Origin of the sequence: Halorubrum sp. JWXQ-INN 858, from assembly GCF_009806985.1 — an archaeon.
Classification (GTDB): Archaea; Halobacteriota; Halobacteria; order Halobacteriales; family Haloferacaceae; genus Halorubrum.
On sequence record NZ_WUAX01000005.1, the window covers coordinates 1 to 53,991 of the forward strand.

Annotated in this window: 58 protein-coding genes, 1 tRNA gene and 1 rRNA gene (1 of these 60 only partly in view); 26 read left to right on the plus strand and 34 right to left on the minus strand. The window is 68.0% G+C overall.

Annotated elements, in window-relative coordinates:
• Together GRS48_RS01310 and GRS48_RS01315 are read right to left on the minus strand one after the other, a co-directional pair.
• Window positions 1-76: ribosomal RNA gene (locus tag GRS48_RS01310) — 16S ribosomal RNA — on the minus strand; the annotation flags it as partial.
• Between the two features lie 822 nt (window positions 77-898).
• Window positions 899-1,228, minus strand: coding sequence for a non-histone chromosomal MC1 family protein (locus GRS48_RS01315; protein ID WP_159483143.1), 330 nt, complete (start codon window positions 1,226-1,228; stop codon window positions 899-901).
• 395 nt (window positions 1,229-1,623) lie between these two features.
• On the opposite strand from GRS48_RS01315, the gene GRS48_RS01320 reads away from it, so the two are divergent.
• Together GRS48_RS01320 and GRS48_RS01325 are read left to right on the plus strand one after the other, a co-directional pair.
• Window positions 1,624-1,827, plus strand: coding sequence for a hypothetical protein (locus GRS48_RS01320; protein WP_159483144.1), 204 nt, complete (start codon window positions 1,624-1,626; stop codon window positions 1,825-1,827).
• Between the two features lie 90 nt (window positions 1,828-1,917).
• Window positions 1,918-2,976, plus strand: a complete 1,059-nt coding sequence (locus GRS48_RS01325; RefSeq protein ID WP_159483493.1) for a quinone-dependent dihydroorotate dehydrogenase — start codon at window positions 1,918-1,920, stop codon at window positions 2,974-2,976.
• A gap of 29 nt (window positions 2,977-3,005) precedes the next feature.
• On the opposite strand, the gene GRS48_RS01330 is transcribed toward GRS48_RS01325, so the two are convergent.
• Together GRS48_RS01330 and GRS48_RS01335 are read right to left on the minus strand one after the other, a co-directional pair.
• Window positions 3,006-5,639, minus strand: coding sequence for a valine--tRNA ligase (locus tag GRS48_RS01330; RefSeq protein ID WP_159483145.1), 2,634 nt, complete (start codon window positions 5,637-5,639; stop codon window positions 3,006-3,008).
• Window positions 5,640-6,048: 409 nt separating this feature from the next.
• A complete protein-coding gene (locus GRS48_RS01335) occupies window positions 6,049-6,726 on the minus strand; it encodes a class I SAM-dependent methyltransferase (protein WP_159483146.1) in 678 nt (225 codons plus the stop codon).
• Window positions 6,727-6,875: 149 nt separating this feature from the next.
• Here GRS48_RS01335 and GRS48_RS01340 point away from each other — a divergent pair, with 149 nt between their 5' ends.
• Window positions 6,876-7,319: a DUF2391 domain-containing protein gene (locus GRS48_RS01340; RefSeq protein ID WP_159483147.1), complete on the plus strand. Its 444-nt coding sequence runs from the start codon at window positions 6,876-6,878 to the stop codon at window positions 7,317-7,319.
• Window positions 7,320-7,481: 162 nt separating this feature from the next.
• Here GRS48_RS01340 and GRS48_RS01345 read toward each other — a convergent pair whose 3' ends face one another.
• Window positions 7,482-7,997, minus strand: coding sequence for a magnesium transporter (locus tag GRS48_RS01345; RefSeq protein WP_159483494.1), 516 nt, complete (start codon window positions 7,995-7,997; stop codon window positions 7,482-7,484).
• A 113-nt stretch (window positions 7,998-8,110) separates the two neighbouring features.
• Complete coding sequence (locus GRS48_RS01350; protein WP_159483148.1) at window positions 8,111-8,683, minus strand: magnesium transporter; 573 nt, start codon at window positions 8,681-8,683, stop codon at window positions 8,111-8,113.
• An 87-nt stretch (window positions 8,684-8,770) separates the two neighbouring features.
• On the opposite strand from GRS48_RS01350, the gene GRS48_RS01355 reads away from it, so the two are divergent.
• Window positions 8,771-9,349 carry a hypothetical protein gene (locus GRS48_RS01355; protein ID WP_159483149.1) on the plus strand — a complete coding sequence of 193 codons (579 nt, stop codon included), beginning with the start codon at window positions 8,771-8,773 and terminating at the stop codon, window positions 9,347-9,349.
• Window positions 9,350-9,387: 38 nt separating this feature from the next.
• Here the strand turns inward: GRS48_RS01355 and GRS48_RS01360 are convergent, their stop codons facing one another.
• Both GRS48_RS01360 and GRS48_RS01365 read right to left on the minus strand, forming a co-directional pair.
• Window positions 9,388-10,317, minus strand: coding sequence for a hypothetical protein (locus GRS48_RS01360; RefSeq protein ID WP_159483150.1), 930 nt, complete (start codon window positions 10,315-10,317; stop codon window positions 9,388-9,390).
• Window positions 10,317-10,574 (minus strand): hypothetical protein, encoded by a 258-nt coding sequence (locus GRS48_RS01365; protein WP_159483151.1) that lies wholly within the window; start codon window positions 10,572-10,574, stop codon window positions 10,317-10,319. Before GRS48_RS01365 ends, GRS48_RS01360 begins: the two co-directional genes overlap by 1 nt.
• Before the next feature lie 54 nt (window positions 10,575-10,628).
• On the opposite strand from GRS48_RS01365, the gene GRS48_RS01370 reads away from it, so the two are divergent.
• Window positions 10,629-11,189 (plus strand): hypothetical protein, encoded by a 561-nt coding sequence (locus tag GRS48_RS01370; RefSeq protein WP_159483152.1) that lies wholly within the window; start codon window positions 10,629-10,631, stop codon window positions 11,187-11,189.
• A gap of 29 nt (window positions 11,190-11,218) precedes the next feature.
• On the opposite strand, the gene GRS48_RS01375 is transcribed toward GRS48_RS01370, so the two are convergent.
• From GRS48_RS01375 to GRS48_RS01390, 4 genes are all read right to left on the minus strand, one after another.
• Window positions 11,219-12,400, minus strand: a complete 1,182-nt coding sequence (locus tag GRS48_RS01375) for an aspartate kinase (protein WP_159483153.1) — start codon at window positions 12,398-12,400, stop codon at window positions 11,219-11,221.
• Window positions 12,401-12,672: 272 nt separating this feature from the next.
• Complete coding sequence (locus GRS48_RS01380) at window positions 12,673-13,320, minus strand: Zn-ribbon containing protein (RefSeq protein ID WP_159483154.1); 648 nt, start codon at window positions 13,318-13,320, stop codon at window positions 12,673-12,675.
• The gene (locus tag GRS48_RS01385; protein ID WP_159483155.1) at window positions 13,321-13,731 is read right to left on the minus strand and encodes a DUF2073 domain-containing protein; all 411 of its coding nucleotides are present in this window, start codon (window positions 13,729-13,731) and stop codon (window positions 13,321-13,323) included.
• Entirely contained in the window at window positions 13,731-14,372 is a 642-nt protein-coding gene (locus GRS48_RS01390) for an Era-like GTP-binding protein (RefSeq protein ID WP_159483156.1), read from the minus strand. Before GRS48_RS01390 ends, GRS48_RS01385 begins: the two co-directional genes overlap by 1 nt.
• Before the next feature lie 1,230 nt (window positions 14,373-15,602).
• On the opposite strand from GRS48_RS01390, the gene GRS48_RS01395 reads away from it, so the two are divergent.
• Window positions 15,603-17,303 (plus strand): Cdc6/Cdc18 family protein, encoded by a 1,701-nt coding sequence (locus GRS48_RS01395; RefSeq protein ID WP_159483157.1) that lies wholly within the window; start codon window positions 15,603-15,605, stop codon window positions 17,301-17,303.
• Window positions 17,304-17,311: 8 nt separating this feature from the next.
• Here the strand turns inward: GRS48_RS01395 and GRS48_RS01400 are convergent, their stop codons facing one another.
• Complete coding sequence (locus GRS48_RS01400) at window positions 17,312-18,373, minus strand: S26 family signal peptidase (RefSeq protein WP_235027965.1); 1,062 nt, start codon at window positions 18,371-18,373, stop codon at window positions 17,312-17,314.
• Between the two features lie 149 nt (window positions 18,374-18,522).
• On the opposite strand from GRS48_RS01400, the gene GRS48_RS01405 reads away from it, so the two are divergent.
• On the plus strand, window positions 18,523-20,166 hold the full coding sequence (locus tag GRS48_RS01405) for a DNA-directed DNA polymerase II small subunit (protein WP_321168229.1): 1,644 nt from the start codon (window positions 18,523-18,525) through the stop codon (window positions 20,164-20,166).
• A gap of 232 nt (window positions 20,167-20,398) precedes the next feature.
• On the opposite strand, the gene GRS48_RS01410 is transcribed toward GRS48_RS01405, so the two are convergent.
• The 4 genes from GRS48_RS01410 to GRS48_RS01425 all read right to left on the minus strand — a co-directional run bounded on the left by GRS48_RS01410 (window position 20,399) and on the right by GRS48_RS01425 (window position 23,203).
• Window positions 20,399-21,031 carry a YigZ family protein gene (locus tag GRS48_RS01410; protein WP_321168230.1) on the minus strand — a complete coding sequence of 211 codons (633 nt, stop codon included), beginning with the start codon at window positions 21,029-21,031 and terminating at the stop codon, window positions 20,399-20,401.
• A gap of 74 nt (window positions 21,032-21,105) precedes the next feature.
• Window positions 21,106-21,603 carry a hypothetical protein gene (locus GRS48_RS01415; RefSeq protein WP_159483495.1) on the minus strand — a complete coding sequence of 166 codons (498 nt, stop codon included), beginning with the start codon at window positions 21,601-21,603 and terminating at the stop codon, window positions 21,106-21,108.
• Between the two features lie 5 nt (window positions 21,604-21,608).
• Window positions 21,609-22,214 (minus strand): hypothetical protein, encoded by a 606-nt coding sequence (locus GRS48_RS01420; RefSeq protein WP_159483159.1) that lies wholly within the window; start codon window positions 22,212-22,214, stop codon window positions 21,609-21,611.
• 77 nt (window positions 22,215-22,291) lie between these two features.
• Complete coding sequence (locus GRS48_RS01425; RefSeq protein ID WP_159483160.1) at window positions 22,292-23,203, minus strand: MBL fold metallo-hydrolase; 912 nt, start codon at window positions 23,201-23,203, stop codon at window positions 22,292-22,294.
• A 108-nt stretch (window positions 23,204-23,311) separates the two neighbouring features.
• On the opposite strand from GRS48_RS01425, the gene GRS48_RS01430 reads away from it, so the two are divergent.
• The gene (locus GRS48_RS01430) at window positions 23,312-24,343 is read left to right on the plus strand and encodes an NAD(P)H-binding protein (RefSeq protein WP_159483161.1); all 1,032 of its coding nucleotides are present in this window, start codon (window positions 23,312-23,314) and stop codon (window positions 24,341-24,343) included.
• Complete coding sequence (locus tag GRS48_RS01435; RefSeq protein WP_321168231.1) at window positions 24,340-25,008, plus strand: hypothetical protein; 669 nt, start codon at window positions 24,340-24,342, stop codon at window positions 25,006-25,008. The genes GRS48_RS01430 and GRS48_RS01435 overlap by 4 nt, the downstream gene beginning before the upstream one ends.
• 91 nt (window positions 25,009-25,099) lie before the next feature.
• On the opposite strand, the gene GRS48_RS01440 is transcribed toward GRS48_RS01435, so the two are convergent.
• Entirely contained in the window at window positions 25,100-25,267 is a 168-nt protein-coding gene (locus GRS48_RS01440; protein WP_235027976.1) for a DUF5786 family protein, read from the minus strand.
• Window positions 25,268-25,504: 237 nt separating this feature from the next.
• On the opposite strand from GRS48_RS01440, the gene GRS48_RS01445 reads away from it, so the two are divergent.
• A complete protein-coding gene (locus GRS48_RS01445; RefSeq protein WP_321168232.1) occupies window positions 25,505-26,554 on the plus strand; it encodes a DUF5784 family protein in 1,050 nt (349 codons plus the stop codon).
• A 112-nt stretch (window positions 26,555-26,666) separates the two neighbouring features.
• Here GRS48_RS01445 and GRS48_RS01450 read toward each other — a convergent pair whose 3' ends face one another.
• Entirely contained in the window at window positions 26,667-26,951 is a 285-nt protein-coding gene (locus GRS48_RS01450; protein WP_159483163.1) for a DUF2795 domain-containing protein, read from the minus strand.
• Between the two features lie 163 nt (window positions 26,952-27,114).
• Here GRS48_RS01450 and GRS48_RS01455 point away from each other — a divergent pair, with 163 nt between their 5' ends.
• From GRS48_RS01455 to hemB, 3 genes are all read left to right on the plus strand, one after another.
• Complete coding sequence (locus GRS48_RS01455) at window positions 27,115-28,059, plus strand: PHP domain-containing protein (RefSeq protein ID WP_159483164.1); 945 nt, start codon at window positions 27,115-27,117, stop codon at window positions 28,057-28,059.
• Window positions 28,060-28,083: 24 nt separating this feature from the next.
• Window positions 28,084-28,248, plus strand: a complete 165-nt coding sequence (locus GRS48_RS14995) for a DUF6757 family protein (protein ID WP_200840190.1) — start codon at window positions 28,084-28,086, stop codon at window positions 28,246-28,248.
• 226 nt (window positions 28,249-28,474) lie between these two features.
• Window positions 28,475-29,455: a porphobilinogen synthase gene (gene hemB / locus GRS48_RS01460; RefSeq protein ID WP_159483165.1), complete on the plus strand. Its 981-nt coding sequence runs from the start codon at window positions 28,475-28,477 to the stop codon at window positions 29,453-29,455.
• A 255-nt stretch (window positions 29,456-29,710) separates the two neighbouring features.
• Here the strand turns inward: hemB and GRS48_RS01465 are convergent, their stop codons facing one another.
• On the minus strand, window positions 29,711-29,953 hold the full coding sequence (locus GRS48_RS01465) for a ferredoxin (protein ID WP_159483166.1): 243 nt from the start codon (window positions 29,951-29,953) through the stop codon (window positions 29,711-29,713).
• Between the two features lie 196 nt (window positions 29,954-30,149).
• Between GRS48_RS01465 and GRS48_RS01470 the strand changes: the two genes are divergently transcribed.
• From GRS48_RS01470 to cgi121, 4 genes are all read left to right on the plus strand, one after another.
• Window positions 30,150-31,034, plus strand: coding sequence for a winged helix-turn-helix domain-containing protein (locus tag GRS48_RS01470; protein WP_235027966.1), 885 nt, complete (start codon window positions 30,150-30,152; stop codon window positions 31,032-31,034).
• A 25-nt stretch (window positions 31,035-31,059) separates the two neighbouring features.
• A complete protein-coding gene (locus GRS48_RS01475) occupies window positions 31,060-31,314 on the plus strand; it encodes a hypothetical protein (protein ID WP_159483167.1) in 255 nt (84 codons plus the stop codon).
• Window positions 31,315-31,405: 91 nt separating this feature from the next.
• Complete coding sequence (locus GRS48_RS01480; protein WP_159483168.1) at window positions 31,406-33,850, plus strand: ATP-dependent DNA helicase; 2,445 nt, start codon at window positions 31,406-31,408, stop codon at window positions 33,848-33,850.
• The gene (gene cgi121, locus GRS48_RS01485) at window positions 33,847-34,488 is read left to right on the plus strand and encodes a KEOPS complex subunit Cgi121 (RefSeq protein WP_394351181.1); all 642 of its coding nucleotides are present in this window, start codon (window positions 33,847-33,849) and stop codon (window positions 34,486-34,488) included. Before GRS48_RS01480 ends, cgi121 begins: the two co-directional genes overlap by 4 nt.
• A gap of 255 nt (window positions 34,489-34,743) precedes the next feature.
• Here cgi121 and GRS48_RS01490 read toward each other — a convergent pair.
• Window positions 34,744-34,816 (minus strand) — tRNA-Gln (locus GRS48_RS01490).
• A gap of 174 nt (window positions 34,817-34,990) precedes the next feature.
• Here GRS48_RS01490 and GRS48_RS01495 point away from each other — a divergent pair.
• The gene (locus tag GRS48_RS01495; RefSeq protein WP_159483169.1) at window positions 34,991-35,584 is read left to right on the plus strand and encodes an IMP cyclohydrolase; all 594 of its coding nucleotides are present in this window, start codon (window positions 34,991-34,993) and stop codon (window positions 35,582-35,584) included.
• A gap of 55 nt (window positions 35,585-35,639) precedes the next feature.
• Window positions 35,640-37,820 (plus strand): S9 family peptidase, encoded by a 2,181-nt coding sequence (locus GRS48_RS01500; RefSeq protein WP_159483170.1) that lies wholly within the window; start codon window positions 35,640-35,642, stop codon window positions 37,818-37,820.
• Window positions 37,821-37,852: 32 nt separating this feature from the next.
• On the opposite strand, the gene GRS48_RS01505 is transcribed toward GRS48_RS01500, so the two are convergent.
• From GRS48_RS01505 to GRS48_RS01515, 3 genes are all read right to left on the minus strand, one after another.
• A complete protein-coding gene (locus tag GRS48_RS01505) occupies window positions 37,853-38,077 on the minus strand; it encodes a hypothetical protein (RefSeq protein WP_159483171.1) in 225 nt (74 codons plus the stop codon).
• Window positions 38,078-38,266: 189 nt separating this feature from the next.
• The gene (upp, locus tag GRS48_RS01510; RefSeq protein WP_159483172.1) at window positions 38,267-38,944 is read right to left on the minus strand and encodes a uracil phosphoribosyltransferase; all 678 of its coding nucleotides are present in this window, start codon (window positions 38,942-38,944) and stop codon (window positions 38,267-38,269) included.
• Between the two features lie 82 nt (window positions 38,945-39,026).
• Window positions 39,027-39,242 carry a hypothetical protein gene (locus GRS48_RS01515; RefSeq protein ID WP_159483173.1) on the minus strand — a complete coding sequence of 72 codons (216 nt, stop codon included), beginning with the start codon at window positions 39,240-39,242 and terminating at the stop codon, window positions 39,027-39,029.
• Between the two features lie 73 nt (window positions 39,243-39,315).
• Here GRS48_RS01515 and GRS48_RS01520 point away from each other — a divergent pair, with 73 nt between their 5' ends.
• Window positions 39,316-39,642: a hypothetical protein gene (locus GRS48_RS01520; RefSeq protein WP_321168233.1), complete on the plus strand. Its 327-nt coding sequence runs from the start codon at window positions 39,316-39,318 to the stop codon at window positions 39,640-39,642.
• 44 nt (window positions 39,643-39,686) lie between these two features.
• The gene (locus tag GRS48_RS01525; protein WP_159483175.1) at window positions 39,687-40,100 is read left to right on the plus strand and encodes an SRPBCC family protein; all 414 of its coding nucleotides are present in this window, start codon (window positions 39,687-39,689) and stop codon (window positions 40,098-40,100) included.
• A 64-nt stretch (window positions 40,101-40,164) separates the two neighbouring features.
• Here the strand turns inward: GRS48_RS01525 and GRS48_RS01530 are convergent, their stop codons facing one another.
• The 4 genes from GRS48_RS01530 to GRS48_RS01545 form a co-directional block, all read right to left on the minus strand.
• Window positions 40,165-40,542, minus strand: coding sequence for a helix-turn-helix domain-containing protein (locus GRS48_RS01530; RefSeq protein WP_159483176.1), 378 nt, complete (start codon window positions 40,540-40,542; stop codon window positions 40,165-40,167).
• Window positions 40,543-40,574: 32 nt separating this feature from the next.
• Window positions 40,575-40,817, minus strand: a complete 243-nt coding sequence (locus tag GRS48_RS01535) for a hypothetical protein (RefSeq protein WP_159483177.1) — start codon at window positions 40,815-40,817, stop codon at window positions 40,575-40,577.
• Window positions 40,818-40,946: 129 nt separating this feature from the next.
• Window positions 40,947-41,633, minus strand: a complete 687-nt coding sequence (locus GRS48_RS01540; protein ID WP_159483178.1) for a DUF5828 family protein — start codon at window positions 41,631-41,633, stop codon at window positions 40,947-40,949.
• A gap of 227 nt (window positions 41,634-41,860) precedes the next feature.
• Complete coding sequence (locus tag GRS48_RS01545) at window positions 41,861-42,094, minus strand: hypothetical protein (RefSeq protein WP_159483179.1); 234 nt, start codon at window positions 42,092-42,094, stop codon at window positions 41,861-41,863.
• Between the two features lie 197 nt (window positions 42,095-42,291).
• Here GRS48_RS01545 and GRS48_RS01550 point away from each other — a divergent pair, with 197 nt between their 5' ends.
• The gene (locus GRS48_RS01550) at window positions 42,292-42,693 is read left to right on the plus strand and encodes a cupin domain-containing protein (RefSeq protein ID WP_159483180.1); all 402 of its coding nucleotides are present in this window, start codon (window positions 42,292-42,294) and stop codon (window positions 42,691-42,693) included.
• A 2-nt stretch (window positions 42,694-42,695) separates the two neighbouring features.
• Entirely contained in the window at window positions 42,696-43,352 is a 657-nt protein-coding gene (locus GRS48_RS01555) for a hypothetical protein (protein WP_159483181.1), read from the plus strand.
• A 161-nt stretch (window positions 43,353-43,513) separates the two neighbouring features.
• Here the strand turns inward: GRS48_RS01555 and GRS48_RS01560 are convergent, their stop codons facing one another.
• From GRS48_RS01560 to GRS48_RS01575, 4 genes are all read right to left on the minus strand, one after another.
• Window positions 43,514-45,361 carry a carbon starvation protein A gene (locus GRS48_RS01560; protein ID WP_159483182.1) on the minus strand — a complete coding sequence of 616 codons (1,848 nt, stop codon included), beginning with the start codon at window positions 45,359-45,361 and terminating at the stop codon, window positions 43,514-43,516.
• A 107-nt stretch (window positions 45,362-45,468) separates the two neighbouring features.
• Window positions 45,469-46,437 (minus strand): TRC40/GET3/ArsA family transport-energizing ATPase, encoded by a 969-nt coding sequence (locus tag GRS48_RS01565; protein ID WP_321168270.1) that lies wholly within the window; start codon window positions 46,435-46,437, stop codon window positions 45,469-45,471.
• Window positions 46,438-46,493: 56 nt separating this feature from the next.
• Window positions 46,494-46,790, minus strand: coding sequence for a hypothetical protein (locus GRS48_RS01570; RefSeq protein WP_159483184.1), 297 nt, complete (start codon window positions 46,788-46,790; stop codon window positions 46,494-46,496).
• Window positions 46,791-46,839: 49 nt separating this feature from the next.
• A complete protein-coding gene (locus tag GRS48_RS01575) occupies window positions 46,840-47,034 on the minus strand; it encodes a hypothetical protein (protein ID WP_159483185.1) in 195 nt (64 codons plus the stop codon).
• A 200-nt stretch (window positions 47,035-47,234) separates the two neighbouring features.
• On the opposite strand from GRS48_RS01575, the gene GRS48_RS01580 reads away from it, so the two are divergent.
• Both GRS48_RS01580 and thrC read left to right on the plus strand, forming a co-directional pair.
• A complete protein-coding gene (locus GRS48_RS01580; protein WP_159483186.1) occupies window positions 47,235-48,521 on the plus strand; it encodes a GTP-binding protein in 1,287 nt (428 codons plus the stop codon).
• Between the two features lie 93 nt (window positions 48,522-48,614).
• The gene (gene thrC, locus GRS48_RS01585; protein ID WP_159483187.1) at window positions 48,615-49,898 is read left to right on the plus strand and encodes a threonine synthase; all 1,284 of its coding nucleotides are present in this window, start codon (window positions 48,615-48,617) and stop codon (window positions 49,896-49,898) included.
• A gap of 18 nt (window positions 49,899-49,916) precedes the next feature.
• Here the strand turns inward: thrC and GRS48_RS01590 are convergent, their stop codons facing one another.
• Window positions 49,917-50,723, minus strand: a complete 807-nt coding sequence (locus GRS48_RS01590) for an N-acyl homoserine lactonase family protein (RefSeq protein WP_159483188.1) — start codon at window positions 50,721-50,723, stop codon at window positions 49,917-49,919.
• A 249-nt stretch (window positions 50,724-50,972) separates the two neighbouring features.
• On the opposite strand from GRS48_RS01590, the gene GRS48_RS01595 reads away from it, so the two are divergent.
• Window positions 50,973-52,367: a PAS domain-containing sensor histidine kinase gene (locus GRS48_RS01595; protein WP_159483189.1), complete on the plus strand. Its 1,395-nt coding sequence runs from the start codon at window positions 50,973-50,975 to the stop codon at window positions 52,365-52,367.
• A 174-nt stretch (window positions 52,368-52,541) separates the two neighbouring features.
• On the opposite strand, the gene serA is transcribed toward GRS48_RS01595, so the two are convergent.
• Window positions 52,542-53,991 carry the 3' portion of a phosphoglycerate dehydrogenase gene (gene serA / locus GRS48_RS01600; protein WP_159483190.1) on the minus strand. Its footprint extends 155 nt past the window's final position, so only the last 1,450 of its 1,605 coding nucleotides appear in the window; its start codon lies beyond the right edge, outside the window; its stop codon occupies window positions 52,542-52,544.

The window sequence follows — 53,991 nt, forward strand, 5'->3', positions numbered from 1 at the left end:
CGAGTATGAACTCGTACAACTAGCATGGCTAAATCGGATCCCAATAGCAATGGCCTCCGGCAGGATCAACCGGAATGAATAACCTCCGCGCCTGGTTCCCGGCACGGAGGGGGTTGGCGGGTTTTGACGAGATGTCAAAACACCATTGCATGGTCCAATATGGTGTCCGGCCCACCCAGCGACCTGGATGACACCGAACTACCAAGGCTCACATCAGATCCCCTCTTACGCCGGAGCGCAGGGGGCGAGATCCTCATCTTTCTCGGACCTGAACGTTGGCCACGATGGGCTATAAACCCATCGGACCTGAACTGGTCCAGCGAAACCGGGCCGAGTTGAACGGCCCGAGTCCGCGATGCGTTCTTCGCATTACGTTCGAACACCCTTACACTGATAAGGGCGTCGGAACGCGTCGACCGGCCGCGTCGCGGCCGGCCGTTGCCCCCCACGGCGGGGGGCTCTTCGCATTAATCCGAATGCCCGGGTTGTACTTAACCCCGTCGAACCGATCGCCCTTCGTCATGCGGTTTCATGGGAACGTGTTCTCACGGAGGCCCCGGCCCACGGGGTGGACCGGAGCCCGAATCGCTGCAGTCGCGTCCACTGGGGTTCGACCATGCACCTCTCTCGCCGACGAGGGGGCGCGTACCCTCTTTTTTGATCCTCGCGACGTGCGTGCGCGACCGCGCGCGAAGAACCAACGACGCGAACGCCGGTATCCGAGGACGTGTCGGGTGGGCGGCGAACCGGCGATCCGAGCTGGCGGCGGCCGATCGGCTAAACGGAAGTGGAGGCCGGAATCCAACCGTCGTTTCACGCCTGACCACACGGTGTAAGACAGGCGTCTGCACGTGGTGACGGTGACGTGTCGTTAAAAACGCGGACCGTAGCGGAACGGCTACTCCTCGTCGAGGTATTCGATGCCCTGTTTCGACACGTTCGCCTTCGTGATGTTCTCGAGGTCGTTGAGCCAGAACTCGTCGTCGGCCTCGTCGACCTCGGGGGCGTCGGCCTTCCACGCCCACCCCTCGTATTCGTGGACTTTCTTGGTCCCTTTCTCGCGGAGTCGGATCGTCGTCCGCTCGGCTTCCGCCTCCGAAGGGCCCGGTTCGAGAGTTCGTGCCGCCTTGAGTGCCGCCTGGCGCGGCATGTTCCCGGAGAACTCGCTCGGTTCCGATCCGTCCTCCTCGCGAAGGGCGAAGTTGCGCTTACCGTCTTCACGTACCATGGTTTTAGCTCCATGACAACGAAGCACACAATCCGTTATAAATATATCGGGGAAATGAAAGCTGGTGGGGAGGTCATTTATATATGAAGTCGGGGAGGGCTAGCGTTTTCGACGGCTCGAGACGATAGCGACGGGGAGTTGGTCGGACGAAACGACCGACGATGGGCTCGCGCGCGGGCTCTCGTGGCCCGGGAGCGCCGACCGACCGACGTCCGCTCGCGTTTCGAGAGCGGATCAGAAACCATCGCCTCGACGAGCTCCGGAGGAGGGGAGGAGGACGTTTCGAGTCGAGGGCCGCTCGGTCCGACCGTCAGCGGGTGCCGAGGCCCAGGAACGGGGACGCGTAAACAACACTTATGTATCTACTGTTGCGAAGTTCGACGCAGACACCCGCGATGGTTCGCAAGAAGAAGCTCAGTCCGAGCGGCGCTAAAGACGAGGACGGGAAGTACCACAACGTCCACGTAAACCTCCACGAGGACGAACTCGCCGTCGCCGGGATGGAGATCGGCGACGAGGTGTTCGTCCGCGTCCGTGACGGGAAGATCATCATCCAGAAGGCCGACTCCGATCCTCAGGACTTAGAACACGACTTCTGACCCCGTTCGATACGTGTCACCCGCCCGCGCCGAGCCGCGGCGTCGGCGGTTGTCGGCGGATTGATGGCCGTCGACCACGACCACCCGTCAATGAGCGCGTACGACCTGTTGAAGCCGGCGCTGTTCTCGCTGCCGCCGGAGACCGCACACAACGCGACCCATCGACTCCTGCGCGCCGTACAGGGAACGCCGGTCCAGACGGCCATGCGGCGACGGTACACCGTTGACGACCCGCGGCTGGAGACGACCGCGTTCGGGCAGTCGTTCCCGACCCCGGTCGGCGTCGCCGCCGGGTTCGACAAGAACGCCGAGGCGCCGCGAGCGCTCGCCGCCCTCGGTTTCGGCCACGTCGAGGTCGGGGGCGTCACCGCCGACCGACAGCCGGGGAACCCCCGGCCGCGGATGTTCCGCCTCCGCGAGGACGAGGCGCTGATCAATCGAATGGGGTTCAACAACCAGGGCGCCGACGCCGTCGGTGAGCGCCTCGATCGGGAGCCGCTTCCCGACGTCCCCGTGGGGATCAACATCGGCAAGTCGAAGGCGACTCCCCTCGACGATGCCGCCGCGGATTACCGGTACACGTACGAGCGCGTGGCCGACGCCGGCGATTACTTCGCGGTCAACGTGTCGAGTCCGAACACCCCCGGCCTCCGGGAGCTCCAGAACCGCGAGGCGCTGGAGTCGATCCTCGGGACGCTCGTCGACGCGGGCGCGAGCCCGCTTCTGGTGAAGCTCTCGCCGGACCTCCCGAAGCCCGCGATCGAGGACGCACTGGGCGTCGTCGACGACCTCGACCTCGACGGCGTGATCGCGACGAACACGACCACGTCCCGCCCCGAATCGCTTCGGAGCCCCGAACGGGCCGAGCGCGGCGGGCTCTCCGGGAGACCGATCGAGGGGATGGCCACCGGGCTCGTGCGGTTCGTCGCGGAGCGCACCGACGTCCCCGTCGTCGGGGTCGGCGGGATCTCCGACGCCGAGGGTGCCTACGAGAAGATCCGCGCGGGCGCGTCGATGGTCCAGCTCTACACGGGGCTCGTTTATCAGGGACCGGGCCTCGCACGCGACATCAACGAAGGACTGATCGAGTTACTCGACCGGGACGGCTTCGACACCGTTGCCGACGCCATCGGTGCGGACTTAGACTGAGCCGGGAGCTCCCGTCGCGAGCCCGGCGACTACTCGTCGCCGACCGACGCCCCGTCGGGGACGATGACGACCACGTCGTCGGCCTCGAGGAACTCGCCGTCGCCGGCGTACCGCCGCTCCTCTTCGATCGCGAACTCCTCGCCCGAGAGCGTGACGTCCGCGACGTGGAGCTCGTCGCCGTCGATCTCGTACTCCTCGCGCGCGATCGCCGCCTCGATGTCGCCCACCTTGCCGCCGAACTTCGGGCCGACGACCGCGTAGTCGAGGTCGATCCCGCTCACGACCGTCTCGACGGGAGCGTCGGCGTTCGGGTGAACCGTGAGCTCCCCGACGTGCATCACGCCGGTCACGTCGTCCTCGAAGCCGCGCACGTCGGCGTACACCTCGACGGCGTCGAGCTCCGCGTTGAGGGGGAGCTGGTGCTCGCTTTTGTACCGTCGGAGCGCGCCGACGACGGCGATGGCGGCCGCCCCGCCCTCGTGGTCCGCCTCGATCCCCAGCGGCTCGGGCCAATCGGCCAGGTGAACGGAGTCGTTCGCGTCCCCCGTCGCCCCGGCGGCGTACATGTCGTGCCACAGCTCCTCGGTGACGTGCGCGAGGAAGGGTGCGAACAGCTTCACGAAGCGACGGTGTGCGACCGCGAGGGTGTACGCCGCCGACTCGTCGGCCCGCTCCTTGGCGATCTCGAGGTAGTCGTCACAGAACGTGCCCCAGAAGAACGACCGGAGGCCGTCGCGGGCCTTCGAGAACTCGCGGCGCTCCAGCCGGCCGGTGAGCGACTCGATCTCACGGTCGAGCTCGGCGAGCATCCAGCGGTCCAGCTCGCGGAGCCCGTCGGGTCGGTCCGGATACGGGTCGTCCGCGAGCGACTCGACGAGCTTCGAGGCGTTCCACAGCTTGCGGATCAGCTTCTCGCCCGCGCGAAGCCCCTTCTCCTGGTACGGGAGGTCGTCGCCGATCGCGGAGCCGGCCGCCCAGTAGCGGGCGGCGTCGACCGGGTACTCCTCTAACACCGCGTCCGGCTCGACGACGTTGCCCTTCGATTTCGACATCTTCTCGCGGTTCTGGTCGAGGACCATCCCGTTGATCATCGTCGACTCGAACGGCACCTCGCCGGTGTGTTCGTAACACTTGATCACGGTGTGGAACAGCCAGAAGGAGATGATGTCGTGGCCCTGCGGTCGGACGTCCATCGGGTAGATCTCCGGGCGCTCCATCGCGAACTCGCCCGCCTCCGCGTCCCAGTCCCAGCCCGCGTTGATGAGCGGGGTGAGCGAGGACGTCGCCCACGTGTCGAGCACGTCGTCCTCGGGGACGAACCCGCCGTGACCACACTCCGGGCAGGCGTCGACGGGCGGGTCGTCCGAGAGGGGATCAACGGGGAGGTCCTCCTTCTCGGCGAGCACCTCGGCGTCACACTCCTCGCAGTACCAGACGGGGAACGGGATCCCCGAGGAGCGCTGTCGGGAGATCAGCCAGTCCCACTGGAGCCCCTCGACCCAGTGTTCGTACCGCGTGAACATCTTCTCGGGGAACCACTCCATCTCGCGGCCCGCCTCGAGGTACTCCTCGCGCTTGTCGAGCACCTCGACGTACCACTGTTCGGTGACGAGGAACTCGACGCTCGTCCCGCAGCGCTCGTGGACGTTGACCGCGTGGGAGATCCCCCAGCGATCGAGCAGCGCCCCCGCGTCGTCGAGGTCCGCGACGATGGCCTCGCGGGCCTCCGAGGAGTGGAGCCCCTCGTAGTCGCCGGCCACGTCGGTCATGTGTGCGGACTCGTCGATGGCGACGCGCAGGTCGAGGTCGTGCGCCTGGTACCACTCGATGTCGTTCTGGTCGCCGAACGTACAGCACATCACGATCCCGGAGCCGGTGTCCATGTCGACGCGGTCGTCGGCGAGGATCGGGACGTCGTGGCCGAACAGCGGGACCTCGGCCCGCTCGTCGACGAGGTGTGCGTTGTCGTCGTCATCCGGGTGGACGAAGACGGCGACGCAGGCGGGGAGGAGTTCGGGTCGGGTCGTCGAGATCGTGAAGGCGTCGCCGTCGACGACGCCGAACTCGATGTCGTGGAAGTGCGAGTCGCGCTCGTCGTCCTCGGTCTCGACCTGTGAGATCGCGGTCTCACACTCGGGACACCAGATCGCGGGCGCTTCGTGGCGGTACTCGCGGCCCTTCTCGTACAGGTCGATGAAGGAGAGCTGGGAGACGCGCTGGACTTCGGGGGAGATCGTTCGGTAGGTGTTGTCCCAGTCGATGGAGAGGCCGACCCCCTGCATCTTCTCGGTGAAGTCCTCCTCGTACTCCAGACAGACCTCCCGACACTTCTGTTGGAACTCGCGCCGATCGAAGTCCTGGTGACGGATCTCGAGTTCGCGCTCGGCGAGGCGCTCGGAGGCGATCCCGTTGTCGTCGTAGCCGAAGGGGTAGAACACCTCGCTGTCGTACATCCGGTGGAAGCGGGCGACGACGTCCTGGAGGATCGAGCCGTACACGTGTCCCCAGTGGAGGCTCCCCGAGACGGTCGGCGGCGGCGTGTCGATGGAGAAGGCCGTGTTCGGATCGACCGGGCCGTCCGGGTAGGCGTACGTCGCGTCGTCGACCCAGCGTCGCTGCCACCGCGGCTCCGCGGCGTCGGGGTCGTACTCTCCGGTGGGCATTATTGGGTGTGGCTTCCCCCGGTTACCCCTTAACGGACTCGGTTAGCCGGAAGCCGTCACGGACCGTCGTGCCGCTCGAACGGCCCGTCGAAGCGCGACACGGCAGATTACTTAAAAGACGACGGCGCGCGCGAGAAACGCGCGCGAGGGAGGTCGGTGGCGGCCGCGGCGCGGTGCGGTCCCGCGGCCGCCACCGACCGAGGCTGGGGAGGGGCGAGGTGCCGTGCGGTCGTGGAAGGAGGGTCAGAGGCAGTCCGAGCGTCCGGACCACCCGAGCCACCCGAACGCTCGGACCGCCCGAGCCACCCGAACGCTCGGACCGCCCGAGCCACCCGAACGCTCGGACCGCCCGGCCATCCACCCACCGACCACCCAGCCGTCCGAATCGCCGAACCGGTCCGAAACGCCCTCAGGGCGCGACGCCGACGGTCAACAGCGTCCCCCACGTCCGGTACCGGTCGACCATCGCCTCGCGGCTCTCCCAGTCGTCGGTCGGGAACGCGTCGACCGGCGGGATGTGGATCTCGCGGTCGGGGATCGTGTCCTGCTCGGCGACGGCGAGGCCGGCCTCGCGGAACGCCTCGCGGTACTCCGCCCGGCTCCACAACGTCATGTCGACGGAGATGTGCTCCTGCCACCCGTGGGTCGACTCGCTCTCGGCGAAGTAGTTCACCGCGCAGTAGAACGTACCGCCCGGCTTCAGGACCCGCCGTACTTCCCGAAGCGTTCGGTGTGGGTCCGCGGCGTAGTAGAACGCCTCCATGGTCGAGACGTGGTCGACCGCGTCGTCGGCGAACGGGAGCATATCGAAGTCCCCGACGATGAACGCGACGTCCTCGTCGTCGGTGTATCCGCGCGCGTTCCGCGCCATCTCCGGCGCGCCGTCGAGGCCGTACCCGCGGTCGATCCCCCGCTCCCGGAGGGCACGTAGCGCATACCCCGAGCCGGTGCCGAGGTCGAGGACGACGTCGTCCTCCTCGATCGGCATCCGTGCGAGGACGTGTTTGGCGGTGTGCCAGTGACGGTCCTCCATGCCGCGGTCCTTCCCCGAGGTCGCCCAGTCGTCGAACTCCGCTCGAACGCTCATGAGCGTGCGCACGCAGGCGTGGGTGAAAACCGGATCGGACACGCCCGATGGCCGGAGTCGGCACGATCAGTGGCCGAATCCGGCGCGCTCCCTGGCGAAAGCCGCACGGATGCCGTCGGTGTTTTGTCGTTCGACGAACCACGGGGCGTATGAAACGACCGAAGGGGTTCCGTCGCCCGCGGTTTCGTCCGGCCGACTCCGCACAGCAGATCGTCGGCGGGTTCCTGCTCGCGGGGCCGTTCGTGGTGACGGAGGAGGTGTGGCTGCTTGCCAGCGGGATGAACGTGTTTCAGGCCCTCCTCACAGCCGGCGTCGTGGCGACGATCGGGTACGCCGCGCTGTATCGCGCCGACACCGACCGCGACCCCGGAGCGGAACGCCGCCTGTTCGGCCTCCCGATCCGGTTCCTGTCGCTGATGACCGTCGCGTTCGGCTCCGTGTTCGTGTTGGCGATGCTGTTCGACGCGCCGGACACCTTCCTCGTCGAGCAAGGGGTTACGGGGATCGACCTGTGGCTGACGACGTTCAAGGCGATCACCGTCGGCGCGGTGTTCAGCGTCGTCGGGGCCGCGACCGCGGACAGCGTGTTCTGATCGGGAGAGCGGTGGTTACGAGGTCAGTGGTGCGAGGTCGGTCGCGCGAGGTCGGTCGCGCGAGGTCGGTCGCGCGAGGTCGGTCGCGCGAGGTCGGTGGTACGAGGTCGGTGGTGCGAGGTCGGTGACGCGACACGGTGGGCGTGACCACGTCGACCGGCGTCACAAGACGATCGAGACGACCGCGAAGAGGATCAGGACGCCGGTGATGTCACAGACGTTGGTGACGATGGGGATGGTGGTGTCGTCGGGGTTGAGTCCGATCCGGTAGGACGCCTCGACGGAAACGATGCTGGTCGTGACGACGAGGACGGCCAACAGCAGCCCGGACAGAAGCGAGATGAACAGCACCTCTCCGAGCCCGAGGACGCCGCCGAGGACGGTCCCGATCGCCCACGCCGCGATCCCGACCGCCCCGAAGACGGTCGCCGCGAGCCCGAACACCGCGACGACGTTGGCTCGGACCCCCGGGTTCGAGAGGCTGGGCTCGTACGTCCCGAGGTACAGCTGCGTGGTGAGCCGCGAGCACATGATCGACGCGAGGTTGCCGGCCGTCCCGATCTGGACCGGCACCAACACGAGCAGCGCGGGGTTCTCGAGGAGCGTCTCCTCGAACGTTTCGAGGACCGAACCCGACACCAACTGGAGGACCGACAGCGCGGCGAGAAGCGGGACCATGGTCCACACGATCCGCCGCACCGACCACTCGTCGACGACGACGGGTTCCGGAACGGAAGCGTCGGAGTCGCGGCCCGTCGGGTTCGAGCCGTCCCCTCCGCGGTCGGAACCGCTCACAGCACCACCCCCATGACGTAGATGCCGACGAGCAAGAACAGGACGCCGAAGACGTCCCCGAGCGTCGTCACGACCGGCCCGATCACGTTGTCCGGGTCGAGCCCGTGGCGATAGCCGACGAAGATGACCGTCACCAGAACCGACAACATCAGCACCGCGGACAACAGGCCGGCGACGATCATGATCCCGACGAGTTCGAGGAGGTTCCCGTCACCTCCGAAGAGGAACAGCGCGAAGTAGGTGACGACGCCGATGAACACCGACACCGACATCCCGTTGATAAAGGACGCGACGATCGCGTTCGTGAGTCGGCGGTCGAGCTCGAACCGGGGCTGAATGATCCCTTGATGGAGCCCGGTCGAGAGCCGTGCGCCGAGCGACCCGTACACGCCGCCCCGCGTCGCGAGGAACGCGGGCAACAGGAGGAGGATCCCGGGCACGCTTTCGATGCCGGCACGCATCGTCTCGGACCCGAGGATAGTTCCCGCGAACAGCCCGGCGATCAGGCTGACGAGGATCACGGGAAGCGCCTGGCGGTAGACGTCGCGTGCGGTGTCCTGACCGTTCATCGAACGGACGAACGTCCGCTCGGGTGAAAAGCGGTGCGACGTTCGGATCGCCCGCAGGATTAAGTCGGTCCGGCGGCTTCCGTCGGTATGGACTACGCGCTCGCCATCGAGAACGGGCCGGAAACGATCCCCGGTGGCACGGGACTCCTGCTCGTTCACCCGAGTATCGGCGAGACCGACCGTATCGACACGGATTTCCTGAAAACGGACACGGATGCCTTTCTCGTCGTCTCCACCCGAACGACCGCCCGCGAGGTCGAGCAGAAGCTGGAGTACTACGACGTCGACGAGACGGAAGCGACCATCCTCGACACGCTCTCCGTCGAACGAGGCTACTCGCGCCGCTCCACCGATGACGTCTACTACGTCTCCGCTCCCGACGACCTCGACGGCGTCGTCGACCGGGTCGAACGCTTCCTGAGCGACCACGACGGGAAACGGCGGGTATCGGTCGACTCGCTCACCGAGATGGCCTACTACGCCGACGACGACGCGGTGTACGAGGCGGCCGCCGAGATCCTCGACTTGCTCAAGGAACACGACGCCGTCGGGATCTTTCACCTCTCCGAGGAGGTCCACGAGGTCGCGACCCTCGACCGCTTCCGCGAGCTGTTCGACGGCGTCATCAACCTCGACGGCGACGGGAACGTCGCCGTCGAGGTGTAAGCGGGTCATCGCCCCGACCGCCTGGAAGCCGTCCAGGGTCAGATCCGAGCCATCGATTCGAACGTCTTCTCCGCCCAAGTGACGGCGTACGGCGCGCCGCGGTCGCGGTAGGCTTCGGTGTCGAGCGCCGCGAACGGTGCGGGGAGGTCGAGCCCGTGTCTCACTGCGGAGCAGGCGTATTCGGTGGCGCTCGCGAAGTCGGTCTCGCCGCGGGCGACCTCCCGGGGGAGGTCGCCGAGTCGACCTTCCAATCGGTCGCCGGCGTCGAGCCACGCGTCGAACAGTCGAGGGTGTTCCCCCCGCCACGACGCGAAGGTATCGCGCGTGTGGAGGCCGACCCACGCGTCGAACAGCGCGTTCGCGACCTGATACGTGTCGGTCGGGGCGAGCCCGGAGCCGACCGGGCCGTTCGGGCCATCAACACCGGCAGGGTCTCCGTCAGCGTCCGCGGTCGTGTCGGCGTCCTCGATCCCGTCCGTTTCTGGAGACCGGATCGCTTCGTCGAGGTCGACGTACAGCCGGCCGAAGAACGGGAGGAACGTCTCCGGAAGCCGGTCGGTCGGGACGCCGTCGGCGACGAGGGCGCCCGGCTTCGGCTCGGCGCCGACCCGAACGAGCCGGTCGGCGATCAGGAGCGCGAGGAAGTCGTTCGGGGTTCCCTCGGCACGTCGTTTGACGAGGACCGTGTCCGGTCGGGTCTGTGTCGTCCGAACGACGGTTCCGTCCCCGGGGAGTCCGACCGTGAAGTCAGGACCCGCGTAGCGTCGGAGCAGCTCCGGCGCGTCCGTCGGGAGCCACGCTTCGGGGTACGTGGCGGGCGAGAGTTCGTTGACGAACAGGCCGAGGTCCTCCGCAGCCGCCGGCGGAAGCGTCTCGAAGTCAGACTCGACGTCGAGAACCGGCGTTCCCGGCGCGTGATCCGCACGAACCGCGGCCAGGTCGTCCGCGAGCGTTCGCGGCGAGAACATCACCCGAAGACGTACGAGAGGACGATGAGAACCGAGAGGAGTGCTGACACGCTGACCGTACCGAGAACGACCTTGGTGGCCTTGCTCATACGTTGGGCTGTGAGCGCCGACCGCTTAAATCCATCCAGTCCGCGTCGGACTGCCCTGCCGGCGTCCACCCCCCGGTTCGCTTCGAGTCGTTCGATCGGCGTCGACTCATCAGCCGGTATCGCGTCGGCGGCGAGCAACGATTCACCAGCTAGCGTCGGCTCGCTCACGGGCGGGCGGGACGGCGACCTCGAACTTAAGCCGCCGGACGAACTACGCGGAGTATGCGGATCCGTGACGCACTCGAATCCGACGCCGAGGCGCTCGCGTCGCTGACCGGCCGACCGGTCGACGTACTGCGCGATACCGTCCACGATCGGTCCGTGCGCGTCTCGGTTTCCGATCCGGGGTCGGGTATCGGAACGGGGCCCGAGGGCCAGGCGGCGGAGCCCGAGGGTGGAGACCTGGACGGGGACAGAGATGGAGATGGAGACAGGGGCGGTGACGGAAACGGGGACAGAGATGGAGACAGGGGCGGTGACGGGGACAGGAACGCGGACGGGGACGACGTCGTAAACGGGTTCGTCGCGTTCGACGTGCGGGACGGGACCGTCCACGTCACCGATTTCGCGGGTGACGAACCCGTCGTGCGCCGGCTGTTCGAGGAGCCACGGCGGTTCGCGGTTCGGGAAGGAATGGACGTCGAGGTGCTCGTCACCGACAACGACGCGGAGGATACGGCCGTCGAGGCTGCTGGGTTCGAACCGGTAGGACCGGGACCACGCTTCGAGGGACGGTCAACGACGCGGTTTCGACTCGAACCGGACCGCGGCTCGGAGGAGTGAGCGGCCGGCGCAGTGATGTGGGACGCTGATCAGTCGAACCGCTGCTGAACGATATCGAGTGCGTCCTCCCGGTCGTCCCAGTCGACGAAGACCGCGACGGACGTCGCGCTCGTGATGAGGTCGATGATGTTGATCCCGGAGTCGGCCAGCGGGCCGATGACGCTCTGAATGACGCCCGACTGGTTCGGGAGCTCGCCGCCGGTCACGCGGATGACCGCGATCGGGTCGTCGACGGTCACGGAGGAGAGCGCTTCGTCCGAGACGACCGCCTCGTGAAGCAGCGCCTCCGCCCGCTCCGCGACGTCGACGTCGACGTAGAACGTGACCGAGTCCATCCCGGAGGCGACGGCGTCGATGTTGATCGCTTCCTCGCGGAGCGCGTCCGTGAGCTCCGAGAGGATCCCGGGACGGTTCCGGATCGCGCGACCCGCGACGGTGAGACACGCGAGCGGCTTCTCGCGCATGTCGATGAGGTTCTCGAACTGGCCCTCGATGCGAGTGCCACCGGTGAGCAGATCGCCGTGTTGATAGTGGACGACCCGCACGTTGAGCCGCTCGTTCTTGTACGAGAGCGCGGACGGCGCGACGACCTCCGCGCCGCGGAACGAGAGGTTCCGAAGCTCGTCGACGGTGATCTGTCCGACGTTTCGGGCACCCTCCACGACGCGTGGATCGCCCGTCATGACCCCTTCGACGTCGGTGACGATGACGACCTCGTCGGCGTTCATGTAGTTGCCGAGCATGACCGCCGTCGTGTCCGATCCGCCGCGGCCGAGCGTCGTCACGTTCCCGTCGTGGTCCTCGGCGAGGAAGCCCGTGATGACGGGAACGACACCGTCGAGGTCGGCGGCGACCGCCTCGGCGCGCTTTCGCGTCTCCTCGACGTCGAGCTCGCCGAGCTCGTTAGTGATAACCGGCCAGTCGGGGTGGCCGGGCTCGAGGAAGACCGCGTCGATCCCGCGGGCCGAGAGCGCGGCCTTCAGCATGCGTACGCTCGTCCGCTCGCCCATCGAGACGATCTCCGCCCGATCGGCGTCGTCCGTCTCAAAGGTGATGTCGTCGAGCAGGTCGTCGGTCGTCGATCCCATCGCGCTGGCGACGACCGCGATCTCGTGGCCGGCCGCGACCGCGCTGGCGATGGAGTCGGCCGCGCGGTTGATCCGGTCGCCGCTCCCGAGGCTCGTTCCGCCGAACTTCGCGACTACGCGCATACGACGACCTCGTTTCGTGACGGAGTGGTTTCGGGTCGGCTCCCGAGGACAGGACCCGTTTCGGGCTGCCCTTCGAGGACGCCGGGAGATGCGAGGTGATGCTGGTCAGTAAACATGCGCCCCCGTAGCGGAGGGAACCGCATAACTGTGTCTTCTCGGATAACAGTAATCGAATTGGTGTTTTCAGATCGTCGACCGGCGATAACGTCTCCTTACTCGTCGCTGCAGGTCGCTACTCGCTGCTGCGGGTCGCTATTCGCCGCTTCAGGCCACTACTCGTCGTTAACGCCCCACGCGTCCGGCATCTCGATGACGTAACGACCGTCCTCCTGCAGCGAGATGATGTACTCCTGTCGGTCGTACAGCTCCATCAGGTTCAGCTCGTATTTTCCGGGGCTGACGATCCGGATGCTCTCGAACTGCGCGTTGAGCTCGTCACGGAGGTCGTCGATGCCTGGGCGCTGTCCGGAGTCGGGATCGGAACCGGATCCCGGTTCCGCGCTCTCGTCGGCCGCGGGCGGGACTTCCTGACTCGCGCGGTCCAGTTCGTCCGGGCTGACCACGTCGGAACGGGCGCTCGCCTGTGCCGTATCCTCGTTGTCGATGTCCGAGACGCGCTCGGAACTCGCGGAACGCTCCGCGGTCGGTTTCGGCTCGGACTGCGTCGGCTTCGGCTCGGACGGCGTCGGCTTCGGCTCGGACCGCGTCGGCTTCGGATCGGTCGATCCGCGTGGTTCCGTCGAGTCAGTCGGCGTCGGAGGTTCGGTCGACCCCGTCGGGTCAGCCGCCACCGCGTTCTCGTCGTCGACGCCGTTCGGCTTGAACTGGAACTTGTTACCCCCGCAGTCGGGACAGCCGGAGAGCATCTCCTTGGAGCCGTCGGGAAACGTGCGGCCGCACTCTGTACATTGGTGTGGCATCTACTTACGGGATACGAGGGTACTGATGAGGTTCTCGTCTTTGTGCAGCGTCTCGATCCGGTTCGCGGGCCCGATCACGGTGAGCTTCTGTGTCGACTCACGACCCATGAGCTTGTCCAGGAAGCTCTGGTTCGACGCCTCCGCTTTGGGATACGTCTCGATCTCGATGCCGGTGAAGTCGTCCGGACTGATCTCCGTCATCGTCACCTCGATGAGTTTCGACTCCTCGTCGGGCGCGAGCCCCTCCTCGAGGATGACGATGTTGCCGTCGCGGACCCCGTCGAGTATCAGTCGGATCTTCTCCATACCCGTGAGCCCCTCCATCCGAGCGCCGCTTATCATGTCGATACGGACGCCGTCGTCGGCACCGTCGTCGTCACGGCCGCCGACGTTCGAGGTTGCTCCCGGCATCATCCGAAGTACTCCGCGATCTTCGTGTACACTTCATCCATGTTTTCGCCCTCGAGCGCCGACAGCGGGATCGTCTCGTGCTGCGGGAACGCGTTCGCGATCTGTTTGACGTCCGTGCCCGGAAGGTCGGTCTTGTTCGCGAGGATAAGCACCGGCAGGTCCTGCGACTCGATGATCCCGATGAGCATCGTGTTCACCTGCGTGAACGGGTCCGTCGTCGAGTCGAGCACGTAGATGACGCCGTCGACGTCCTCACGGAGCCAATGCATGGCCTCGGCGACCCCTTCGGTCGCTTCGCGGGACCGCCTGACGGCGTCCTCTTTTTCGATGTCGTGGTCGAGGAACTCCTTGTAGTCGACCTTGGTCGTGACACCGGGCGTGTCGACGATATCGATGGTGACGGTCCGACCGTTCCGTTCGATCTCGACGTTCTCCTTTCGGCGAGCCCGGCGCGTTTCGTGTGGAATGTGGCTCTCCGGTCCGACGGCGTCACCCGTCCAATCGCGTGCGATACGGTTCGCGAGGGTCGTTTTCCCGGCGTTCGGCGGCCCGTAGATCCCGATCCGCTTGGGCTCTTCCGCGGCGAACAGCCCGTCCGTGACCCGTGAAATGCTGTCTTTAAGGTTCGTGAGCAGTCCCATCCTGACCTCCAAATATGTTGGTTCTCCCTGCGCGTGCGCGGGGAATTGTATGTGGTTCTACGCCCCTTTCACTTAAGAACTGCGTCAGACACCACCGAAACCGGTGGATGCGGGTTTGAGCCGTCACTCCCGTCGAAGGGATCACACGGGAACGGAGGAAGTCGTACACGTGGATCCAAAGAAATCCAAGTCGTGTCGAAGGGGGATCCAGTCGTATCGAAGCGGCGGACGATGCTCATCTTTGTCATGGTTCACGTTGTCGAGTGTGTCTATCTGGAGTGTGTCCGCCCATGCCCCCCCACCCCTTCGTTTCGACTGGAGGACGACGATCGAGTGGGGGAGGGGGGTCGGAACCGCAGGACGAACACGGGCTCATAGCTTAAATTTAGAACACGCCTTATGATATTTTCTCAGGTAGAGGACCGAGGGTACTGTTCGCTATAGCGGTTAATAAAACCTGCCTTTGAAGAACCCGACTTTCGACCCCACCCCCACCTTCGATCTCGTGTTCCACCCGAAACGAAGGGGTGGGGGGGTTGAGTCACGACGGGTCGTTAGTGACGACGGGGTCGATAACTGCGGTTGGATGATGACGTACTGGAGGGTTCGACGGTGACGTACTGGAACGGTGTTCGGACGGCTCGACGGATCCGGGCGGGGTCACCACGAGAACCGTTCGATATCCAACGGAACCTGTCAAGAAAAGTCCGAAACGACGTTAGGACTCCACAAACCTCCGTCGACGTCATGGGTAGATCGCGTTCGATCGACTCAGGGGCGTTCCTCTCACCGCTACCGAATCGCCCGAACGTCCCGTGGTAACAGGTCCTTAACCGTGGGAGACCGCTCGTTGCGACCCAGTTCGTTCGATCCGTCGTGACACACCTGACTCGCCCCGAAGTGTACCGATCGAACGTCGCCATCGAGGATTACTGTTCCGTACGTTCAACCGGTCCGCTACTGATCCAACCGATCCGTTACTAATCAATCGCCTCCGTAGCGGACTCGAGACGGTCCTGTGGACGACGAACCCTCCCGGCGTCTCCCGTGAGATCCCTTCGCTTCCACTCTAGAGAGGAACACTTTTGTACCATCTCTTCATCTGGTTCGAGTGCATCAATTGGACACGTCCTCGCTGCTACTGCCGCCACAGCCTTCCGTCTAATGGCTGTCTCGGTGCTAACTCGGCATCATCGGACGTTGTTTCCACACGAAATAGGGGGGTTTACGATGGACGAAAACACACCAGACGCGGGCGAAGGATCGGGGAACGACGAGACCGGAAACGGTGACCATCCCACCCGAAACGGAGCCCCTTCGACTTCCGATCGAGCCGTAGCGGCCGCCGACGAGGACGCCGTCCCCGATGACGACTCATCCACCGACTCGTCTATCGACCCAGCAACCGACCCAACAACCAACCCAGCAACCGACCCAGCAACCGACCCAGAGACCGATGACGTTACGGTCGATCTCGAGAGCGGCGGCCGGGACCGATCGTCGACCGACGTCGACCTCAACGGGGTCGTGCTCGACGACGATGACGACACCCAAGGACTGTTCGACGACCTGCTCTCGGGCGAGCCGATCTTCGAGAACAAAGAGGTCCTCCGTCCTTCTTACACGCCACACGAGCTCCCGCACCGGAACGACCAGATCAACCAGATGGCGACGATCCTCGTTTCCGCGCTTCGCGGTGAAACCCCCTCGAACATCCTCATTTACGGGAAGACCGGTACCGGAAAGACAGCGTCCGCGAAGTTCGTCTCACAGGAGCTCGAATCGACCTCTCAGAAGTACGATGTCCCCTGTGAAGTCGAATACATCAACTGTGAAGTGACGGACACGCAGTACCGCGTGCTCGCACAGCTCGCGAACAAGTTCATCGAGAAGAACCAGTCGCTTATCGACGCCCGCCTCGACCGCTGTCGGGAGCTCAGATCAGCCGCCGAGGAGGACCCGTCGTCGATCGAGCGGACCGAGTTCGTCGATCGCGACGGATTGGACGAGCGCATCGACGACCTGGAGGCCGACGCAGCCGAAATGGAAGAAGTACCGATGACGGGGTGGCCGACCGACCGGGTGTACTCGACGTTCTTCGACGCCGTTGACTACCACGAACGCGTCGTCGTGATCATGCTCGACGAGATCGACAAGCTCGTCGAGAAGAGCGGCGACGACACCTTGTACAACCTCTCGCGGATGAACTCCGAGCTCGGCAACTCGCGGATCTCCATCATGGGTATCTCGAACGACCTGAAGTTCACCGACTTCCTCGACCCCCGCGTCAAATCGAGCCTCGGCGAGGAGGAGATCGTCTTCCCGCCGTACGACGCCAACCAGCTCCGCGACATCCTTCAACACCGTGCCGACATCGCGTTCAAGGTCGACGCCCTGACCGACGACGTGATCCCGTTGTGTGCGGCGTTCGCGGCACAGGAACACGGCGACGCTCGGCGCGCGCTCGACCTCCTCCGGACCGCGGGCGAGCTCGCGGAACGGTCACAAGCGGAGATCGTCGGCGAAGAGCACGTCAGACAGGCACAGGACAAGATCGAACTCGACCGCGTCGTCGAGGTGGTCCGGACGCTCCCGACACAGAGCAAGATCGTTCTCTTCGCCGTCATCCTCCTCGAGAAGAACGGCGTCCACAACATCAACACTGGCGAGGTGTTCAACATCTACAAACGGCTCTGTGAGGAGATCGACGCCGACGTGCTCACCCAGCGTCGGGTCACCGACCTGATCAGCGAACTCGACATGCTCGGGATCGTCAACGCCGTCGTCGTCTCGAAGGGTCGGTACGGCCGAACCAAGGAAATGGGGCTGTCCGTGCCCGTCGAGGAGACCGAGGCCGTCCTCCTGTCGGACTCACGGCTCGGGGACATCGAGAACGCACAGCCGTTCGTGCAGGCCCGCTTCGACAACTGACCGGCCGGTTATCCGCCCGCAGTCGACACCGCTGTCGGGGCACCGTCGCTCCCGACCATCGGACCGGAACCGTCTCCGACCTCACCGATCGAACACCCGGTGACGTCAGCCGTGCCGTTTCCGACGGGTTCCGGCCCTCCTCGTGTCTCGTCGGCGATCACGGGATCGATAGGTATCGCGACGGAGAGGACGTCGCCGGTATCCGCTTGTCCGGTCGCGATGAGTCTGATGTACCCGAGATACGGGACGCGAAGCCTCGCGACCCCGGTAACCCACTCGGCTTTGACGGGCTCCGAGAGGCCGTTCACCTGGTCGTACTGGCCGTTGTTGTCCCCGAGCGTGACGAACCCGTCGTGCGGTGCGGGGCAGTTCCGGAGGTCCGCACAGTCGTCCGCACGGTGGAACCGCTCGTCCGCGCGGTCGTACCAGTCCTCGCCCGCCTCGACGTGAAACATCGCCCGGTGGATGATGGGCGACGCCGTCCGATCGGGCGGTTGGAAGATGATGACCGAGCCGTACGATCCGAAGGTCTCGTATCCCGCCGCTTCCCCGGCTTCGGAGGTGACGACGCCGATGTCGTTGTTCGCGGCGTCGGGGGCAAACCGTCCTGGCTCGGTGACGAACACCAAGTCACCGACCTCCATGTTCGGCTCCATGCTGCCCGACTCGACGGCGACCATGGGCGGCCAGACCCCGCTCACGGCGAACAGCAGCAGGCCGAGCACCAGCACGATGAGGGCGCTCGAAAGCATCTCACGGACCCACATCAACGGGCCGTCAGTATCGTGGCGGAACCGGTGGAGGAGGGACTCGTCGACCGCGTCGTCGCCGATCGCCCGATCGACGTCGTTGAATCCGTCGGCGGCGGCGGCCGGCCGGCCATCGTCACCGTCGGTATCCAGGTCGTCAACCGGCCGCTCACCGTCGTCGACCGTATTGTCCTCGACGGCCTCGTCGTCGACGGTCTCGTCGTCGACGGTCTCGCACTCGACCGTCTCGTCGTCGTCTACCGGCCGATCAACGTCGTCAGCCCCGTCGTCGGCCGACGTCGGTCGATCCCCTTGATCCATCGTTCGTGAGTTGGCGAGTTTCGGCTATAAGTCTCCGGGTCCGGTTCGATCGTCGGTATCCCGTCATCGGTATCCCGAAGCGATCCGCGGAGCCCGCCGCCGGATCGGCCTCCGGAACTGTTTTGACTCGTACCGGCCTCTCAGAGGACGTGCCGCTGGAGTCGAACGCCCGTATCGTGAGCGAGCTGGCGCGCCGGGGCTACAACGCCGAACGCGAGGCCGTCACGCTCCTCGCCGGTGCCCAGAACCCGGTGGTCGCGATGGAAGCCGCCGTCGATCACGCGCCCGACGACGCCCTCCGTATCACCTCCGATCACGTCCGGGCCGCCATCGAGAACACGCCCGGAAACGCTACCGATAGCCTCGCCGACGACCGTGACAGCGGTGTCACCACCGATCGTAGCGGCGGGGGTGTCACCGACGACCGTAGCGGCGGTGTCGCCGACGATACGGCTCCCGGCCCAACCCCGGCTTCCGGTCCACCGGCTACCGACGATCCCTCGGGGACTGAACGCGGATCTCCAGTCGAAACGAAGGGGTCGAAAAACGAGAGCGGATCGGCGTCGAAACACGTTAGAGACCCCGAACTCCGACAGCTGGAGATCGGCAACGACATGACGGGGAACAGCACCGGGACGGGCGAGTACATGGACTTCGTCCGGACGTTTCGCGACCGGTACGCTCGCCTCTCGAAGGTCCTCCGTGGTCGTGTCACCCACCGACCGGCCGAGGCGATCGCGGACATGCCGGGGGGGAGCGACGCCGCCATGATCGGGCTCGTCAACGACGTCCGATCGACGAAGTCCGGCCACTGGCTGATCGAACTGGAAGACACCACCGGGACGTTCCCCGCCCTCGTGATGAAGGACAAGGGGTTGGCCGACGTCGTCGACGAGATCCTGATGGACGAGTGCGTCGCCGTCGAGGGAACGCTCGCGGACGACGCGGGGATCCTCTTTGCGGACGCGCTCCACTTCCCCGACGTGCCCCGGACCCACCGTCCCGGTGCAGCCGATCGCCACGTGCAGGCCGCGCTCATCTCTGACGTCCACGTCGGGAGCGACGAGTTCATGCTCGACGCGTGGAACCGGTTTACCGACTGGCTCCACACGCCGGAGGCGGATCCGGTCGAATACGTCCTCATCGCTGGCGACATGGTCGAGGGCGTCGGAGTCTACCCGAACCAGGACGAGGAACTCGACATCGTCGACATCTACGAACAGTACGAGACGTTCGCGGAGCACCTGAAGGACGTCCCGGGCGACACGGAGATCGTGATGATTCCCGGCAACCACGACGCCGTCCGGCTGGCCGAACCGCAGCCCGGCTTCAACGAGGAGCTCAGGGGGATCATGGACGTTCACGACGCGCGGATCGTCTCGAATCCGGCGACGGTTACCGTCGAGGGCGTCGACGTGCTGATGTATCACGGCGTCTCGCTCGACGAGGTGATCGCGGAACTGCCCGAGGAGAAGGCGAGCTACGACGAGCCGCACAAGGCGATGTACCAGCTCCTCAAGAAGCGCCACGTCGCGCCACAGTTCGGCGGACACACGCGGGTCGCCCCGGAGGACCGTGACTACTTGGTCATCGAGAACGTTCCGGACGTGTTCCACACCGGCCACGTCCACAAGCTCGGCTGGGGGAAGTACCACAACGTGCTCGCCGTCAACTCCGGCTGCTGGCAGGCACAGACCGATTTCCAGAAGTCCGTCAACATCCAGCCCGACTCCGGGTTCGCCCCCATCCTCGACCTCGACACCCTCGAGATGACCGTCCGGAAGTTCGCCTGATCGCGGGGCCGACCCCTCAAGAAGTTCGCCTGATCGCGCGGCCGATCCCTTATGAACCATGCCGCGGCCACACCCGCCGTGACCTCGACGGTCGCCCGCGGCGAACTCGGCGGTGGCGCGACGCACCGCCGCGGGCACGGACACGCTCGGCGCGTCGCCTGTTCGCCCTGCGATCGGTCGACACCGCCGGTCATCGGCTCCCTGCACCCGATCCGGCCCATCGGCGTCTCGATCAGTCGTCGATCCCGACCCGCCCGCTCGTCGCGCTGTTGAGCCGATCGATCACCTCCTCCACCTCGGCGAGCGGCACGCGGAGATCGAAGGTGACCCGCTCGTCGTAGTCGGCCTCGAACTCGACGTCGGCCGACTCGATCACGCCGCGGACGGTCCCGGAGTCGTCGTATCCCGTCGTCACGACGAGCCGCCGGTGTGGCCGCTCCTCTACGACCTCGGCCTCGTCGACCCCTTCCTTCACCGCCCGCGAGTACGCGCGAGCGAGCCCGCCGACGCCGAGGTTCGTCCCGCCGTAGTAGCGCGTAACGACGGCGACGACGTTCCGGACGTCGCGCTGTTGGAGGACGTTCAGCGCCGGTTTCCCGGCCGAACCGGTCGGCTCACCGTCGTCGGAGGCGTACTCCCGAAGCATCACGTCGTTCCCGGGCGTTCGTTCGGAGGGCTCGCCGGCCGGAACGCGGTACGCCGGAACGTTGTGCGTGGCGTCGGCGTACTCCGTCTCGACCGCCTCGATGAACGCCTCCGCCTCCGCGACCGTGTCCGCCGGCGCGACGTGGCCGAGGAACTCGGACCCGTGGACCTCGAACGTCGCGGTCGCCCGCCCGGCCACCGTCTGGTACGTGTCGGTCACTGCCCGTGCCTTTGAGCGGTTCCGATTAAGCCGTGTCGCTCACGCGACGTCGCTCAGGGTCCATCCCCTCTCCCTCACGGCTCATCGCTCCACCTATCACTTCCTCCCTCGTCGCTGCTCCGATCCCGTTCGAGCTCCCGGCGGCGTGCCACGACGACGCTCGTCGGCGGCGCGAGCCGGTACAGCGCGACGAACGCGAGGACGCCGACGACCTCGGCGATCTTCCCGACGATCGCTAAGGGGTCGGCGGCGAGCACGGCGGCGGCCCCGGCCCCGTACCAGCCCGCATAGCCGACGAGGAAGGCGAGGAGCGTCCCCGCACCGAGCGCGTACAGCCGTCGGTACTCGTCGGCCTGTAGCGTCGCGGCCGCGACGAGCACCGTAAACGCGCCGCCCAGGAGGAACACGTACGGTCGCGGGTCGCCTTCGACCCCGATCCGCGGCCACGCCCACAGCAGATGGACCGCGGCGCTCAACACCGCCGTCTGCGCGGCGACCGCTCGTAGCAGCCGCTTCCGCGGCGTGTCACGTCCATCGGCCGCCGCGCCCGAGTCGACGGGGTTCGCCTCCATCGGCGTCACTCCCACGGGTGGTTCCCGGGCACGTCCGGCCAGAGCGGGTACCAGTACGACTCGTCGCCTTCGACCCCCAACTCGCCGTCGAGGACGGACTGCAGCTTGAACTCGACGCGCTGGTTCCGCTCGTGGTCGCCGGCAGGCGCGAAGGGGTAGTACGCCCCGCGACGGAACGAGTAGATCCAGTAGGCGTTCCCGCCGTCGGCCTCGAACCCGAACACGGCGGCGAGCAGGCGCGAGCCGAACCCCTCCTCGATGAACTGGTCGGCCGCGAAGTGGACGCTCGTCACGAGGTCCTCCGGATCGTCGTCCTCCAGCACGAACCAGTGGTAGCCGTGATCGTCCTCGTATCGGTGGAAGCCCGTCCCCGTCTCCATCTCCCCGGCCTCGAGGATCGCCTCGACCTCCCCGACGGCGTCGTCGAAGCGCGTACTGTCGACTCCGGAGAAGCAGAGCGCCGCCTCCCCGCAGTGGTCGTAGCCGAGGTCGGCCTCCATCGTCACGTACGCCGTCGACATCCCGAACAGGTCCTCGGGGTCGGCGTCGCGCGTCGCGTCGGTCTCCGCGTTCGTCCCGAGCACGGCGCGGATCGTCTCGAAGATACCCATCAGTTGGACGACGATACGCGACGTGGGGATTAGGGCGTTTCTACCGCGCGGCGACGCGATCGACGTCGATCGGGCTCTCACTCCGCGTCGACCTTATCGAGGAACGTCAACACGCCACGCGTGTTCAACCCGGCGTTGGCTCGGGCGCGTTCGGGGTTCCAGAACTCGAGATCCGCGCTCGCCTCCTCGAAGTAGTCGACGACGGCCTCGTCGTTCGCGAGGGTTTCTCGCTTCGCGCGAACCGCTTCAACCCACTCGACGTACGCCCGTTTCGCCTCGCCCAGCAGTTCGGGATCGTATCGTCGCGGCCCGAAGTGAGCGAAACAGAGGTGTTCGGGATCGAGCTCGGCGATCGTCCGGATATCGGCGAGACAGCGGTCGAGATCGAACTGTGGCGGCGGCGTCGTCTCGACGACGGTGTCGACCTCGGGAACGTATATCCCCGCGGCGTCGGCGGTGAACACGACCTCGGCGTCGGGCTCGTGGTACACGGCGTGGTGCGGGGCGTGTCCCGGCGCGTCGTGGACGACGAGCTCCCGATCGCCGAGGTCGATCCGGTCCCCTTCCGTCACCCCCGAGATACGGTCCGCCGGCACGGGACGCGGCTCGTCGTAGTGCCGCCACTGGTCCTCGACGGCGGCCTTCGTTCCGGCCACGAGCGCGCCCGGATCGACGAGGTGTCTCACGCCCTTCTCGGGGACGAGGACCTCCGCGTTCGGGTACCGCTCGGCGAGGTGGCCCGCCCCGCCGGCGTGGTCGAGGTGTGCGTGCGTCGGCACGATCGACGCGAGGTCCTCGCGGCCGATCCCGATCGCTTCGAGCGTTTCGAACAGCGTCTCGCGGTTCGCCCCCGTCCCCGTGTCTATCACGGCCGGGCGGTCGGTGTCGTACACGTAGACGGACCCGTACTCGTCGGTGTCGAACATCCCCGTGTCGTGGACGTACAGGTCCTCGACGCCGCGAACCGGCTCGAACTCGCCAGCCTTCATGACGGGTTCGACACCCCCGGGGGCCTTCTATCGGTCGATCGTGTCCGTTGCGACCCGCCCGCGAGGCCCGTGGCTGGGACTTATGCCGATGCCGGCCGTCGATCGCGTATGCACGTTCTCGTCACCGGCGCGACCGGGTTCGTCGGAGGACGACTGGCCCCGGCGCTCCTCGAGGGCGGCCACGAGGTGACCGTGCTCGTTCGCGACGCGACCGAGTACGACGCCCCGGCCGGCGTCCGGGTCATCGAGGGGGACCTCCTCGCACCGGAGAGCTTGCCGCCCGCGTTCGCGGTCGACGGCGACCCCGTCGACGCCGCGTACTACCTGGTCCACTCGATGGAGGGCGGGCCGGGATACGCGGCGCGGGACCGCGACTGTGCGCGTCACTTCGCGGCCGCCGCGTCGGCGGCCGGCGTCCCGCGCGTCGTCTACCTCGGCGGGCTCGGCGAGGACCGCGACGAGCTCTCCGAACACCTCCGCTCGCGGCGGGAGGTCGAACGCCTCCTCGCCGAGGGTACGTACGCGCTGACCACGCTCCGGGCGGCGATCGTCATCGGCGCGGGGAGCGCGAGCTTCGAGGTGATACGGGGGCTCGCGACCCGACTCCCCGTGATGATCACTCCCAAATGGGTCGACACGCGGTGTCAGCCGATCGCGGTCGGCGACGTCGTCGCCTACCTGGTCGGCGTTCTCGACGAGCCGGCGACGGCCGGCGAGACGTTCGAGATCGGCGGTCCGGAGGTGTTGACCTACGCGGAGATCCTCCGCCGGACCCGCCGGCAGCTCGGCCAGCAGCTCCGGATCGTCCGGGTGCCGGTGTTGAGCCCGCGGCTCTCGGCGATGTGGCTCCGGCTCGTCACGGACGTCGACCCGTTCCTCGCGCGGTCGCTGGTCGAGGGGATGCGGAACCCGGTCGTCGTCGAGGACACACGGATCCGCGAGTACGTCCCCATCGACGGGACGCCGTTCGACCTGGCGGTCGCGAGGGCCCTCGACGAGAGTCGCCCGGCGGGCGACGAGCCGTATCGGATCGGCGTAACGAACGAGCGGGCCGACGGCTCCGGCGGGAGCGTCGACGCCGCGGATTCGGATCTCGCGAACTCGGACGGATCCCCGAACGGCATGGGGTCGTCGCGGTGAGCCGTCGGTACGGCGAGACGTGGGTGTACGAGAGCCTCGTCGGCGGGATCCCCGGGCTCGACCTCTCACGGACCGCCGCCGTCGCGATACAGGTGATCCTGTTCCAGACCGGCGTCCTCCTCCTCGGGTGGTACTACGGGCTGTGGAGCGCCGTCCTCGCCGGTACGGTCGCGGTCCTCGTCGCCGCCGCCGGCAGCGTCGAGATGCACCGCCTCGGGGAGGGGAACCGTCGGCTGTCGACGCCGCCCGCACACAAACGGCTCCTGTTCGGGTCGAGCATCGAGATCGTGTTGGGGATCCTCGCGTTCATCGGCCTGGTGACGTACCTGTTCGTCTGGGACGTCGGTCTGCTCCATCGGCTGTTCGGGCCGGACCCGCCCGTCGCGGCGGTGTACCTGACCCTCCTGATCCTCTGGGACCTCTGTTATCGGATCGGGACCTCCTGGTGGAGCGCGGTGGTCGCGCTGTGGCGGGCCGTCAACGTCGACCTCTCGCCGAGCGACAGGGCGCGCGCCCGGCGTCTCGACGCCGAGAACGTCGCCTTCTCCGCGATCCAGCTGGTGCTCGTCCCGTTCCTGTGGAGCGATCCGTTGCTGCTCGGCGCGGTCGTCGGCCACGTCGTCGCGGTCGCGGCGGTCTGTACGGCCGCGATCGTCCTCTCGTGATCCGGACGATGTGTCTACGGGACGGCGTCGACGCTATCGGTCGGTTGCGCGGCGATGGAAAATGAGGGCTGTGGTCGGTCGGTCACCGGGACTACTTACCTTGCAGCTCCTGGAACTTGTCGAGGAGTGCCTCCGCCGAGTCCCCCGAATCGTACGTGAGAGATCCCGAATACTCGGCGCGTACGGCGTCGAAATCGGCGTCGACGACGCCGGTCTTCTGTTCACGGCGCTCGTGTTCGTCCTCGTCATAGGCACCCATTGACATGGTACACATGCGCTTGGTTGTTACTGGTGATATATGTGTCGGTTGTATACTGTGAATGATCGTGTTAATACTCGAATCGACCGCAGGACGGGGGTTTTCACCCAGCAGTAAGCCGGGCGTACGCGCCGGAAAGCCGAACGTTCGGCGTTCGTGTCGCCGATGGCATCGGCGCTAACGTCGATCCGTCGGGGTCACCGCAAACCCTTAGCGTCCCGGGGCGGTAGCAGATCCGTGGCACAACCGCTCCGATTCAGGCGTGCACCCGAGACGTGGAACGCCGACCGGGTCCGCTCGCGGATCGAACGGCCGCTGGACGACAACCTCGGAGCGACCGCGAGCGACCCGTGGTTCAAACCGCCCCGCGGATACGACGCTCGACGGTTCGACATGGACGACGGCTCGATGGCGCTGTTCTGTTGGACGGACCACGACGACGACCCGCCGGCCGGGACCGGCGGCGGGCCGGTCGGGTACTGGCTCGGCAACACGGAGACGCCGCGCGACCTCTGGCGAACGGACAAGTACGGCTTCGACGAGGTCCCGTACGGGGTCTCGCGCTGGGCACAGCGGGAGCTCCTCGCGGGGTTACACGACGACGAGCCGTGGCTCGCCGACTACCCGCACGTCTCGTGGTACTTCCTCCCGGTGTTCTGCTCGAAGGACGGGTCGGAGACGACCCGCGCGTTCTTTCGCGACCACGCGGCGGGGTTCCCGGACGCGACGCGCGACGAGGGGGCCGGTTACGTCGAGCGGCTGCTTCACTCGGGCATCCTCGACCCCTACCGGGAGACGATGGCCGGCAAGCTCGGGACGTCCGCGTCGATGGACCTCGTCCGGATGAGCGCCACGGTCGCCGAGTTCACGGCCGCGAAGGTCCTCACGGACGCGGGCTACGGGATCACCCCGGAGATCGAGGTGACGACCGGTCACTCGCTCGATTATCGAGCGGAGGACCCTGCCACCGGAACCGCGTCGCTCGTCGAGGTGACGCGCCCCCAGCCCGTCTCCGGCCGAAGCGCGAACACGCCGGTCGCCGCGGTGCGCGACACCGCACAGACGAAGACGAACGGGCAGCTGGAGGCGCACGCCGGCGGAGTGACCCTCTTCGTCGACTGCAGCTCGTTCCCCGACGCGGACTGGCGCTCGGTCCGCGAACAGCGACCCGACGTCCGGCACAAACCCGCGGTCGTGTTCCGTGCACGCCCCGACGGGCGCGTCGAGGGGTACTCGAAGGGGTCGGTGCCGTTGGACCTCTCGGCGGCGATCGAGTGGGTCGGCTAGTAGGCGATAACACGTCTCGGACCGCTCACGTCGAGCGCCGTGGTGACGTCTCGAGGCCGTTTCTGGTTTGGTACTCCCGCCGAAAAGGAACCGCTCGGTCGCCGTTCGCCGGTCAGAACGAGACGGGCTGTGATCCCCGCTCGCCGGCGGTCGCCGGGTCCCGGTCGGAGTAGAACCGTCGGCCGACGGCGCGGTGACAGACGCCGGCCCGGAGGGTGTCGAACACCTCGTCCGGCCGGTCGAACGTCTGCTCGCCGAACAGCTCCAGCACGTCGCCGAGCCGCTCGGTCCCGTCCGCGAGCTCTACGGTCGCGTTGCCGTGAGCCGCGATTATCTCCGCCGAGGTCATCGGGTACTGGTGCCGTTCGAGCCGGTCGTCGATACCGTTCAGGCGCATCAATGGATGGGAGACCTCGCAGGTCCTTAATGATTGTCCATGAATAACCTTAGTCGACGGTGTATTCCTTAACGGTCCTTAATTGCCGTTCGTGAACAATCAACATGGGTTCGGCGCTCGCCGGAACCGTTGCGGCTTACTCCGGCCCGGACACGCCTTTGGTATGCACGGCCCCGGAGAGACGACCGACACGGAGCCCGCCGCGGCTGTCGCCGGCGGCGGGATCGTCACCGATGGCGGGACGGCGATAGACGACGAGACGGCCATCGATGACGGGACGGCTACCGACGACGCGGCGATCGTCGACGGCGAGGTGATCGCGGACCTCCACACGCATACGACGGCCTCCGACGGCACGTTGCGGATCGAGGAGGTCCCCGCGGCCGCCCGCGAGGCGGGGCTCGACTGGGTCGCCGTCACGGACCACGACCGGATCCATCCCGGGATCGACGCCCCGGTCGTCGAGCGCGACGGGGTGCGGATCGTCCGCGGTATCGAGCTTCGCGTCGACGCGGGCGTCGAGCGGCTCGACCTGCTCGGCTACGCGGTCCGCGGGACCGACCCGCTCGTCGCCGAGGTGGACCGCCTGCAGGCGGACCGCCAGGAGCGCGGCGCGCGGATGCTGGAGCGCGTCGAGCAGCGGCTGGGCGTCACCCTCGACCTCGAGCCGCGGCCGGGGATCGGTCGACCGCACATCGCCCGCGCGATCGACGCCTCGTCGGCCCCGTACGACTACGACGCGGCGTTCGAGGAGCTGATCGGCGACGGCGGGCCCTGTTTCGTCGCGCGCGAGGTGACCGCTCTCGACCGAGGGATCGAGCTGCTCCGCGACGCCTGTGCGTTCGTCGGGCTCGCACACCCCTTCCGCTATCGCGACGTCGACGCCGCGCTCGACGTCGCCCGACGACTGGACGCGGTCGAGCGCTGGTACCCCTACGGCCGCGACGTCGACGTGGACCTCGTCGACCGGGTGGCGGCGTCGGCCGGACTCCTCCGAACCGGCGGGAGCGACGCTCACGGGCGAGCGCTCGGCGGGGCGGGGCTGACCACGGACACGTTCGAGCCGATCCGCGAGCGGCTTCCCGAGCCCGACGACGAACAGGGTTAAAGCCGCCGCCGTCCAACGGGAGGTATGCAGTGTCACTACTGTGACCGAAAGGCCGCCTACGGTGCCGAGAAGGGCGGCGTCACCGTCGGCCTCTGTGAGGAGCACTTCCGCGAGCGGATCGAGGAGCTCGCGGAGTCCGACGAGCTCGCCGCCATCCGCGAGCAGATCGACGTCGACTCCGCGGAGTAGCCGCCGCCACCCGTTCACGGCTTCGCCGCCCGCGACGGCTCCGACGCCCGCGGCGAAGCCGTCCGCCGACCACGTCTGGCTCCCCCTCGCGAACACGTCGCGTCTCAGCGCGTCTCAGAGCTTCTCAGCGCGTCTCAGGACCGCTACCCGCCCGAGTCACGAGTCCGTACGCGGGCGGCCGGTCCGGAGCGATCCTTAAAAGACGGCCGGGAGCCAAGCGTCGGCCATGCATCCCCTCGATCGCCCCCGGCGGCTCCGGACGGACGGCGTCAGGCCCCTCGTCAGCGAGACCGATCTCTCGGCGACGGACCTGATCGCGCCGGTGTTCGTCGACGCGACGACGGACGAGCGCGTGCCGATCGGCACGATGCCCGGCCACGAGCGCGTCCCGGTCGCCGAGACGGTCGCCCGCGTCGAGGAGGTCCTGTCGACCGGCGTCGAGGCGGTCATCGTCTTCGGGATCCCCGAGTCGAAGGACCCGACGGGATCGCGTGCGTACGCTCCTGACGGCGTGGTCCAGCGCGCGATCCGACGGGTCTCGGCCGAGACTGACGCGTACGTCGTCGGCGACGTCTGTCTCTGTGAGTACACCGACCACGGCCACTGCGGCGTGATCGAGGCGGACGCCGAGACGGACCCGACGCTCACCGTTCGCAACGACGAGACGCTCGACCTGCTCGCGCGGACCGCGGTGTCGCAGGCGGACGCGGGCGCGGACATGGTCGCGCCGTCCGCGATGACCGACGGGCAGGTGCGGGCGATCCGGGCGGCCCTCGACGAGGCGGGTCACGAGGACGTGGCGCTGATGAGCTACGCCGTCAAGTACGAGTCGGCCTTCTACGGACCCTTCCGCGACGCCGCCGACGGCGCGCCCGCGTTCGGCGACCGCCGACACTACCAGATGGACCCCGCGAACCGCCGGGAGGCGCTCCGCGAGGCCCGGCTCGACGCCGCCGAGGGCGCGGACGTGCTGATGGTGAAACCCGGGCTCCCGTACCTCGACGTCGTCCGTGACCTCCGCGAGGAGTTCGACCACCCCATCGCCGCCTACAACGTCTCCGGCGAGTACGCGATGCTCCACGCCGCCGCCGAGAAGGGGTGGCTCGACCTCGAGGCGACCGCCCACGAGTCGCTGCTGTCGCTGAAGCGGTCCGGCGCGGACCTGATCGTGACGTACTTCGCCGAGGACCTCGCCGAGCGCTTATAAGGAACCCCGGAGGAGAGCGCTGCTCGCGACCCTTCGCGATCTCAGGCGCACCCGCGTTCCAGTCCTCCGGCGCGCGCGAGAAACGCGCGCGAGGGCCCGGCCGACGGCCGGAGCGACGCGGAGGGCGTCGGCCGACGGGTGGGGAGGACGAGGTGCGGTACGGTCGGGAGGGGAACGGGACTCCCTCTCCGAGTCCCGCGGACGAGGGCCCGAAACGGTTCGCCGGCGTTCGTGTCGCCGCCGGCTCCGAACCGTTCAGACGATCTGCTCGCCGTCGTCGTCGTACACCTCGATCGCGTCGACCGGGCACGTCCGCGCCGCGAACTTCGCGTCGAGCTCCTCGCCGTCGGGCACCTCCAGAACGAACACGTCCTCGCTCTCCTCCTCGCTCCCGACGAGGTCGGCTTTCCCGTCGTTGAGGTCCTTCTCGAAGGCGTCCCACTCCGCCACGCACTGGTACATCCCGATACAGGTGTCCCGGTCGAACGTCACGCGCATACGAACGGTACAGCGAGCGGGTACAAAGCCGTGGCGGGCCGGCGGTTCCCGCACCCCGGGAGTTCTCCCGGTCGGTGAGGGTATCTCCCCCTCGTCCCCTCGGTACGAACGCCCGCTGACGCCGGTGCCCTCCACCGGTCGCTCCGACTTCTCGCCCGTCTCCGAGGTTTATAAGCCCCCGTCCGAATGCGGACGTATGGACTCGAACGGTACGGCGCTCCGCGAGGCGCTCTCCAAGCGCGCCGACGTGTTCGGAAGCCTCGCGGATGCGCCCGCGAGCAAGCCGGAGCTCGTCGATCGGCTGGCGAGTTCCCGCTCGACGGTCGATCGGGCGATCGACGACCTCGAAGCGGTCGACTGCGTCGACTCTCGGAACGGAACGTACTCGCTCACCGCGACGGGCCGGCACGCGTTGGCTGCACACCGGCGCTACGCGGCGTCGACCGACGCCGTCGACCGGGCGAGCACCCTGCTGAACGGGCTCCCGGACGGGGTGACGCTCCCGGCGACCTTCCTCCGAGGAGCGACGGTGACCGTCGCGGGCCCGCACGCGCCGGACGGGCCGGAGACGTCCGTCGGCAACCTCCTCGAGCGGGCCACGGCGATGTACGGGCTGGCCCCGGCCGTCCTCAAGTCGGACGTGTTCCTCCTCGATCGTGAGACCGACCGCGGGGCGTTCGAGGCGGAAGTCGTCGCCGAGCCCGCGGTCGTGTCGGCCCTTGCGGCGCTGTCGGACGCGCCCGTGGGCTCGCTCGTCGATAGCGAGTCGTTCACGCTGTACGAGAGCGACGGGTCCCTCCCGTACGCGTTGTGGGTGTTCGAGACGCCGTCGGGGGCGCACGCGGGGATCACCTTCCGGACCGGCGATTCGGGCGGAATGATCACGAACGACGACCCGGACGCCGTCGCCTGGGCGCGGGAGCGGTATCGGTCGTACCGCGACCGCGCCGATCCCGTCGACCCCGCCGAGACGATCGCCCCCGACGACCTCTCCGCAGCTACCGAGTCCGACGACCCCTCCGCCGCTACCGAGTCCGACGACCCCTCCGCGGCTACCGAATCCACCGACCACCCGGTTTAAGGGCGACGCGGGCGTCGTGTCGACGATGACCGACGTCTGGCTCGTCGACCGGCAGTTCGACTCGAAGGGGCTCGTACGGCTGACGTACGCGACGACGGACGGGGCGCGGATCTACACGCGCGAGCTCGCTGAGCGGCGGCTCGTGATGGGCGGGTCCGTCACCGCCGGCCGCGACGTCGCCGACGAGGACCTCGGGGCCGCGCCCGACGAGGAGGTCGAGCGGTTCGCCCGCGAGGCGTCGCGGATGGCGGCCGACCACGACCCCGACGACGAGGTGTGAGTTCCGGGCCCGACGAGGTGTGACGTTCCACGACCGGCGTCCGCCTCCCGGTTCCGACGCGTTAAACCGGATCGGGGTCTAAGCCACCCTAATGCAACCGAGTTCGCTCTCCGGGCTCCCCGCGGGCGTCGGCGAGGCGCTCGAGGCGGAGGGCGTCGCCGAGCTCTACCCGCCCCAGGCGGCGGCCGTCGAGGCGGGCGTCCTCGACGGCGAGAGCCTCGTCGCGGCCGTCCCGACCGCCTCCGGCAAGACGTTGATCGCCGAGCTCGCCATGCTGTCGGCGATCGAGCGGGGCGGCACGGCCTTATATATCGTTCCCCTGCGCGCGCTCGCCTCCGAGAAGAAGGCGGAGTTCGAGCGGTGGGAGGATCACGGGGTGACCGTCGGCGTCTCGACGGGCAACTACGACTCCGACGGCGAGTGGCTCGCGACCCGCGACGTGATCGTCGCGACGTCCGAGAAGGTCGACTCGCTCGTCCGCAACGGCGCGCCGTGGATCGACGACCTGACCTGCGTCGTGAGCGACGAGGTCCACCTCGTCGACGACGCCGGACGGGGGCCGACCCTCGAGGTGACCCTCGCGAAGCTCCGCCGCGTGAACCCCGGCCTCCAGACCGTCGCGCTCTCGGCGACCGTCGGCAACGCCGACGTCATCGCCGACTGGCTCGACGCCGAGCTCGTCGAGTCCGACTGGCGGCCGATCGACCTCCGGATGGGGGTTCACTACGGCAACGCGATCAACTTCGACGACGGGAGCCAGACCGAGGTGCGCGTCGAGGGGGCCGACGACCAGACCGCGGCGCTCGTCGGCGACGCTCTCGACACCGAGGAGGACGGTCAGGGCGGCTCCTCGCTCGTCTTCGTCAACTCCCGCCGGAACGCCGAGAGCGCGGCCCGCCGGCTGACGGACGTGACCGGGTCGCGGCTGACCGCCGACGAGCGCGACGCGCTCCGCGACCTCGCCGCCGACCTCCGTGACGTCTCCGACACGGACACCTCCGAGGACCTCGCGACGGCCGTCGAACGGGGCGCGGCGTTCCACCACGCCGGGCTCGCCGCGGAACACCGGTCACTCGTCGAGGATGCGTTCCGCGACCGGCTGATCAAGGTCGTCGCGGCCACGCCGACGCTGGCGGCCGGCGTTAACACTCCCGCTCGGCGGGTGATCGTCCGCGACTGGCGGCGTTACGACGGCGACTTCGGGGGGATGAAGCCGCTCGACGTCCTCGAGGTCCACCAGATGTGCGGGCGGGCGGGCCGCCCCGGGCTCGACCCGTACGGCGAGGCGGTGCTGCTCGCGTCGGACGCGGACACGATGGACGAGCTGTTCGATCGGTACGTCTGGGCGGACGCGGAGCCGGTCCGCTCGAAGCTCGCGGCCGAACCGGCGCTCCGAACCCACGCGCTCGCGACGATCGCCTCCGGCTTCGCCGCGACGCGCGAGGGGCTCTTAGAGTTCCTCGACAACACGCTCTACGCGACCCAGACCGACGACGCCGGGCGGCTCGCGGCGGTGACCGACACCGTGATCGACTACCTCGTCGTCAACGGCTTCATCGAACGCGACCGGGAGGGTGGAACCGAGCGGCTCGCCGCGACGGGGATCGGCCACACCGTCTCCCGGCTCTACCTCGACCCGATGAGCGCCGCGACGATGATCGACGGGCTTCGGGACGCTTGCAGGGAAGAAACGACGGAGCCGAGCGCCGGCGAGTTCACGCTTGCGGCGGACGCGGACGACGGCGATGCCTCCGACGAGCCGGCCTTCGGCACGTACACCCGTGTCGACGGTGCTAACGTCGAGGGAGACGCGAGCGAGGACGACGGCGCTCCTCGCCCGTCGATCACGCCGCTCGGCCTCTACCACCTTCTCAGTCGGACTCCGGACATGTATGAACTCTACCTGAAGTCGGGCGACCGCGAGAGGTACGAGGAGACGTACTACGAGCGCGAGGCGGAGCTCCTCGGGGACGCGCCCTCGGAGTACGAGGACGTCCGTTTCGAGGACTGGCTCGCCTCGCTGAAGACCGCCCGGCTGTTGGAGGACTGGGCGAGCGAGGTCGACGAGGACCGATTGACCGAGCGGTACGGCGTCGGCCCCGGCGACATCCGCGGCAAGGTCGACACCGCCGAGTGGTTGCTCCGCGCCGCGGAGACGATCGCGAGGGACGTCGACGGGGTCGACGGCGACGCGGTGCTCGCGGTACGGGAGGCGCGCAAGCGGGTCGAGTACGGCGTCCGCGAGGAGCTGCTCGACCTCACCGGCGTTCGGAACGTCGGTCGCAAACGCGCCCGGCGGCTGTTCGAGGCGGGCATCGAGACCCGCGCCGACCTCCGCGAGGCGGACAAGGCGGTCGTGCTCGGGGCGCTCCGCGGGCGGGAGCGGACGGCCGAGCGCGTCCTCGAGAACGCCGGCCGCGAGGACCCGTCGATGGACGGCGTCCGTGCCGATCGGTCGGCGTCCGCCGCCGCGACCGCGGGCTCGGCGAACGGTGACGACGGTGAGGGCCAGGCAAGCCTCGGTGATTTCCAGTGACTGGCGCGCCCGATCCCGGTGTCAGCCCGGCCGCCGACCGTGGCTCCGATACCGACCGTGGTCGGTCGTCCGGAACTCCCCCGATCCCGCCCGCGCGGATCGTCGCGGAGCGGGCCCGGATCGACGACCTCGACGCGTTTCTCGACGCACTCGCGGTCGTCGGCGAGGAGACGGGTGCGGTCGTTCAGGCGTTCGACGCGGACCTCGTCGTCTCCGAGGCCCACCTTCGACGCGCGGTTCGGCTGGCCGCCCGTTCGATCGCCCGCGGCGAGGCAGTGGCACGCGACCCCGCCGTCGAGGTGTTGCTGTACGCGGCCGGATGCCGGCAGATCGACCGTGCGCTCGGGCTCGGCGTCTCCGAGGGATCGGGGCGGGTGGTCGTCGCCGTCGCCGACTTCGGCGACGTTCCGGGGGCGGACCGCCCTGCGGCCGACCTCGACGCGGCGGTCGCGGCCGTCTCGCGGTCGCTGGATACCCGGACCGAGCCCGGCGGATCGAGAGCCGAGGACGGCTTCGACTTCGACGAGGCGGTCGTTCGATCATTCTACGATGTCTCCGATCGTGAACTGGCCGCGACCGCGGGCGGGCTGACCGACGTCGTGCTCGAACGGGTCGCCCTGCTCGACGTCGAGAAGTAGCCGTCTCGGGATCCGGTCGTCCGATATGAACCCCCTTCTTTCCGGTGGAAATCGCAACACCCCGGCACGATATAGTTCCAGTCGAAATGGGTTAAATCGGCAGATACTGACACGCGATCGTGAGCGTCGGACTGCGATGGAGGCTGCGACGCCGGTGTACGGGCGGACGCCGAATCGGTTGACGGCGTTCGCGATCGGGTCGACGCAGGAGATCGGGTCGCGCGACCCAGTGCCGGACGACGCGGCCACAGAGAATAGTCCATCCTGGATTCGAACCAGGGTCGTTGCCCCCAGAAGGCAACAGGATTGGCCACTACCCCAATGGACTGCCTGCATCCTCCGTTGTCAGTGGGTGTTTGTAAGCGTTGCGCGTTGCCCCCGCCCTGCGATCCGTTCTCAATGCGGCGGACCCGCCGCCCCGACAGCGTGCTCGATGGCGACGGGCTTCCGCGAACGTGTGCATATCGGCAGCTTTTAAGCGAACGAATAGCCACGTTCGTGTATGTACATCGGCCGTTTCGTCGTCGTCGCCCCCGGCGTCGGCGCGTACCGCGTCTCCTCCCGTTCGTTCCCGAACCGCCGCGTGGTCGACCGCGACGGAACCCTCACGGTCGGCCCCACGGCCGAGGCCGAAGCGACGGACAACCCGTACGTCTCGTACAACTGCGCGCGCGGCGTGGAGACGCCGACGGGCGAGCCGCTGGCGGTCGTCGGGAACGGCTCCCACGTCGACCCGATCGCGGAGAAACTGGAGCTCGGCTACCCGACACGGGACGCGCTCGCCAGCCCGCTGCTCGCGCTCGACTTCGAGAAGGACGACTACGACACCCCGCGGATCGCCGGCATCGTCGCCGCCGACGCCGCGACGATCGGGACCGTCAGACGCGACGCGCTCCTCGTCGAGGCGGTCGACGAACCCACGATCGTGGCGACGTACGAGACGGACGGTCCCGAACCGTACGCGCTCGCCGCGGACGACGCCGGCGCGGCCGCAAGCGAGCTCCTCGCCGCCGACTTCGAGCACCCGGTGTGTGCGGCGGGCGCGACCGTCGACGCCGACGGCGTCTCCCTCGCCTTCGACAACGGCGAGGAGTAGCGGGCGCGCCTTCCACCTTCCGACGTCTTTTCAGGGTGCCGCGACACGAACGCGTATGCAGCCCGTGACCGCGGCGGACTATCACGACATCGCGAAGCCTGCCGATCCCCGGATCTCGCCCGACGGCGACCGCGTCGCCTTCCTCCGGAAACAGCCGATCGACGACGAGACCGTCGAGTCGACCGTGTACCTCGTCGACGTCGACAGTGATTCCGGAGACGCCGCCGACACCGCCGACACCGTCGATACCGCCGACACCGTCGATACCGACAACACCGCCGACACCGCCGATACCGACGACGGGGCCCGCCGACTCACCCTCGCCGAGGGCGACGACGCGGAGCCGCGGTGGAGCCCGTCGGGCGACCGGATCGCGTTCACTTCAACGCGCGCGGGCGACGACGACCGACGCCAGCTCTGGGTCGTCCCGGCCGACGGCGGCGAGGCGCGACGGCTGACCGACGTCGTCGGCGGCGTTTCCGACATCGCGTGGTCGCCGGCCGGCGACCGGCTCGCCTTCGTCCAGGCGGTCACGCCCGAGGACCGCGAGACGGGCCGCGACCTGTCGGTCCCCGACGACTACGAGCCGGCGGACCACCCCGATCCGCGCGTGGTCGACCGCACGGTCTTCCGGTCGGCCCAGCGGTACTTCGACGGCCGACAGGCGGCGGTGTACGTCGTCGACGCCGACGCGACCGTCGATGGCGCGCGCGCGGACCCCGAGCCCGCGGTCGAACCCGTCACCGACCGCGAGGCCGAGTTCGGGTCGCCCGAGTTCGGCGACGCCGACACGCTGTACTACACCGAATCGGTCGGCGACGACCCGGACGACTCCTTCGAGATCGCCGTCCACGCCCACGACCTCGCGACCGACACCGTCGACCGGATCCACACGACGTTCGGCTGGGCGACGCCGCTCGCGGCGACCGCCGACGGACGGGTCGCGTTCACCCACGTCGAGCCCGACCAGGCGTCGCTCGAACAGACGGACCTCCACGTCCTCGACCGCGAGCGCGGCGCGGTGACCTCGCTGACGGGGGACCTCGACCGCGGACTCGGCCACGAGGTGGAGCCGATGTGGGGCCCCGACGGGACGACGGTCTACTTCACGACGCCCGACGAGGGCGAGACGGCGCTGTGGCACGCCCCCGCCGACGGCTCCGCGTCGCCCGAGCGGCTCGTCCGGAAGGGCACCGTTTCGGGTGGAACCGTCGGCGGCGCGGCCGGCGCGGGCCCCGAGTCGGTGACGGCCGTCCTCGCGACGAGCGAGTGGGACCACCCGGGCGACGTGTTCGCCGTCGACGCCGGCGCGGGGGAGACGCGGCGGCTCACCGGACTGAACGCCGCGTACCTCGCTGACCGCCACGTCGGCGAGCCGGAGGAGCTGTGGTTCGAATCCGAGCGGGGTGCGGTCCACGGGTGGGTGTTGACGCCGCCGGAGTTCGACGAGGCGTCGGCCGACGACGGGTCATACCCGCTCGCCGTGGAGATCCACGGCGGCCCCCACGCGATGTGGTCGACGTCGGGGACGATGTGGCACGAGTTCCAGACGCTCGCCGCGCGCGGCTACGTCGTCTTCTGGTCGAACCCGCGGGGGTCGGCGGGCTACGGCGAGTCGTACCTCCAGGCGATCGAACGCGACTGGGGGGCCGTCACGCTCACCGACGTGCTGGCCGGCGTCGACGCGGTGACTGACCGCTCGTACGTCGACGAGGCGAACACGTTCCTCACCGGGGGTTCGTTCGGCGGGTTCATGACCGCGTGGGCGGTCGGGCAGACGGATCGGTTCCGGGCCGCGGTCGCCCAGCGCGGCGTGTACGACCTCACCGGCTTCTACGGCTCGACGGACGGTGTCTATCGGCTCCTCGAGGGGGACTTCGACACCGTGCCGTGGGCGGAGCCGGAGTGGCTCTGGGAGCGGTCGCCGACGGGGCACGCGGCGAACGTTGACACGCCGACGCTCTTGATCCACGCCGAGGACGACACGCGGACGCCGATCTGCACGGCGGAGCTGTACCACCGGATCCTCCGGAAGAACGGGGTCGAGACGCGGTTCGTCCGCTACCCGCGGGAGGGACACGAGCTGTCGCGTTCGGGCGAGCCCGGCCACGTCGTCGACCGTCTCGAACGGATCGCCCGCTGGTTCGACGGCTACTCCGACCACCACGACGCCCCGACGGCGCTCGACCGCCCCGCGGACGACGGGCTGACGGCGGGCGCCGATACCGAGGAGTAGGGGAAGACGATCGAGGGACGACGGTCCCCCGGTCAGTCGACGATGATCTCCGAGTCGGAGCCGCCGCTCGCGGCGTCGTCGGCCCCGTCGCTCATCTCGGTCTGGTAGCGCTGGATCCAGGCGGCGAAACACTCGGGACAGAGCCGCTGGGTGTCGATGTTGGCCCGGTCGACGCTGAGGCGAACGGTGCGGGCGAGCGCGTCGGTCGTCGGCTCCCCGCAGGCGTCACACGGGTCGGTCGTCGCCGCGTCACTCATACCGGCCCGTCGCGTGGACGTCCCTTAAAAGTACGCTGAACCGTGAGCCGCCGGGTCGGCGGCCGGCCGTCGATCACGCGGCCCGGAACGCTGAGCCACCGGGTACGTCGTCCGGAACGCTGAGCCACCGGGTACGTCGTCCGGAACGCTGAGCCACCGGGTACGTCGTCCGGAACGCTGAGCCGCCGGTCACGTCGTCCGGAACGCTCGGTCGCCGGCGTCGCCGAGGCCGGGGACGATGAACCCGTCCTCGTTGAGGTGGTCGTCGATGGCGACCGTCAGCAGGTCGGCCTCCGGGACCGCGTCGGCGACGCGAACGAGCCCCACGGGCGCGGAGACCGCCGAGAGCACGAACAGGTTCTCGTAGTCGTCCGCGTCCGCGAGGATGTGATCGAGGACGGCACACATCGTCGAGCCGGTCGCGAGCATCGGGTCCGCGACGATCACCGTGTCGTCCGCGCGGATCTCGGGCAGTTTCACGTAGTCCACCGTGATCGGGAACTCGCCGTCGTCGTTCATGCCGGCCTCCTCGTCCCGCCCGGCGGAGATCACGCCCTGTTTCGCCCGCGGGAACGCCTTTAACAGCCCCTCGACGAACGGCGTCGCCGCCCGCAGCACGTTGATGATGACGACGTCGTCGAGTCCCTTGACGCGCTCGCCGGTCGTCTCCTCTAACGGGGTCCGCACCGGGACGTACTCCGTCTCCATCGCCCCGTCGATCACCTCGTAACCGCAGATGCGGCCGAGCTTGACGAGCCCCTTCCGGAAGGCGACCTGCTCCGTCTCGACATCCCGGAGCCGCGAGAGGGTGTCCTTCGCCAGCGCGTGCGTGATGAGGTACGCGTCGTCACGGTCTTCGATCGTCATTACCGGGAGGGGGGTCGCCGCGGGCTTAAAAGTGGGTGACCCCCGTCGCCGCCATACCGGCCGAGAGCGGTACGGGGGCCCGTCACCGAAGCACGACGACGTACGTCAGCGCGAACACTAGGAGGGCGAGGGTGGCGACGTTCGTCAGGGTGTACTCGAGGAGGCCGAGTAAGTCCGCTCCCCAGACGACGGTCCACGCGAACCACGTCGACAACACGGCGTTCAACAGGAGCACCAGCCGCGGGTCGCCCTTCGACTCCTCGACGCCCGCCCGGACTCCCTTTCGTCCCTCGCTCATACGATCCGATGGGCGTCGGTCCGCCACTTAGCTCTTGTCCGTGCGGCACGTGCACACGACACGTGAACGTACGGTGAACACGCCCCGTCGCCCGCGGAACCGCCACGGCGACCGGATCGACCCGGTCCCCTTCCTCGTGAGCGTCTCGCTCGCGTTCATGCTCTCGCTCTCGCTCGGCCCGATCTACGGGCTGTCGTACGGCCTCTCGCTCGCCTGGTCGCTCGCGGCGTCGACGGCCGCGTTCCTCGCGCTCGCGGCCGTGGCGTACGCCCAGCTCGTGCGGTCGGCACCGCCGCTCGACGCGGGCCCGCTGCCGGTCGCCCCGCGGTTCGAGCGCCTGTTGTACGCCGCGATCGGCTTCGGCGTCGTCCTCGTCGCGCTCACCCTCCCGCTCGTGTAGGGACTCGCCGACGCGTTTATATCGCCCCCGGGACCACCACGTCCATGCGCGAGGTCGCGGTCGATCGCTTCGTCCCCGAGAGCCCGCCGGCGATCGGGCGGGCGATCACACCGACGCGGCTCGTCGAGTGGGAGGGGAGCTTCGCGGTCGACGACGCGACCCGGCTGGACGACGGCGCGACGGTCGTCGCCGTCTCCGGCCCCGGGGTCGGCTTTCGACTGCGGTTTGAGCCGCGCCCGGACGGCTATCGCTACGCGGTCGCCGACGACGGGACCGCCGGCCCGTTCGAACGCATGGAGACGTGGGTGACGGTCGACCCCGAAAACGAGGGCTCCCGGGTCCGGTTCCGGTCGGTGGTCGCGCTCAACGCGCCGCTCCCGTTCGCGGACCGGATCGCCGCCTGGAAGCGGCGCGCGGAGCTCCGACGCGCGCTCGACGGGCTCGCCGGCGCGGTCTGATACGTGACTCGAGCCACTCCGAGGCGGTTCGCGTCGGCCCGATGGCTCGGCCCGAAACCGGGGCTCAGCTCCCGCCGTTCGGATCGAACCGGTCGATCGCGTCGTGGACCCCCGTGACCCACTCGTCGAGTGCCGCGTGGAGCTTCGATTTCGCCTCGGGCACGGGGATCGCGGTGTACTGATACACGTAGCCGCCCGAGTCGAGGAGCCGCCGTCGGCGCTCGATCAACCCCTTCTCGCGTAGCGTCGACAGCGATCGGTTGACGTTCGATCGGTCCCGGTCGAGGACGGTCGCGAGCTCGACGACCGTGCTGCCCGGGTGATCGAGCAGCACGAGGTACGTCCGGCTCTCGTGGTCGCGGATCGCGAACACACACGAGAGGACGTGTGCGAACTGCGGGTCGGCGTCGCCGACGAGGTCCTCGATCTCGGCATCGCTCATATCGATCGGTTCGACCCACTCCCGGTTAAAGATCAGTCCTCGTCCGCGCCGTAGCCCATCCGTTCGATACAGTCGCGCATCTCCGACTCCTCGACGTGGCGATGGAGCCGGGTCGGGGTGTCACAGAGGTACGTCTCGCCGTCGTACCGGAGCGCGACCTCGTGGACGTCCCCGGCGATAGCCACGCTGACGAGGACTCGACGCCCCTCCCGCATCGCGTCGATGATCTCGTCGGCCGGAAGTTCGCCGGCATCGACCCGGAGCACACCTGACATACCGTTTCGGTGGATCGCTGACTAGTAAAAACACGCGGCTCACCCCCCGACCGTCCCCGTGGCTCTCGCGATCGTGTACGCGCTTGTACGGCGCCACCGGCGGCGCCGGCGGCGGGCCGGCAACGTGGCTCAGGTGATCGTGGATTCGCTGCCGCCTTCCTTCTCCGGCGGTTCGACCCCTTCGGCGGCCGCGACGGTGCCGGTCTCCTTCTCGACTTCGACGTGCCAGCGATCGATCTCCGACTCGTACTCCGCGAGGATCGCGCTGACCTTCGCTTTCAGCTCGTCGTCGTTGACGTTCACCTCGAACACGAACGTCTCGCCGGCCTCCCCGCGGCCGACCTGCTGGACGTTGGCGCTGACGAGCTCGTTGTCGAAGTAGTACGGTGCGAGCTGCGTCATCACCTTCCGGTACACCGTGTTCTCGACCTTCCGGAGCGCCTTTCGGCTCGCCGAATCGGCCGCACGGGCGACGTGGCCGATCGACTCGCCCCACCGCTCGACGGCCCCCTCCGTGTCGTCGGCCTCGACCTTCTCGTAGGACTCAGTGAGCTTCTCGCCGGCCGTCTGGAGGTCCTCCCCGGGGGTCTTGCCCGCCAGCTCGCCGTCGCCCTCGCCGACGGAGGCCTGCTCGGCGGTCTTCTCCGAGACGTCCTCGTCGATGCGCTCGTGGGACTTCGGCCGCCAGTCGTCGAAGTCGTGGAACGCGTCGCCGTCGGCGCCGACCTCACGGAGCGCCTGCGTGATGCGCTCGCCGTGTTCGACGATGTCGCCCCAGCCTCCGCGCTGTTTGAACCCGGAGATGCTCTCTTCCATCGCTTCCGGTCGCTACGGTGCCGACCCGGATAAATGTCTCTGACGGTGGATGTTCACACGGAACGTGCGATCGCGTTCGGGCCACGCTCCCGGCCGCGTTCGTCATGCTCTCGGCTGTGTTCGTCGCGCTCTCGGCTTTGTTCGTCACGCTCCCGGCCGCGTTCAGGGCATTCCCCCGGAACGCCGCTCTCCGCCACCGATCTCCACGGACCGGTCCCGCTCTGACCTCACCTCCCGTACGCGATCCGCCGGGCGAACGCGTCGAGTCTCGCCTTCGTGTCGGCGATCCAGCCCCCCGGCGAGACGCGCCGGAGCGCCGCCTCGTCGACCTCGATCCGGTCGCCGCCGAACGGGTCGCGCTCGGCTCGCTCCTCGGGGGTCCTGTCGCCGCCCACCGCGTCGACGACCGTCGACATCGAACACCGGCCACACGCCTCGGTCGGCTTTCCCTCGTCAGCCATGAGTGATCGTGACGTGTGTACGGCTCTCGGGGTGATAAACCCTGTCGGCGTCCGTTCGGCCGCCGCAGGACCGTCCCGTCGCCGGTCGCCGACCTCGTTTCCGGCCGCCGACTTCGTTCCCGGCCACCGACCTCGTTTCCGATCGCCGGCTCCCGCCCCGGCGACGCCCTTTTAAACTCCGTGGGAAACATGAGCACATGGGATACCGCGTCGTCGACGTCGATTCGGTCGAACCGGAGGCGGATCGGCCCTGCGAATGCCGAAAACTGAGCGCGCCAGCCGATCTCACCGCCGTCGCGGTGAACCGGTTCCGCGCGGAGCCGGGCGAACAGATCCCGCTCGTTTATCACTCCCACGAGACACAGGAGGAGGCCTTCTACGTGCTCGACGGGACGCTCTCGGTCGAGACCCCCGAGCGGACCTACGAGGTCGAGACGGGCGGCCTGTTCGCCGTCGACCCGGGAAGCCCCCAGCGCGCGTACAACCCGTCCGACGCCGTCTCGGACACCGTGGTACTCGCGATCGGTGCACCCGCTGTCAGCGGCGACGCGGTGCCGTACGAGCCGGACGACGACTCGAACGGCTCCGCCGACGACTGACGATGTCCGAACCCGACGCAGTCGACGAGGGGGCGTCCTCGAGGACGGGGACCGCCCCGCGGCGCGACCCCGAGGAGCTCCCCGCGGAGATCCGCGAGCAGGTCCCCGACTACGACGACGAGTACCTCGACCGCGTCTCCGATCGGCTGATGTACAGCTACGACCTCGACCGCGACGAGGTCGTCGAGGGCGAACGCTTCGACCTCTCGGCGACGCTTCGGATGCGCAACCAGAAGCAGTTCCTCCACCCGGCGTTGAGCTACGCGGACCACGAGACGAAAGCGCACGTGTTCGCCCGGCGAGTCGCCGAGCCGACCGTCGCGGAGCTGGAGCGGCTGGTCGAGACGGGTCACGCGGTCGCCGAGGAGCGGATCGAAGCCGACGAACAGCACTACGGCACCGACGTCACGTTCGTCCTCGTCGGCGACCGCGTGCCCGACGACGTCGCCGCGTTCGTCGAGGGGTTCCGCGACCGGACCCTTCTGAAGTTCGGCTACTACGGCCACTACGAGGTGAACCTGATCGTCGTCGCGCCCGATGCCGAGGCGATCGTCGCGAGCGAGGCGGCGGGCGTCACGGGCGCGTTCCGACTGTGGGAGGCGATCGAGCCGCCGTCGGAAGGGTTCTTCTCGCGGTTCGCCAAACGCTTCTGGCGGTAGCCGGGGTCACGGTCGCCGCGCCTCGCCTCACGGTCGGTGGAGTCGTGGTCGAAAAAGGTTCGTGGAAGGCGGTGCGGAAGCGGGTGTTCGTGGCCGGTCGACGACGGCTGGCCGTCGCGGGTCGCCGGAGGCGGTAGCCGCCGACGATCGACGACTGGCCGTCAGTCGTCGCCGGGTTCGGCGGCGGGGCGGCTCCCGCCTTTCACCGACTTGAGGTTGCCGTACCCGATCCGGACGAGCGACAGCGCGAGCACGATGAGCACCAGCGCGAGCACCATCTGTGCGGCCGAGGACAGCTGCGCGCCGAGCGTCGCCGCCTCGCCCTGTATCAGGTTGACGTAGAGGTTCTCGTACAGCGCCAGCCAGCTAAGCCCGAAGACGGTGATGGTGACCATCACGGCCATCGGCACGCCGGTCGAGACGAGCTGTTTGGAGTCGTCCCAGTTGGCGATCCAGATCGTCGCGGTCAGCAGCGCGAGCGCCGCGAGCAGCTGGTTCGCGCCGCCGAACAGTCCCCACAGGGTCGCCCACTCGCCGGAGATGACGAGCACGTACGCGAGGCCGATCTGGACGACCGGGTTCGTGTAGCGTCCGCGCGCGAGCGAACCGACGCCGCCCGAGAACCCGGTATCGGTCGTCCCGCTCGGGGTCCCGACGATCTCCTCCATCATGTAGCGGCCGAGGCGGACGGCCGTGTCGGTCGACGTGAGCAGGAAGCTCACGAGCACGAGCGCCATGAAGACGGCCCCGATCGCCTCGGGGATGCCGAGGCTCGTCAGGATGATGCCGCCGCCCGCCGCGAAGTTGGGCAGCGCGCCGCCGATGCCACCGCCCGCCGCGATGACGTCGCCGGCGAGTCCGGCGACCGCGAGCGTCGAGAGCGCGAGCGCGGCGAGCAAGCCCTCGCCGAGCATTCCGCCGTAGCCGATCAGGCGGGCGTCGCTCTCCTTGTTCAGCTGCTTCGAGGTCGTCCCGGAGGAGACGAGCGAGTGGAACCCGCTTATCGTCCCACAGGCGATGGTGACGAACAACAGCGGGAACAGCGGCCACAGCCCCATCGCCTCGATCCCCCAGAAGCCCTCGAAGGCCCCGATGGACGAGTCGATGACGAGCGGCTGGCTGGACGTCGCGAACACCGTTCCGACGATGATCGCGAGGATCCCCCCACCCACGCCGGTGTACAGCAGGAACGACGAGAGGTAGTCACGCGGCTGGAGCAGCACCCACACCGGGAGCGCGCTCGCGACCGCGCCGTACACCATGATGACCGGGACCCATGCGGCGGTGTTGCCGCCGAGGGCGGCCGCGCCGGGGACCCAGTCGCCCGCACCGCTGAACAGGACGAACGTCCCCGCCGGGTAGTCGCCGGCGAACAGCGCGAACGGGTACTGGATGCCGAGCCAGACGCCGGCGAACACGCCGGCGACGAACAGGACCGTCCCCGGAATGAACGGCCCGTTGAGCTGGTAGAGGTACACCCCGAACGCCAGCGCCAACGCGATGTACACGAAGCTCGCGGTCGTCACCTGCGGGTACGCGTTGAACACGATGCCGACGACCAGTGCGAACACGGCGACGACGAGGATGATCGTGAGGAACGCGAACCACAACAGGAGATTCTTGCCCTTCTCGCCGACGTACTGGCCGACGATGTAGCCGATCGAGCGCCCCTCGTGTCGGATCGACCCCGACAGCGAAATGAAGTCGTGGACCGCGCCCATCAGCGGGTTGCCGATGGCGACCCACAACAGCGCGGGGACCCATCCCCATATCGCCCCCGCCGTGATCGGGCCGACGATCGGCGCGCCGCCCGCGATGCTCGAGAAGTGATGCCCCAGTAGCACCGGCTTCTTCGCCGGTACGTACTCCTGTCCGTCCTCGTACTTGTGTGCCGGCGTCTCACGGTCATCGTCGAGTTCGACGAACCGCGAGAGGTACCGCGAGTACCCCATGTACCCGACGGTGAACGTCGCCAACACCGCAACCACGATCCAGATTACGCTTGTCATTGATGCCCTGCCTCACGCTAACATTCACTAAACCCCACTTAAATATTGGCTTCGATCGTGACAGATGCGCCGGGAGAAAACCGGCCGGATCGAGCGATCCAGGCGGCTCAGTCGCGACGGACCGCCGTCGCGACGTCGAGCTCGGCGGCGACCTCGCCGAGCAGGTCACCGCGGACCTCGCGGGTCCGTGACTCGATCTCGGCGACGATCGGGGGCGCGAAGCCGTCGCGCACCTGTGTGAGCCGTTCGCGATCGGTTGCGACCCGGTCACGGAGGTACCGCGCCCCCCGACCGTCCTCGTCGGGGTCGGGTTCCGGGGTGAGCTTGTTCGCGACCAGCCCGCGGACCGTGAGGTCGCGGTCGGCGAACCCCTCGATGGCGCGGCCCGTCTCGTTGACCGACAGCTGGTCGGGGTTCAACACGAGGAAGAAGGCGGCGTCAGACCGCAGCGTCTCGCCGGCGTACTCGAAGAACTCCTTGCGGCGCTGGAGCCGCGCGAGGACGGGATCGCCCTCCATCACCCGACGGGGCTCCATGTCGCCGATCGCCGCCTTCTCGAACAGGTCGATCGACTGCCGGCGTTTGTACATCAGCCGGTCGATCCATCCCTCCAGGAACTCCGGGAGCCCCAGTAGCCGGAGCGTCGACCCCGTCGGCGCGGTGTCGAAGACGACCCGGTCGTAGCGGTCGCCCTCCTCGCGCATCACCGAGACGAACGCGTCGAACAGCGCCGCCTCGTACGCGCCGGGCGTCCCGTGGGACATCTCGAGCTGGCGGTTGATCTCCGACACCATCGCCGCCGACACCTGTTCGGAGAGGCCCTCCCGGATCTCCGCGAGGTGTCGCTGGACCTCGTCGTCGGGGTCGATCTCCAGCGCGTCCAGCCCGTCGATCCCGTCGACCGGCTCGGGATCGTCGCCGAACGGCTGGTCGAACACGTCGGAGACGGAGTGGGCCGGGTCCGTCGAGACGACGAGCGTCCGCACGCCGGCGTCGGCGCACTTGCGCGCGTACGCACACGAGACGGTCGTCTTCCCGACGCCGCCCTTGCCGCCGAAGAAGACGAACGGCTCGATCGACCGGTCGTCCGTCGAGCGATTCGTCGGGCGGTCCGGTGGGGAGACGTCGCCCATCAGAAGTGGTACTGCTGGCCCTTGCGTTCGATGAGGCTCCCGCGGTCCCACAGCCGACGCTCCCACGCCTCGAACTCGGTTTCGAGGTACGGGAGCAGCTCGGCGGTGTAGTAGGAGACCGGCGAGGGGATCCCAAAGGCGTCCGGGAAGCACGCGAGCATGAACTCGTCCTCCGTGTCCTCGGCCTCCTTCTCGATCTTCTCGTACGCCGGATGGGTGATCATGCCGTGGTAGAGCCCGCGGAGCCACTCCTCGAGGTGCTCGCGGAAGACGGCTATCCGCTCGGCCAACGTCATGCGTTCACACGACGAACGGGGGCCTAAAAGGTGTCGCGGTCGCTCGGACTCAGGCCGTCTCGCCCTCGACGGTGTCCGGCGCGTCGGCGTCGGCGTCGCCGAACCCGGGGCGGTCCGCGCTATCGATGGCGGGTGCGTGCGTCTCGTCGCCCATCGATATCCAGACGAGGTACAGCATCCCGACGATCATCAGCAGGGTCCCGATCGTTCCGACGACCGCGACCAAGTACACGAGCGAGCTCATACGCCCCGATCCACGGGCACGGGCTATCAACGTGTCGGCTTCCGACGATGCCGAACCACCGGACCGGGGGCGATCGGGGCCGGAGAGCGATCGGAAACGGCGGGCGATCGGAGCCGGGCAGCGATCGGAGCCGGGCAGCGATCGGAGGCGGCGGGCGGTTCCGCCGGGGGCTTAAAGGGACGGCGCACCGACCGGAAGCCATGACCGATCGGATCCCGGTGACCGTGCTCTCGGGCAGCCTCGGGGCTGGAAAGACGACCCTTCTGAACCACCTCCTCCGGAACGCCGGCGACCGGGACCTCGCGGTCCTCGTCAACGACATGGGGGACGTGAACGTCGACGCCGAGCTGATCGCGGAGGGGTCGGAGCTCGACGTCGACGACGGCGTCGCGGAGCTGTCGAACGGCTGTATCTGCTGTGAGCTGCAGGACGACCTCGAGACGGCCGTGGTCCGGCTCGCGAACGAGCGGTCGTTCGACGCGCTGGTCGTCGAGTCCTCCGGGATCTCCGAGCCCGCGCCGGTCGCCCGCCTGTTCACGACCGAATCGCGGGCGGCGGCGCGCTACCGCGTCGACGCGCTGGTGACGGTGCTCGACACGCCACGGTTCCTGGACGCCTTCGCCGGGACCGACGTCCCCGAACGTCGCGGCACGGACGAGGAGGGGCGTCCCCTCTCCGATCTCCTCGTCGAGCAGGTCGAGGTGTCGAACGTCGTCCTGCTGAACAAGGCGGACCGCTGTACCGACGCGGAGCTCGCGGAGGCCGAGGCGCTCGTGGCGGCGCTCCAGCCGTCCGCCGAGACGGTCCGGACCGAGTTCTCCGCGGTCGACCCCGACCGGCTCCTCGACGTCGGGCTGTTCGACGAGCGGGCCGTCGGCGACCTGCCGGGGTGGAAGCGCGCGCTGGCGGCGGCAGCGGATGACGACGGCGACCACGGGGATTACAGCGACGATGACGACCACGAGGACCACGGGAATCACAGCGACCACGACCACGAGGACGGGGCACACGCCGGCCACCGCCACCCCGACGAGGTGTACGGCGTCACCTCCTTCACGTACCGCCGCCGGCGACCGTTCCACCCCGGCCGGGTCGCGGCGGCCCTCCGCGGGCTCCCCGCCGGCGTCGTCCGCGCGAAGGGGACGCTGTGGGTCGCGGGCAGCGAGCTCCGCCAGCAGGTGAGCCAGGCGGGGCCCTCGGTTCGCGCCACGGCCCCCGGCCCGTGGATCGCGAGCCTCCCCGAGGTCGAACGCGACATGCTCCGGTCGAACCGCCCGGAGCTCGCGTGGGACGACGACCACGGCGACCGGCTGACCGCGTTCGTCGTCATCGGCACCGACGTCGACGAGGAGGCGCTTCGCGCCCGGCTCGACGACGCGCTCGTCACCGACGCGGAGTGGGAGCGCGCCGAGGCCGGCGAGGCGCTCGACGGCTCAGACGCCTTCCCGGAGACGGCCGGGGAGGAAGCCGTGCTGCGGGAGTCGTAGCCGTCCTTCCGCCGAAACCACCGTTCCGCCGAAACCGCCGTTCCGCCGACCGCATCGCCCGCCTTAAGGGGTGCGGGGCCCGTAGTGCCGCCAATGAGTCTCGCCATCGACGCCCCGACCCCGACGGCTCCCGACTGTGCCGACGACGGGACGTGGCTCGCCTGCATCAAGTGCGGGGAGACGTTCGCCCCGTTCGAGGACGTTCGATACACCTGCGACGACTGCGACGGCCTGCTGGAGGTCCGCTACGACGACCCGCCGACGTTCGACGACTTCGGCGCGGGCGCGTCCACCGACGGCCCGGAGCGCGGCGTCTGGCGCTACCGCGAGGGGCTCCCGTTCGACCTCGGCGTCACGCTCCCCGAGGGCGACACCCCGCTTCACGCGATGCCGCGGCTGGAGGCCGACGTCGGCGTCGAGACGCTCCGGATCAAACACGAGGGGATGAACCCGACGGGTTCCTTTAAGGACCGCGGGATGACCGTCGGTGTCCGCGTCGCCGAGGAGCTCGGCGTCGGCGCGCTCGCCTGCGCGTCCACCGGCAACACCTCCGCGGCGTTGGCGGCGTACGGGGGCCGCGCGAGCATGCCCACGCTCGTGCTCCTCCCGCAGGGGAAGGTCGCGGCCGGGAAGATCGCCCAGGCGAGCCTCCACGGCGCGCGCATCCTCGAGGTCGACGGCAACTTCGACGCCTGCCTCGACATCGTGCAGGCGCTCGCCGCCCGCGGCGAGGCCTACCTGCTCAACTCGCTGAACCCGTTCCGCCTGGAGGGCCAGAAGACGATCGGCTTCGAGATCTTAGAGGAGTTCCACGCCGACCACGGCACGTATCCCGACCGGATCGTTCTCCCGGTGGGCAACGCCGGCAACACGTCTGCGCTGTACAAGGGCTTCCGCGAGCTCGTCCAGTCGGGCGCGATCGACGTCGACGACGTCCCCAAGCTGACGGGCGTCCAGGCGGCCGGGGCCGCGCCGATGGTCGAGGCGATCGAGGCCGGCGCGGACGAGGTGCGCCGCTGGGAGGAGGTCGAGACGCGCGCGACCGCGATCCGCATCGGCAACCCCGTCAACGCGCCGAAGGCGCTGCCGGGGATCCGGAACACCGGCGGCACCGCGGTCGCGGTCGAGGACGACGCGATCACGGCCGCCCAGCGCGACCTCGCCGAGGAGGGCGTCGGCGTCGAGCCCGCCTCCGCCGCGAGCGTCGCGGGGCTTCGGAAGCTCCGTCGGGAGGGCGTCGTCGACGACGACGAGCGGGTCGTCTGTCTCACCACCGGTCACCTGTTAAAGGACCCCGACGCCGCCTACGAGGCCGGCGGCGACCCCGAACCCGTCCCGAACGACGTCGACGCGGTCATCGAGCACCTGCGGGAGTAGCTTACACTCCCGAGTAGCTCACACCCCCCAGCCGGGCCGCATCGCCTCGAACTGCGCGGGGTCGTGACCGTACACGACCGTGGCGTCGTGGCGGCGCTCGATCGCCCGGATCCGTCGCAGGCTGTCGCGCCACTCGGTTTTCCCCCACAACAGGGGGCCGCCCAACGGGACCTCCTCGCGGTAGTTCTCGGCCATGTACAGCTGGTCGCCCGCGAACACGAGCGTTCCGGCGTCGTCGTGGTGGAGCACGGACCCGGTCAGCCCGGGCGTGTGGCCGGGGAACCGGACGAACGCCAGGTCGGTAAAGCGCTCCTCGCGGTCGCGGTGGAGGGGTCGCCAGTTCAGGTCGTGGTCGAAGTCGGCCCGGAGGTAGCCGTCGTCGCCCGCGCCGGTGGCCACGCTGTAGTACGCGAACCGGAGCTCCTCCTCGTGGACGTATATCGGGACGTCCGTCCCCGCGAAGAACTCCAACCCGCCGGCGTGGTCGATGTGGAGGTGGCTCACGAACACGGCGTCGATGTCGTCGAGCGCGTAGCCGGCCGCCGCGAGATCATCGTCGAGGCGGTGGTCGGCCGCGTCGTGGGGGTCGAACGCCTGCACGTGTTCGTCGGGCCAGTGACCGTCGGCGGCGGCGTGGTGTGACCCGGTGTCCCAGAGTATCGTCGCCTCCGGGTGGTCGATCACGAGGTTCCACACCGGGATCTCCCCGTAGTCGGCGTCGGGGTTGCGGTCGTCGCGCGTGGCGAGGACGTGGCCCTCCAGCATGTAGTTCATGTCGCAGTAGAGCCCGCCGCGATCGATGACGTGGACGTCGGCGTCGACCATTCTCGGTTCGAGGGAGGGCCGCGCGCGACCATAGTCGTTCCCGTCGGGGGCGTCGACGCGTTCGGCGGCCACGTCGACGTTTAAAAGGCGACTCTCCACCGGTCGGGTATCACTCTACGACTCTGTTGAAATCCTCACGCAGTGATAGGTCTCACGCGTCGTGCTGCATACAGAGGTTGACTTCATCAGAGCCAATTTTCTGGGTTCGGAAATCGCAGCTACTTATTCTCGGCCAGTCATAGTACGTGTATGAACGGCCAATTGCATCGGAAACTCGTCGAAGAATTCTCTGATATTCCGACAATTATCGATTCGGACGGGATGATTACGTATGTGAGTCCCTCAGTCACTCGTACGCTCGGCTACGAGCCAGAAGAGTTGATCGGAGAAGTCGGCTACGAATATCAACATCCCGATAACCGTGACGCCGTTGCCGAGGCTATCGAATACATCCAGAAGAACCCTGATGAGGTTCAAATAATTGAGACTCGGTTTCGTCACGCCGACGGTTCGTGGTGCTGGATCGAGGCAACACTTCAGAACCGGTTTGACGATCCCGACATCGACGGCATCCTCGTGAATAGCCGAGACATCTCTCAGCGAAAACAGCAAGAACAAGAATATCAGGAACTTGCCAAAGAGTACAAAACGCTCCTTGAGAATGTCGAAGATAGTATTTTCTTCCTTAATATCGAGGCAGAAGACACGGAGTACGTGTTTCGGTTCGAACGCCTGAACCGGGCCTACGAGGAACAGACCGGAATTACAACCAAGGAAGTCCGGGGGAAGACCCCGACCGACGTGTTCGGTGAGGACCTCGGAGCAGAACTCGATGCGAACTACCGCCGATGTGTCCAGGCTAATGAGGCAATTTCGTACGAGGAAGAACTCCCTATCGAGCCGGGCGCACGGTTTTGGCAAACGTTTCTTACACCAGTTATTACGAACGGCGAGGTAACCCAGATCATCGGTATCACACGGAACATCACCGAGCGGGTCAAACAGGAACGACAGCTCAGGAGCCAGAAGGAACAACTCGATGAGTTCGCAAGCGTGGTGTCCCACGATTTGCGGAATCCGCTCAATGTCGCACAGGGCCGGGGAGAACTGCTCGCCAACGACTGCGATAGCGAGCATTTTCCCCCAATCGTCAAGTCGCTTGACCGGATGGAGGAAATCATCAGTGATACGCTCACGCTCGCCAGACAGGGTCAGGTTGTCTCGGACCCGGAACCGATAGCGTTAGTCAATGTGGTCGGGACATGCTGGAAAAACGTGCGAACGGACGAGGCAACCATCGAAATCGAGGACGAAGTCACGATCGTTGGTGATCGGAGCCGACTCCAGCACCTCTTCGAGAACCTCTTTCGGAATGCAGTCGAACACGGTGGGGCAGACGTGACCGTTCGCGTCGGCCAAATCGATGACCACGGTATTCACGTCGAAGATACTGGCCCAGGTATTCCTGAAGATGACCATGAGGCAGTGTTTGAACCTGGGCATACCTCGTCGAGTGGCGGGACCGGGTTTGGATTGACGATCGTCAAACGGATCGCTGAGGCCCACGGCTGGCAGGTTACAGTTGTCGATGGAACTGACGGCGGAGCACGGTTCGAGTTCACTGATGTCGATCTTGATCAGTGACCGATTCGCGCTCTGTATTCAGCATGGCGTTCGTGTCAGAGCTGAATGGTTTCAACAGAGCCAAACCCACACTTTTCGGTGCGGCCTTCGCTTATAACGTTGTGAGCTTCGGGGCACAGTCTTTCCTTATAAACCTGTACGCCCAGCGCCAGCCGGGGCCCGCTCAGCGGACCCTCACGCCGAGTGGCGCTCGCTCGCGTCGTCGAGGGTGATCTCCGTCACTTCGACGATCCGGTCGTCGGCGAGCAGGTCGTCGATCGCCGCCTCGGGAACGTCCTGGTCGAGGTTGTACACGGTCAGCGCCTCCCCGCCCTGCGTCTCCCGGGCGTTGAACATCCCCGAGATGTTGACGTCGTGGTCGCCGAGGACGGTGCCGACGTAGCCGATGACGCCCGGCTCGTCCGTGTTGCGCGCGACGAGCATGTGGCCGTACGGGACGGCGTCGACCCGGAACCCGTCGATGCGGACGATCCGCGGATCCTCCCCCGCGAACAGGGTCCCCTCGACCGACAGCTCCGTGTCGCCGTTGCGGACGGTCACGCGAACCAGGCTCTGGAAGTCGTCGGTCTGGCGCGTCTTCGACTCGGTCACCTCGATGCCGCGGTCCTCCGCGAGCTGCGGCGCGTTGACCGAGTTCACCTGCCACTCGAGCGGCTCGAAGACGCCCTTCAGGGCGCTCGCGGTGACGAGGTCGACGTCCTCGGCCGCGATGTCGCCCTCGTAGGACACCTCGATCTCGGTGACGCGCCCGTCGAGCAGCTGTGCGGCCACCTTCCCGGCCGTCTCCGCGACCGCGAGGTACGGCCTGATCCGCGGGAACGCCGTCTCGTCGACCGACGGCGCGTTCAGCGCGGTGAGCACGGGCTCGTCGTTGAACGCCGAGATCACGGCCTCGGCGGTGTCGACGGCGACGTTCTCCTGGGCCGCCTCCGTCGACGCCCCGAGGTGCGGGGTGACGACGATGTCCTCGACGTCGAGCAGCGGCGAGTCGGGCGAGAGCGGCTCCTCCGCGAACGAGTCGAGCGCGGCCCCGGCGAGCACGCCGTCGTCGACCGCCTCGGCGAGCGCGTCCTCGTCGACGATGCCGCCGCGCGCACAGTTGATCAGGTAGCCCCCCTCGAGCTGGGCGAGCTCCTCCTCCCCGATCATCCCTTCCGTTTCGGGCAACAGCGGGGTGTGAACCGTCGCGAAGTCGGCGCGCGCGAGCGCCTCGTGGAGTTCCTCGGCGAGGTCCGCGCCGAGCCGCTCGGCGCGCTCCTCGGAGATGTACGGGTCGTAGACGACCAGATCCATCCCCAACGAGTCGAGCCGCTTTGCGACCTGTTGGCCGACGCGGCCGAGCCCGACGACGGTGAGCGTCTTGTTGTTGACCTCGGTGCCGAGGAACTCGCCTTTCGCCCACTCGCCCTCGACGAGTCGCGCGTGCGCCTGCGGGATCGACCGAGCGACCGCGAACGTCATCGCGACGGTGTGTTCGGCGGCGGCGCGGACGTTCCCCTCGGGGGCGTTCGCCACCACGACCCCGTGGTCGGTCGCGGCGTCGATGTCGATGTTATCGACGCCGATCCCGGCCCGGCCGACGATGACGAGCTCCGGGGCGGCCTCGAACAGCTCCCGGGAGACG

What these genes read in the sequence shown, in the direction of transcription:
- GRS48_RS01315 (WP_159483143.1), bottom strand. Translation starts at nt 1,228, where the DNA reads ATGGTACGTGAAGACGGTAAGCGCAACTTCGCCCTTCGCGAGGAGGAC.
- GRS48_RS01320 (WP_159483144.1), top strand. Translation starts at nt 1,624, where the DNA reads ATGGTTCGCAAGAAGAAGCTCAGTCCGAGCGGCGCTAAAGACGAGGAC.
- GRS48_RS01325 (WP_159483493.1), top strand. Translation starts at nt 1,918, where the DNA reads ATGAGCGCGTACGACCTGTTGAAGCCGGCGCTGTTCTCGCTGCCGCCG.
- GRS48_RS01330 (WP_159483145.1), bottom strand. Translation starts at nt 5,639, where the DNA reads ATGCCCACCGGAGAGTACGACCCCGACGCCGCGGAGCCGCGGTGGCAG.
- GRS48_RS01335 (WP_159483146.1), bottom strand. Translation starts at nt 6,726, where the DNA reads ATGAGCGTTCGAGCGGAGTTCGACGACTGGGCGACCTCGGGGAAGGAC.
- GRS48_RS01340 (WP_159483147.1), top strand. Translation starts at nt 6,876, where the DNA reads ATGAAACGACCGAAGGGGTTCCGTCGCCCGCGGTTTCGTCCGGCCGAC.
- GRS48_RS01345 (WP_159483494.1), bottom strand. Translation starts at nt 7,997, where the DNA reads ATGGTCCCGCTTCTCGCCGCGCTGTCGGTCCTCCAGTTGGTGTCGGGT.
- GRS48_RS01350 (WP_159483148.1), bottom strand. Translation starts at nt 8,683, where the DNA reads ATGAACGGTCAGGACACCGCACGCGACGTCTACCGCCAGGCGCTTCCC.
- GRS48_RS01355 (WP_159483149.1), top strand. Translation starts at nt 8,771, where the DNA reads ATGGACTACGCGCTCGCCATCGAGAACGGGCCGGAAACGATCCCCGGT.
- GRS48_RS01360 (WP_159483150.1), bottom strand. Translation starts at nt 10,317, where the DNA reads ATGTTCTCGCCGCGAACGCTCGCGGACGACCTGGCCGCGGTTCGTGCG.
- GRS48_RS01370 (WP_159483152.1), top strand. Translation starts at nt 10,629, where the DNA reads ATGCGGATCCGTGACGCACTCGAATCCGACGCCGAGGCGCTCGCGTCG.
- GRS48_RS01375 (WP_159483153.1), bottom strand. Translation starts at nt 12,400, where the DNA reads ATGCGCGTAGTCGCGAAGTTCGGCGGAACGAGCCTCGGGAGCGGCGAC.
- GRS48_RS01380 (WP_159483154.1), bottom strand. Translation starts at nt 13,320, where the DNA reads ATGCCACACCAATGTACAGAGTGCGGCCGCACGTTTCCCGACGGCTCC.
- GRS48_RS01385 (WP_159483155.1), bottom strand. Translation starts at nt 13,731, where the DNA reads ATGCCGGGAGCAACCTCGAACGTCGGCGGCCGTGACGACGACGGTGCC.
- GRS48_RS01390 (WP_159483156.1), bottom strand. Translation starts at nt 14,372, where the DNA reads ATGGGACTGCTCACGAACCTTAAAGACAGCATTTCACGGGTCACGGAC.
- GRS48_RS01395 (WP_159483157.1), top strand. Translation starts at nt 15,603, where the DNA reads ATGGACGAAAACACACCAGACGCGGGCGAAGGATCGGGGAACGACGAG.
- GRS48_RS01400 (WP_235027965.1), bottom strand. Translation starts at nt 18,373, where the DNA reads ATGGATCAAGGGGATCGACCGACGTCGGCCGACGACGGGGCTGACGAC.
- GRS48_RS01415 (WP_159483495.1), bottom strand. Translation starts at nt 21,603, where the DNA reads ATGGAGGCGAACCCCGTCGACTCGGGCGCGGCGGCCGATGGACGTGAC.
- GRS48_RS01420 (WP_159483159.1), bottom strand. Translation starts at nt 22,214, where the DNA reads ATGGGTATCTTCGAGACGATCCGCGCCGTGCTCGGGACGAACGCGGAG.
- GRS48_RS01425 (WP_159483160.1), bottom strand. Translation starts at nt 23,203, where the DNA reads ATGAAGGCTGGCGAGTTCGAGCCGGTTCGCGGCGTCGAGGACCTGTAC.
- GRS48_RS01430 (WP_159483161.1), top strand. Translation starts at nt 23,312, where the DNA reads ATGCACGTTCTCGTCACCGGCGCGACCGGGTTCGTCGGAGGACGACTG.
- GRS48_RS01440 (WP_235027976.1), bottom strand. Translation starts at nt 25,267, where the DNA reads ATGGGTGCCTATGACGAGGACGAACACGAGCGCCGTGAACAGAAGACC.
- GRS48_RS01450 (WP_159483163.1), bottom strand. Translation starts at nt 26,951, where the DNA reads ATGCGCCTGAACGGTATCGACGACCGGCTCGAACGGCACCAGTACCCG.
- GRS48_RS01455 (WP_159483164.1), top strand. Translation starts at nt 27,115, where the DNA reads ATGCACGGCCCCGGAGAGACGACCGACACGGAGCCCGCCGCGGCTGTC.
- GRS48_RS14995 (WP_200840190.1), top strand. Translation starts at nt 28,084, where the DNA reads ATGCAGTGTCACTACTGTGACCGAAAGGCCGCCTACGGTGCCGAGAAG.
- hemB (WP_159483165.1), top strand. Translation starts at nt 28,475, where the DNA reads ATGCATCCCCTCGATCGCCCCCGGCGGCTCCGGACGGACGGCGTCAGG.
- GRS48_RS01465 (WP_159483166.1), bottom strand. Translation starts at nt 29,953, where the DNA reads ATGCGCGTGACGTTCGACCGGGACACCTGTATCGGGATGTACCAGTGC.
- GRS48_RS01470 (WP_235027966.1), top strand. Translation starts at nt 30,150, where the DNA reads ATGGACTCGAACGGTACGGCGCTCCGCGAGGCGCTCTCCAAGCGCGCC.
- GRS48_RS01475 (WP_159483167.1), top strand. Translation starts at nt 31,060, where the DNA reads ATGACCGACGTCTGGCTCGTCGACCGGCAGTTCGACTCGAAGGGGCTC.
- GRS48_RS01480 (WP_159483168.1), top strand. Translation starts at nt 31,406, where the DNA reads ATGCAACCGAGTTCGCTCTCCGGGCTCCCCGCGGGCGTCGGCGAGGCG.
- GRS48_RS01495 (WP_159483169.1), top strand. Translation starts at nt 34,991, where the DNA reads ATGTACATCGGCCGTTTCGTCGTCGTCGCCCCCGGCGTCGGCGCGTAC.
- GRS48_RS01500 (WP_159483170.1), top strand. Translation starts at nt 35,640, where the DNA reads ATGCAGCCCGTGACCGCGGCGGACTATCACGACATCGCGAAGCCTGCC.
- GRS48_RS01505 (WP_159483171.1), bottom strand. Translation starts at nt 38,077, where the DNA reads ATGAGTGACGCGGCGACGACCGACCCGTGTGACGCCTGCGGGGAGCCG.
- upp (WP_159483172.1), bottom strand. Translation starts at nt 38,944, where the DNA reads ATGACGATCGAAGACCGTGACGACGCGTACCTCATCACGCACGCGCTG.
- GRS48_RS01515 (WP_159483173.1), bottom strand. Translation starts at nt 39,242, where the DNA reads ATGAGCGAGGGACGAAAGGGAGTCCGGGCGGGCGTCGAGGAGTCGAAG.
- GRS48_RS01525 (WP_159483175.1), top strand. Translation starts at nt 39,687, where the DNA reads ATGCGCGAGGTCGCGGTCGATCGCTTCGTCCCCGAGAGCCCGCCGGCG.
- GRS48_RS01530 (WP_159483176.1), bottom strand. Translation starts at nt 40,542, where the DNA reads ATGAGCGATGCCGAGATCGAGGACCTCGTCGGCGACGCCGACCCGCAG.
- GRS48_RS01535 (WP_159483177.1), bottom strand. Translation starts at nt 40,817, where the DNA reads ATGTCAGGTGTGCTCCGGGTCGATGCCGGCGAACTTCCGGCCGACGAG.
- GRS48_RS01540 (WP_159483178.1), bottom strand. Translation starts at nt 41,633, where the DNA reads ATGGAAGAGAGCATCTCCGGGTTCAAACAGCGCGGAGGCTGGGGCGAC.
- GRS48_RS01545 (WP_159483179.1), bottom strand. Translation starts at nt 42,094, where the DNA reads ATGGCTGACGAGGGAAAGCCGACCGAGGCGTGTGGCCGGTGTTCGATG.
- GRS48_RS01550 (WP_159483180.1), top strand. Translation starts at nt 42,292, where the DNA reads ATGGGATACCGCGTCGTCGACGTCGATTCGGTCGAACCGGAGGCGGAT.
- GRS48_RS01555 (WP_159483181.1), top strand. Translation starts at nt 42,696, where the DNA reads ATGTCCGAACCCGACGCAGTCGACGAGGGGGCGTCCTCGAGGACGGGG.
- GRS48_RS01560 (WP_159483182.1), bottom strand. Translation starts at nt 45,361, where the DNA reads ATGACAAGCGTAATCTGGATCGTGGTTGCGGTGTTGGCGACGTTCACC.
- GRS48_RS01570 (WP_159483184.1), bottom strand. Translation starts at nt 46,790, where the DNA reads ATGACGTTGGCCGAGCGGATAGCCGTCTTCCGCGAGCACCTCGAGGAG.
- GRS48_RS01575 (WP_159483185.1), bottom strand. Translation starts at nt 47,034, where the DNA reads ATGAGCTCGCTCGTGTACTTGGTCGCGGTCGTCGGAACGATCGGGACC.
- GRS48_RS01580 (WP_159483186.1), top strand. Translation starts at nt 47,235, where the DNA reads ATGACCGATCGGATCCCGGTGACCGTGCTCTCGGGCAGCCTCGGGGCT.
- thrC (WP_159483187.1), top strand. Translation starts at nt 48,615, where the DNA reads ATGAGTCTCGCCATCGACGCCCCGACCCCGACGGCTCCCGACTGTGCC.
- GRS48_RS01590 (WP_159483188.1), bottom strand. Translation starts at nt 50,723, where the DNA reads ATGGTCGACGCCGACGTCCACGTCATCGATCGCGGCGGGCTCTACTGC.
- GRS48_RS01595 (WP_159483189.1), top strand. Translation starts at nt 50,973, where the DNA reads ATGAACGGCCAATTGCATCGGAAACTCGTCGAAGAATTCTCTGATATT.